This window comes from Halomonas sp. BN3-1, from assembly GCF_003056325.1.
GTDB classification, from domain to species: Bacteria; Pseudomonadota; Gammaproteobacteria; order Pseudomonadales; family Halomonadaceae; genus Halomonas; species Halomonas litopenaei.
In genome coordinates this window covers 1-56,614 of the sequence record NZ_PYVV01000014.1, presented here as the reverse complement: position 1 = coordinate 56,614, position 56,614 = coordinate 1, and the positions used below count along the sequence as shown (strand labels likewise).

The window sequence follows — 56,614 nt, the reverse complement described above, 5'->3', positions numbered from 1 at the left end:
GCCGGAGACCTTGATGGCATGACCGAAGGCACCCCCGTGCATACGCTCGACGCCCGCCATCAGCCTCTGAAAGCGCCGCGATACCCGCCAACGGTAGAACACCATGACCGCCACCGTCAGCACCACCGCCAGCAGCGCAAACCCGAGCGCCAGCCAGCGCGTCTGGCGGGCGCCTCGGGCCAATTCCTCGCGGGCTTCGCGCACCTCCTCGATCTCGCCCTCCAGGGCCACGTCCATCAGCTTGCGAAAGCGTTCATCAATGGCTTCATCGAGCAGCGCATAGAAACTCAACCAGCGGCTGACCGGATCGAGCTCCCGCTCCGAGTCGAGCAGCTCAGCGTAGCCGCGGATCACCTCGTCCAGCTGGTCCTCGAGCCTGGCCAGCAGTTCCAGCTCCTCGACTTCCTCGTCCCCTACCAGCTCGATCTCGGCGCCGATGATATCGCGGATCTCGCCGATATCCTGGCGCACCAGCTCCTGTAACCTGCGCTCCCCCTCACCGCCGTCCTGATCACCGATCAGCAAGGCATCTGCGTACTGCTTGAACAGCCGATAGCTGTGGGTCGACAGATTCAGGTGTGCTTCGTAGGAGTGATGCGCCAGGTTCATGCGATCGCTCAACCAGGTACTGCGCTCGACGCTCCAGTAGGCCAACACCGCTCCGGTGCAGGCCATCGTCAGCAAGACCAGGGTATAGGCGGTTACGACACTGATGATTTTCATGACCCCAGTTTACTGTTCCCGCAGACGGAAGGCGTTTTCGGATGATCCATGTTCTCCGACAGGCGCAGCAACATGCCGGCACCGCCGGTGACCGAATCAGGTAGATTGTGCACCAGGGTCGCCTGGCAGCGTGCGTCAAGCAGCGTGAACAGCTCGACGGCGTCCTTGAGCAGCGGCCACAGGTAACTGTCGACCACCACCAGATCAGGGCGCGACAGCAGCGCCTGGACCAGGGCTAACCGCAGGGACTCGCCGGGTGTCAGATTGTGCCCTGCTTCCTCGATCCGCCCATCCAGACCTCCCAGGCGAGCGATCGCAGGGCCTAGACCACACTCTCGCGCCACCCGGCCGATGTCGTCATCGTCGGGGCGCGCGGCGGCCCCCATGGTCAGCGCGCGGCGCAGGCTGCCCCTGAGCAAGGCGGGGCGATCACCGATACAGGCGATGGCCGGCTCGGTCGGCAAGCCGTCAAACCGCAGTCGCCCCGCCTCGGGTGCACGCCGCCGTGCCAGCACCGCCAGCACCCGCGACGCCAGGTCGGGATCATCGGTGGCGAGACACACCCGCTGGCCCGCGCGAATACGCAGATGCAGGGTGCAGCCACCCACCCGGAGGTGCTCCAGATCCAGCGGCACCGGCCGTCCACGTCGACGCACTCGCGGCAAGGCCTCGGTCCGCGCGAGCAGTGCCCGACACTTGTCGCGGGCGACACACCAGGCGCTGTAGCGATCCCATACGCCGATACATTCGCGCACAGGTACCACCAGGATCGCCAGCACCGACAGTGCCGCGGCGGCGTCCGCCGCCGCCAGACCAAAGCGCGCCGTAGCCCACAGCACCGCCGCTCCACCAAGCCCCAGAGAAGCGTTGGGCAGCGCACGCAGCAGCGATACCCGACGTACGCGACGCACGGCGTCCTCGGCACTGCGACGTCCCTTGCGCTCCAGGCTGGCGATTTCACGGGGCAGGCGATTCATCAACGCCAGCTCGCGGGCGATGGGAATCCGCTCCATCGCGGCAATGGCCACCCCGGCACGCCGCCTTCGCAGATCCCGATGCAGGCGGCCCAGCGCCAGACCCAGCCCGGCGGCCAGCGCCACGGCGGCGAATATGGGTAGCATGCCGGCCAGCGCCAGGACGGGATCGATCAGCCACAGGCACAGCGCCGCCATGGGAAAGACCACCGCCGCAGACACCAGCCGAGTGATGCCCATGCCGACCCAGCCCCGGGCCGCCGCCAGGTCACCGACAAAGCGCAGCGACAGCCCTCCGAGACGACGACCGGCACGCTCGGCACCGAGGGCAGCGATGGCGCGGAAGACGACGCTGCGAAGCTCCACCGCGTAGCTCTGGCCGATGGCCTCGCCCCGGACCCTGGCCAGGGCCTGGCAGGCAGCGATCACCAGCGCTGCCGCTGCCAGTATCAGCAGCGAGGTCAGCGGCAGCTGGGAGTAGGTCGAGCCGGACGTCGAACGCAGTGCGACGAAGACATCGCGGGTGGCGAAGGCCGTGGCCATCATCAGCCCAGCCTGGATGATCCCCAAGCCCACCACCAGCGCGATATGACGGCCTCTGCCACGCCCCGAGAGTTCGGGAAGCTCGCTCATGCGGCGGCACCCGTGGCAAGCCGGTTATCCTCTGTCAGGTCCTTGAGCATGGTCTGACCGAGACGCCTTCTGATGATTGGCGCCACCAGCCTCGATACCGCCTCGGGGTCACACAGCGCCTCACGCTTGACCACCGGCAGCCCGGTCTCGCCGCTGGCTTCACGGCTACCGAGCGCCGACAGACTGACCATCCCCGCCAGGGCAAAGGGCGTTTGGCCATGACGTTTGAGCACCGACACACCCCCGACCGCACCCAGCGCATCCGGAGCCGCGAACAGGATACCGTCCAGGCGCTCGATGATCGTGGAATCCGCCAGGATGGCAGCGGTCTCGTCCTGGAACACCCCGTCGGCGATTTCCACCACCACCACCTCGGCACCGCGCGCCGCCGCACCTCCGACCAGCGCCTCGAAGCCACGTTCGATGCGCTCGAGCGGACAGCGGAAGGTCGACGCCATGCCGGCATCGGTAAAGTCACTGACGGCCACCGAGGCGTCAGCGAAGGCGTTGAAGTCACCAAAGGCGCCGGTGCCGGTGGCCTTGACCCCCTCCACCGCAAAGCCCGCACGTTGGAGGCCGTGGGCCAGGCTCACCGCCGCCGTAGTCTTGCCGGCATTCATCGAAGCGCCGAACACCCCAAGCACCACTATGTCATCGGGGATACGCGCATCGGCGATGGCATAGCGGTCAATATTGATCACCTCGCCATGAAGGTCGGCGAGAAAACCCAGCGGTCGCAACTGAGTGGGGCGAGCCATCCTGGCATGTGCCGCCTCGACCTTGCCGGCGATGCCGCCACCGGCCAGCAGATCCATACGCACATCCACCTCAGCGCGGCCCATGAATTGATCCGGTGCGTAGCGATCTCCCACACACAGCACCAGCAGATCACCGGGATAGCTCTCGCTGGGACGGCCGCAGGCCAATTGGACCCGCTTGTGCTGCCCGACCTGGAGGACTTCACACAGGATCAGGTCACCGGCGCGCAAAGGATGGTCGAGACTGACCAGGGAACGGACGTCATCGCGCCTGGCGCGGCGGGTGGTAAAGGCCCACTTGGCGGTGGCGGGGACGGCGAAGGGAGTCACGGCAGCGGCACAGGTCATGGCGGTAATCCTCTGGGATGAAGGCACATCCCGAGGCTACCGTGGGCCGCTCGTTGCATCCTGTCAGGCGGGTGAGCGCGGCATTAAGCCCACATGAACACAAGCTGACAAGGCGCGAAAAAGCGCGTAGCGGATTGGCGACAGCGAACAACCGTGGCCGATAAAGGGCGCTACCCCCCTCCTTCGCCTTGCATCAGGCGCGCAAGCGCTTGCGGTTGCCAAACCTCCCGTCTCGCCGCCCAGAGGCCATCCGCCTATCCTCGAACCAGGGCGCCGGGCTAGAAAGAGTTCTGGATCCGCCTATAGCCTTCCACCAGGCTATTGTTGGTGCGCGCCACGTCTTCGGAAAACGCTGAATCCTGGACCGTTACTCGGGACAGGGTGTCCAGATCGGTCCCGGGGCCAATGCGCTCGGTGGACGGCACATAGAAGTCGTCGGGAAGGTCGCAACCATCTACCACGGCGTTATGGCGCACCACCGCGCCCTTGCCGATAGTGCAGTTGAACAGCACGCTGTTGAAACCGATAAAGGCGCTCTCTCCGACCACGCAGGGACCGTGCACGATGGCGCGATGCGCAATCGACGTGCGTGCACCAATGATCACCGCCGCGCCGGACTTGGAGTGGATGACGACGCCGTCCTGGATATTGGAGTGGGCGCCGATGATCATCGGCTCCATCTTGCCATCGGCATCGACCTCATCGGCACGAATGACCGCGTAGGGGCCGATGAAGACGTTCTCCTCGACGATCACCCGCCCACAGAGAATGGCCGTGGGATCGACAAAGGCGCTGGGGTGGACAACCGGCAAATCACCGTAGGGATTCTTGCGAATCATTCATGCTTCCTTGGTTGTGATTCCTGCGAATCAGATAGTAATCGTCGCCCGGCGTAGTCGGCATGGGCGAATCTTGATGCGACATACGCCACCGCCTTCGCTGAGCCGGTTGGATCATCCGTGGACAAGCCCACCGAGCAGGCACTCGTCCGGACTCAGCATCGCCCTTGGGGCGGCCATCACGGTCACAAGCGGTGGATGCTTACCGGCGCCGCTACTTCCGCGTCCTGGCGAAGTGATGTTCTCTCTGTTCCTGGCGCTGCTTGGCTTCGAGGCACAGACGCGCCGTGGGCCGGTGCAACAGCCGGGGAAGTCCGATGGGAACGCCGGTCTCCTCGCAGTAGCCGTACTCACCCGTCTCGACGCGCTTCAAGGCGCTGGCAATATTGGCCAGCAAGCGGGTTTCCCTGTCGGCCTGGCGAAGCTGCAGCTGAAGCTCTTCCTCCTGGGCTGCCTGGTCCAGATCGTCGCTCGACCTTTCTCGAGCCGACATGCGCAGGCGAACCTCCTGCAGTCGCTCCTCGACCAGCGCCCGTTCCTGCAGCAATCGGCATCGAAAGAACACCAGTTGCTCACCGTTCATGTAGTCGTCGTCCGGCATCTCGAGAAGATGCGCTGCGTCATCCATCGTTGGCATCTCACCGCTCCTCCCGCCGCGCCGATTGCACAAGGCGTCTGAGACCATCACACTCGCACAAAATGTTATGTTATAACATATCTGTTAAGTGGCACAACACACCCGCAAATCTTGACTCCCAGGGCCACCTCGCTGAGGCGGTCGTTGACCACGTCGCCGTCCACGGCCACCAGGCTGACCCTCCCGCCTCTACCTCGTGGTCCAAAGTGCTGCAGTTCTTCCATGAACCCAGGGAGTCTTTAGACGCATTCAGGAACAAAGTGCGACCTATCACACCCAGGGTCAGGACAAAAAAGCTGCCAGTATTGAGATTCGCCAACTCGACACCCAGGGTGCCAGAAAATTGCCGGAAGGGGCGGAGGCCAGCTGTGTACGCTCAGGTCTGTGTGGTCAGGTCCCTGTCGTCAGGACGTTATCGTCAGCTTTCCGCGACCAGGGCGCCGCCGTAGGCGCTGACGAATTCGGGAGGAAGACGGCGGGGACGGCCGCTTGAGAGAGCGATGCAGGCGTAGCGGGTACGTGCACGCAGCAGGGTGACACCATCCTGCGGGCGTATCAGTTGAAAGCGGCGGGTCAGGGTCAGGCGCGAGTCGCAGGCGACGATCCAGGTGGCCATGGCCAGGCGTTCGCCCTCGAAACCCGGCGCCAGATAGTCGAGTTCGTGACGGTGCACCGCCATGGCGCGATCCAGCGCCCGGTAGTGTTCCAGGGTCAGACCCAGCTGGCCGGAGTGCTCCCAGCTGGCCTGTTCCACCCAGCGCAGGTACTGGGCGTTGTTGACGTGGCCATAGTGGTCGATGGCCTCGGGCGCCACCAGGATGTCGATCACGAAGGGCCGGGGCAGATCCCAGTCGAAGGCACCGTGTTCAGCGGTCATGATCGTCCTCCTTGCGGCCACCGCAGTTCCAGCAGGTATCGAAGGCCCCTTCGAGCTCCTCGCCGCAGGCCCGGCAGCGCCAGGCGCTGTCCGGCGCTGGCTCCTCGAGCGCCTGTTTCACCAGCGCTTCGGCTCGCTCACGGTTGTGCTCGGCGACCCACACCTGGGGCTCGCACTCCAGCGGCGGCAGCTCCCCGGCGCCACCGCCGAGGGTCATGTTGCGCAGTTCGCAGGGGATCCCGGCGGCGTCGAGCAGGTTGCGCACGTGGCCCACCAGCAGGGCGTTGCCGTGGGAAAAGATCAGGGTCCAGGGAACCTCGGTCATGGTGTCTTCCTTGGCGCGGGCTTGCCCAGGCACGATGTGACACTTCCATCGCCCGAGGCAAGCCCCTGCGCCTTTTTCGGCCCAGCCAGTTCGGCCCAGCCTGTTCAGCCACGGCGAGTCACGTCGCGCCTATCTAGCTCATGCCTTGTTCAATCGCGCCTTGCTCAGTCGCGCCTTGCTCAGTCGCGAAAGACGCGCACACCGAGCGCCTTGAGGTAGGCGGTTTCGGGGATCGCCGGGTGCACCGGGTGATCCGGTCCCTGGTGGCCCTGGAACAGGATCTGTCCCTGACGATCCTGGTGACGTACCGCACCGCGCACCACGTCGACCAGGCGATCCTGTGCCAGGTGCATGGAGCAGGAGGCGGACAGCAGCAGGCCATCGCGACCCAGCAGGCGCATGGCGTCGCGATTGAGTCGGGCGTAGGCACGCTCGCCGTTGGCGATATCCTTGCGCCTCTTGATGAAGGCCGGCGGATCGAGCACGATCACGTCGAACTTCTCGCCGTCGGCCTTGAGCGCCGCCAGCGCCTCGAAGGCGTCGCCGTGACCCACAGCGACCCGCTCGTGCTGGCCGTTGAGCGCGGCGTTCTCGGCGACGCGATCCAGCGCTGACTCGCTGGCATCCACGCACAGCACTTCGCTGGCGCCATGGGCCGCCGCCTGCACGCCCCAGCCACCGACGTAGCTGAACAGGTCCAGCACCCGCTTGCCAGCCACCCGCTGATTGAGCCAGGCGCGATTGATGCGGTGGTCGTAAAACCAGCCGGTCTTCTGGCCGTCGAGCACGGGGGCGGCGAACTGCACGCCGTTCTCTTCCAGCAGCACCTGCTCCGGCAGCTCGCCCTTGACCACCTCTACCACCTCGCTGAGGCCTTCCTGACGACGACCACTGGTGTCGTTGCGCAGCACCACACAGGCAGGGGACAGCACCTTGTCGAGTGCGTCGAGCAGCTCGTCCTTCACCGCTTCCATGCCGGCGGTGTTGAGCTGGACCACCAGCACCTCGGCGTAGCGGTCGATGACCAGCCCCGGCAGCAGATCGGCCTCACCATGGACCAGGCGATAGAACGGCTTGTCGAACAGGCTCTGGCGCAGCGCCAGGGCCTGATTCAGGCGATGCACCAGCAGCGAGCGATCCAGCCGCATGCTCGGGTCACGCGAGACGATGCGGGCGCAGATCAGCGAGTTGGGATTGACGTAGGCCAGACCCATGGGCTTGCCATTGGCGGCCTCGACGATGACCTGCTCACCGACTTCGAGCCCCTTGAGCGGCGTCTCGGCGATGTCGATCTCGTTGGAATACAGCCACAGGTGGCCGGACTTGAGGCGACGATCGGCGTTCTTTTTCAGGCGCAGCGGACGAGTCACGGTGATCACTCTCTCTAGAAGTTTTTCAAAATCGCCATCAGCTCAAATCTCGGGAAGCGCTGAATAAATGTCGCGAGCGATGACAGGTCGGTTGTCGCCGGAGCGCAGAGGCCGGAGTTTACATGCGGCTAAATGAAGACCTTGAGCACCGCCGGCGACCGAGATGTCGAGCGCAGCAATTTATACAGTGTTTCCTCTAACGCTGACAGCGGGGACAAAAGACACTGGCACGCTGCCCCAGAGTCACGTGCTTCAGCTCACCGCCACAACGGCGGCAGGGTGCGCCGGCACGCCCATAGACGTTGAGGCGCTGGGCGAAGTAGCCGGGTTCGCCGGTGCCGCTGACGAAGTCGCGCAGGGTGGTGCCGCCCTGGGTGATGGCCGCGGCCAGCACCTCCTTGGCGGCGGCGGCCAGGCGATCGTAGCGCTCGCGTCCGATGCGACCGGCAGCGCGGCGCGGATCGATACCGGCCAGAAACAGCGCTTCGCTGGCGTAGATATTGCCCACCCCGACGACCACGGCGTTGTCCATCAAGAACGGTTTCACCGCCGCCTGGCGCCCCCGCGACAGGGCGTACAGCCGGGCGCCGTCGAAGGCCTGCGACAACGGCTCGGGGCCTAGCCGCGACAAGCGGGTATCGTGGGCCTCGTCGTCCCGGAGCCAATCGACGAAGCCGAAACGACGCGGGTCGTGATAGCGCAGGATGACGCCGTCCTCGAGCACCAGGTCCACATGGTCGTGCTTCCTGGGCAGCTCACCGAGGCGGGCAATACGCAGGCTACCGGACATGCCCAGGTGCCACAGCAGGGTGCCCTTTTCGCGCACTCCGCCGCCGTCGTCCGCCCGGGACGCGCCCGTGCAGGTGCCCTCGGTGCTGGCGACCGTCTCGCCGATCTCGACGCTCTCTGCGCTCTCACCGCCCTCGCCCGACAGCACCGGCAGCAGCAGGTACTTGGCGCGACGGCGAATCTCGCCGAGGCGGGCGCCGATCAGACGATCGGCGAGATCCTCAGGCACCGGCACCCGCAGGCGCGACTGGCGCACCAGCACCTCACGGATCTCGCGCCCTTGTACGTGGGGGGCGATGCCGCGCCGGGTGGTCTCGACTTCGGGAAGCTCTGGCATGGCACACCTGGGGCCTGGGGTTAGAGCGGCGAGCAGCGAGCGACATCATGCCATCGCCCAGGGCCGCTGACAGGGACATACGCAAGAACCCGACCTCGGGGCCGGGTTCTCGGTGACAGGCGACAACTCGCCTGCGGTGGAAGCGAGATCAAGCCTTACTTGATCTTGGCTTCCTTGTACATCACGTGCTTGCGAACCACCGGATCGAACTTCTTCATTTCCATCTTGTCCGGAGTGTTACGCTTGTTCTTGTCGGTGGTGTAGAAGTGGCCGGTACCGGCGCTGGACACCAGACGAATCTTGTCACGCATGAGACTTCTCCCAGTTTGCCGCCTGGTACGCGTCGTGCACACCAGGCCAGTCATTCAAGTCGGCGGAGGCCGTTCGCTCAGGCGAACCAGTGGGCTCCCGAGGACGTCATCCTTAGATGGCGTCGCCGCGCTTACGGATATCGCTGAGCACCTCTTCGATGCCCTTCTTGTCGATGATGCGCATGCCCTTGGAGGAAACACGCAGGGTCACGAAACGCTTTTCGGACTCGACCCAGAAGCGATGGCTGTGAAGGTTCGGCAAGAAACGACGACGGGTCTTGCGCTGGGAGTGTGAAACGTTGTTACCAGTCACCGGGCGCTTGCCGGTAACCTGACATACTTTGGACATGAGAGCCTCCAACCGCGTGGCGAGTTGTTCAAAACCTGTCGGGCAAACCGGGAAGGGCGAGAACCGAAGGGATGTGTCGCAGACTGGCCGCGCGGTGCCGGCGAAAGTCCGCATTCATCATGCCCTCAGCAACCTCGAGCCCTGTCATGAGCCCCGTGCTTTTGACCCAAGGGAATTCAAAGGGTGCACTTTATACCAGACCCTGCCTCCATGGGCAAGGGATACACCAACGTTCGCCAGGTCGCTCGCTCACGGCCCGTGTCGAGGTGCTCGAAACGGCTCCGCTGCGTCGACGGCGATGACGTGACGTGTTCGGGTAGAGAGTCGCCCGGCCAGGACGCGATAGGATCGAGACGATCCTCGCCCCGCCTGGGCCAGCTCTCTTTGCGCGCGGCGCATTATACCCAACCTCGCTCGGCAAATGACACCACTTCTGCGTCTCCCACCACAAAATGATCCAGTACACGGATATCGAACAGGCCCAGTGCCTCTTTCAGGCGATCGGTGATACGCCGGTCGGCATCACTGGGCTCGGCCACCCCGGAGGGATGGTTGTGGCACAGGATCAAGGCGCCCGCCCCCAGCGCCAGGGCACGTTTGGCCACCTCACGCGGGTACACCGAGGCGCTGTCCAGGGTGCCGCGAAACAGCACCTCGAAGCGGATCACCCGATGCTGGGCATCGAGAAACAGTGCGGCGAAGGCCTCGTGGTCCAGATGACGAAGCTGGGCGGAAAGAAAGGTCCTGACCCGTGCAGGAGAGTTCAGCGCCTGGCCCCGCTCCAGATGGCTCGCCAGATGACGGCGCGACATCTCCTGGGCGGCCTGCAACTGAACGAAAGTGGCAAGCCCCAGGCCACGCTGGGCACAGACCTCCTGCTGATGCGCCTCGAGCAGGGCACGCAGTCCGCCGAAGGCACCCAGTACGTCCCGCGCCAGGTCCACCGCCGAGCGTCCTGCCACCCCGACCCGCAGCACAATCGCCAGCAGCTCGGCGTCGGATAGCGCGGTGGGGCCCAGCGTCAGCAGCTTCTCGCGAGGGCGTTCGCCCTCTGGCCAGTCTCGTATCGACATCCCTGTCTCCTGCTCCGTTTCTCGTCACGCCCTGTCGTCACACCCTGTCGTCACGCCCTGTCGTCACGCCCTGTCGTCACATCCTCTCGACACGCTCTGTCATCACACCCAGCCGCCACATCCTCTTCCCACATCCTCTTCCCACATCCTCTTCCCACATCCTCTTGTCACATCCTCCCTTCACGCCCTGTCGGCGAGCGCCGACATACCCGTTGAGTCTAGTGCGGTCTGCCTGATCTGGAGCCAGGGTGCGCGGCTACGCATGATCCGGTACCGGTGGTAAGGTAGAGGGCTGACTCTGGCTGCGGACTTTTTTCATGTTGCACGCTCCCTCCTCTTCCGGTTGCGGCCTGACCGGCTCAGGCCCCGGCGGCCTGCGCCCCGGGCAGCGGGTTGTGCTGGGCATCAGCGCCGGTATTGCCGCCTACAAGAGCGCCTCCCTGGCCCGACTGCTGGTGCAGGCGGGCTGCGAGGTGCAGGTAGTGATGACAGAGGGAGCCCAGGCCTTCATCACGCCGCTGACGCTGCAGGCGCTGACCGGACGCGCGGTGCGCACCTCGCTGCTGGATCCCGACGCCGAGCTCGGCATGGGTCATATCGAACTCGCCCGCTGGGCCGACCTGATTCTGATCGCCCCCGCCACCGCCGACCTGATGGCGCGCCTGGCCCAGGGCATGGCCGACGATCTGTTGACCACCGCTTGCCTGGCCAGCGACGCCCGGCGGATGCTGGCCCCGGCGATGAACCAGGCCATGTGGCGCCATCCGGCGACCCAGCGCAACGCCGCCCGGCTGGTCGAGGATGGCTGGGCCCTGCTGGGCCCCGACCAGGGTGACCAGGCCTGTGGCGACGTCGGCCCGGGACGCATGATGGAACCGGAGGCCATTCTCGGCGCCCTGCTGGATGCCGGCTCTCCCTCCACGCCCCGGACAGCGACAAGCGTCGTGGGAGAGAAAGGCGAAGCAGTGCCCCCGGACGCAGACCTTCATGTGGTGATCACCGCCGGCCCCACCCGGGAGCCGCTGGATCCGGTGCGCTACCTGTCCAATCACAGCTCCGGCAAGATGGGTTTCGCCCTGGCCGAAGCGGCCCGGGACAGTGGCGCACGTGTCACCCTGATCGCCGGCCCCGTCAGTCTGCCGACGCCCCCGGGCGTTGCCCGCCACGACATAGAAACCGCACAAGAACTCCTCGCCACGGCCGAAGGGCTGATGGATGGCTGCGACATCTTCATCGGCTGCGCGGCGGTGGCGGACTATCGCGCCGAGGCTCCGGCCGAGCACAAGATAAAGAAGCGCGATGACGACGACGGTCTTACCCTGAAGCTGGTCAAGAATCCCGACATCATCGCCACCCTGGCTGCCCGCGATCCGCGTCCGCTGATGGTCGGCTTCGCCGCCGAGACCCGCGACGTGGTGCGCTACGCCGAGGACAAGCTCGCGCGCAAGGGGCTCGACATGATCGTCGCCAACGACGTCTCCCGGGAGGGACTCGGCTTCGGCTCGGACCGCAATGCCGCAACCCTGGTGTGGCGCGACGGCGAGTCTCTCGCCCGCCGCGAAGAGACCGACCAGGACAAGGCCAGCCTGGCCCAGGCCATCATCACCCAGGCCCGAGCCTGCCTCGAGGCGCGACGTCAGACGGTGCGGCCGAACCCGAACTGAGCCACGACACCACTTATTTATCAGGAAGCCTGTGTGGCTGCCGAAGACCAAGGACCTTTCATGCACGACACTGCCTCGCGCCCTCGCCTCGCCGTCAAGATCCTCGATGAACGGATCAAGGAGCGCATGCCCCGCTACGCCACCGACGGCTCGGCCGGGATGGACCTTCACGCCCTGCTCGACGCGCCGCTGACGCTGGCCCCCGGGGATTGCGAACTGGTCCGCACCGGGCTCTCGATCCATATCGCCGATCCGGGCCTGGCCGGCATGATCCTGCCCCGCTCGGGGCTTGGCCACAAACACGGCATCGTGCTCGGCAACCTGGTCGGCCTGATCGACTCCGACTACCAGGGCGAACTGATGGTGTCGGTGTGGAACCGATCGACCACCGCCTTCACCCTCGAGCCCTTCGAACGTCTGGCCCAGTACGTGCTGGTGCCGGTGGTCCAGGCCGAGCTGGAAGTGGTCGAGGACTTTTCCGAGAGCCTTCGCGGCGGCGGCGGTTTCGGCAGCTCCGGCCGCCACTGACGCCCAGGTTCGACTACCCGTTCATTCAAGCGCCACGTCAAAAGGACAGGACCCTCATATGACTCAAGTCCCCTCCACGATCTTTCGTGCCTACGATATTCGAGGCGTCGTCGACGAGACCCTGACCGAAGCCGGGGTCGAGGCGATCGGCCAGGCCATCGGCAGCGAAGCCCAGGCCCGCGGCGAATCCCGTGTAGTGGTGGCCCGCGACGGGCGACTCTCCGGCCCGCGCCTGATCAAGGCCCTGACCCGCGGCCTCACCGCCAGCGGCTGTGACGTGGTCGACATCGGCATGGTGCCGACGCCGGTGCTGTACTTTGCTACCCACACCCTGGAAGGTACCCGCTCCGGGGTCATGCTGACCGGCAGCCACAACCCGCCGGACTACAACGGCCTGAAGATGGTGCTGGGGGGCGAGACGCTCTCTGGCGAGGCGATCACCGCGCTCTACACTCGCCTTCAGAACGGCGATCTGCGCGAAGGCCAGGGCCAGGTGTCCGAGCACGATGTGCGTGACGCCTACCTGAAGCGCATCCTCGAAGACGTCTCGCTGTCGGGCTCGATCAAGGCGGTGGTGGACTGCGGCAACGGTGTGGCCGGTGAACTGGGCCCGCGCCTGGTCGAACAGCTCGGTGCCGACACCGTGCCGCTGTTCGAGGACATCGACGGCAACTTCCCCAACCACCACCCGGACCCCGGCAAGCCGGAGAACCTCAAGGACCTGATCCACGCGGTGGCCGAGCACGGCGCCGACATCGGCCTGGCCTTCGACGGTGACGGCGACCGCCTCGGCGTGATCACCCCCAAGGGGCGCCTGATCTACCCCGACCATCTGCTGATGGCGTTCGCCGAGGACATGCTCGGTCGCAATCCGGACGCCCGGGTGATCTTCGACGTCAAGTGCACCGGCAAGCTGATCGAGGTAATCGAGAAGGCCGGCGGCACGCCGGAAATGTGGCGCACCGGCCACTCCCTGATCAAGGCACGGATGAAGGAAACCGGCGCCCTGCTGGCCGGCGAGATGAGCGGCCATATCTTCTTCAAGGAACGCTGGTACGGCTTCGACGACGGCCTTTATGGTGCCGCCCGCCTGCTCGAGATCCTGTCGCGCTTCGACGGCGACGCCGACACCTTCTTCGATCGCTATCCGCAGAACCTGAGCACCCCGGAGATCAACATCGAGGTCACCGACGAGACCAAGTTCGACCTGGTCGCGCGCCTGGCCCGGGAAGGTGACTTCGGTGACGAGGGCGTCAAGACCACCCTGGACGGCATCCGCGTGGACTACCCGGATGGCTGGGGTCTGTGCCGCGCGTCCAATACCACGCCGATGCTGGTGCTGCGCTTCGAGGGTAACGACGCCGCCGCGCTGGAGCGCATTCGCACGCGCTTTGCCGAGGCGCTGGCCGACGTGGACGCCTCGCTCACCCTACCCAACTGACGTGCAGGAGACATGACGCCCATGAGCGAACAGGCACGCGATCCGCGCCTGGTGGTGGAGGTCCTCTCCGAGGCCCTCCCCTATATCCAGAAATTTTCCGGCAAGACCGTGGTGGTCAAGTATGGCGGCAACGCCATGACCGAGGACGCCCTGATCGACTCCTTCGCCCGGGACATGGTGCTGATGAAGGAAGTCGGCATCAATCCGGTGGTGGTCCACGGCGGCGGCCCCCAGATCGGTGATCTGCTGGCCAAGCTCAACATCGAGTCGCGCTTTGTCGGTGGCATGCGTGTCACCGACGCCGAGACCATGGACGTGGTCGAGATGGTGCTCGGCGGACTGGTCAACAAGGATATCGTCAACCAGATCAATCAGTGCGGCGGCAAGGCCATCGGCCTGACCGGCAAGGATGGCGCCCAGATCCGCGCGCGCCAGCTCAAGGTCGAGCACCAGAGCCCGGAAATGACGGCGCCCGAGATCATCGACATCGGCCATGTGGGCGAAGTGGAACACGTCTCCACCGACCTGATCGAAATGCTCGCCGCCCGGGATTTCATTCCCGTGATCGCCCCCATCGGGGTCGACGGCGAGGGTCGCAGCTACAATATCAATGCGGATCTGGTGGCCGGCAAGGTGGCCGAGGCGCTCGGCGCCGAGAAGCTGATGCTGCTGACCAACGTGGCCGGGTTGATGAACCGCGACGGTGAGGTGATGACGGGACTTTCCACCGCTCAGGTCGACGAATTGATCGCCGACGGCACCATCCACGGTGGTATGCTGCCGAAGATCCGCTGCGCCCTCGACGCGGTCAAGGACGGGGTCGTCAGCGCCCATATCGTCGATGGCCGGGTGCCCCACGCCACCCTGCTGGAGATCTTTACCAACGCGGGTGTCGGCACCCTGATCACCAACGAATCGCCCAACTGAAGTACCCGTACCAAGGCGATACGAAAGCGACACGATAACGACGCAAGGAAGTGCGAACCGGGCACAAGCTCCGGACGCAAGGGAACTCGCCCGCCGGCGCCCCGGCGGGCCATCAACGACAAAAGAATTCGATATCATGACGCAGGAAAAGACCCCAAGTCGGCGGGACCAGATACTGCAGGCGCTGGCCCTGATGCTGGAAGAAGACAGCGGCAAGCGCATCACCATCGCCGCCCTGGCGCGCCAGGTCGGCGTCTCGGAGGCAGCGCTCTACCGCCACTTCCCGAGCAAGGCCAGGATGTACGAGGGCCTGATCAGCTTTATCGAGGAGACCCTGTTCGAGCGCATCACGCGCATCCTCGACGAGCAGCAGGAAGCGCTGCCGCGCTGCCATCAGATCATGACCCTGGTGCTGGCCTTCACCGAAAAGAACCCGGGCCTGTCGCGGCTGTTGGGCGGCGACGTACTGACCGGCGAGACGGCGCGACTGAGGCAGCGTATCCACCAGCTGTTCGAGCGGCTGGATACCCAGTTCAAGCAGGTACTACGCGAGGCGGAGCTGCGCGAGGGTCGCCGGCTGGCGATGCCGGCCAGCGCCGGCGCCAACCTGCTGACCGCCCAGATCGAGGGACGCATCGCCCAGTACGTGCGCAGCGACTACCGCCACCGCCCCACCGAGCACTGGGAAGACCAGTGGCCGGCACTGTCGTCACACCTGCTGAGAGACAGCGCCATCCCCGCCTGAGCAAACGACGCCCGCGCGGCGGGTCACGTGGCAAGCTGCAAGACAAGGCGTCGATGGGGGAGTCAGCTCCCCCATCCCTTCGCTGCCCCTTCGGCGCCGCTCGCTGGCACGATCGACAGCGGCCTTTCGCTCGCTACCAGCTGCCGGTGTTCTCCATCGAGGCCCAGGGCTCGGCGGGTTCCAGGGCGTCGCCCTTCTGCAGCAGTTCCACTGAAATGCCGTCCGGGCTCCTGACGAAGGCCATATGGCCGTCGCGGGGGGGCCGGTTGATGGTCACGCCGTTGTCCATGAGCTTCTGACACAGGGCGTAGATGTCATCGACGCGATAGGCCAGGTGGCCAAAGTTGCGTCCGCCCTGGTACTCCTCCGGGTCCCAGTTCCAGGTCAGCTCGAGCTCCGGCGCGTTGAGCTGGCTTGAGCGTTCCTCGTCCTCTGGCGCCGCCAGGAACACCAGGGTAAAGCGTCCCTTGTCGTTGTCCTTGCGACGCACCTCCTTGAGGCCCAGCAGGTCGCAATAGAAGTGCAGAGAGGCGTCGAGGTCGCTGACACGCACCATGGTGTGTAGAAATTGCATTCGGGTCTCCTCGGAGTTCAGGGGTAGGCCGCGTCTGCTGCGCGAGCTCAAGGGTAACGGGCCACTACCTTGGCGCGGCCATCGTCGACTGTAAAGCCAAGCACCGCGTAGTCATCGAGGCGACCGGTCTCCATCCCGGGCGAGCCATGGGGCATGCCCGGCACCGCCAGACCATCGATATCCGGGGACGTCTCCAGCAGCCAGGCCACCTGCTCGGCGGGGACATGGCCCTCGATCAGGTAGCGCCTGCCGTCTTCATTGGTCAGGGTAGCGGTATGACAGGACGCCAACGCCTGGGGAACCCCCAGGCGCTGCTTGACCGCCGCCATGTCGGGGCTATCGTGAAGACGCACCTCGAAGCCGGCCTCACGCATATGCTCGGCCCAGGCGCTGCAGCAGCCGCAGTTGGGATCCTTGTGCATGTCCAGGCCGGCGGCCAGTGCGAGCGGACTGAAGACACCCATGAGAACGGCGCCCAGGGCGCGAGAAAGACGTGTCATCGCGTATGATCTCCTGACGGAAAAAAGAGAAGGACAGGCCTCAGGATCGCAGAATCGCGCCATCAAGGGTATGCCGAGTCGGTACCCTTTTTGTCCTAGCGCAGATCGGTCCCAAGGGAATCGAGACATCCTACCAACAAGAGCAAGCCGCATGAGCGAGTACTGCGACCTGGCCCCGGGGCATCCGCTGCACGGGCCCTACCATGACAGCGAATACGGGTTCCCGATCCGAGGCGAGTCCGACCTGTTCGAGCGCCTGGCACTCGAGATCAATCAGGCCGGTCTGTCGTGGCTTACGGTGCTGAAGAAGCGCGAGGGCTTCAAGCGCGCCTTCGACGGTTTCGACGTCGATCGGGTCGCCGCCTACGACGACGATGATCGGGCACGTCTGCTGGCCGACGCCGACATCATTCGTCACCGCCTGAAGATCGAAGCGGTGATCCACAACGCCCGGGTGATCCAGGCCATGCGGGAGTCCCACGGCGGCTTCCAGGCCTGGCTGGATGCCCACCACCCACGTGAGCACGCTGACTGGGTGAAGCTGTTCAAGCGTCACTTTCGCTTTACCGGGCCGGAGATCGTCAAGGAGTTCCTGATGAGCGCGGGCTACCTGGCCGGCGCCCACCGCGACGACTGCCCGGTGCAAGCCCGAGTACTGGCGGCGGCGCCACCATGGACTCGCTGACCCAGGCCGCCCTCGGCGCGGCCCTGGGCGGCGCGGTTCTGGGCCGTCACCTGGGCCGCAAGTCATTGCTCGCCGGCGCGGTGGTCGGCAGCCTGCCGGACCTGGACGTGCTGATCGACTACGGCGACGCCGTGGCCAATGTCACCTACCACCGTGGCTTCAGTCATTCGCTCTTCGTATTGACGGGGCTCTCGCTGGTGCTGGCCGGGCTAGCTCAGCGACTAGCCCAGCGACTGGCCGAGCGTCGGGCCAGACGCCCGCCCCCGGCACAGGGCCGGGGCTTGAGCTCGGGTCTGAACCGGGACTTGCAACACCTTGGCTTGTTGCGCTGGTGGCTGTTCTTCTGGCTGTGCCTGGTGACCCATCCGCTGCTGGACTCGCTGACCACCTACGGCACCCAGCTGTGGTGGCCACTCGAGGTCACCGCGCCCAGCGCCACCCCGCTGGTGTTCATCATCGACCCGGCCTACACCCTGGCCTTGCTGGTCGCGCTGGTGATCGCACTGTGGCGTGGCCATCGGCCAGCGACCTTGCAACGCGCCGCCAGCTGGGGCCTGGTGATCTCGACGCTGTACCTGCTGCTGGCGCTGGGCGCGCGCGGCTGGGTCGATGCCAGGGCCGACGAGGCGCTCGACCGAGTCGGCATGGCCGAGGCACCGCGCCTGATCCAGCCGGCGCCCTTCTCGATCCTGCTGTGGCGGGTCACCGCCGTGGACGGCGATCGCCACGCCGAGACGCTGGTCGGCCTGCTCGACGGAGATACCCGCCCGGTCGTCGAACTGTTTCGACGCGGTACCGAACTCGAGGCTGCCGCCCTGGCGCTCGACAGCGGTCGCCGCCTGGCCTGGTTCGCTGGCCCCTTTGTGCGCTACGAGGTGGAGCGCAAGGGAGACGCCGAACGTCTGCTGGCCACCGACCTGCGCCTGGGCTTTCCCGGCTTCCATCCGTTTCGCTTCGCCCTGGCGCAACGCCAGAATGGCGCCTGGCGCACCCTGGAACCGACCCTGCAACTGCCGATGAGCGCAAGCCAGCGTCCCATGGGACAATTGTTCGAGCGCATGCTGTCACCACAGCCCGCGCTGTGTGTCGCTGACTTCGTCGATTCCCGCTGGCATCTGGGCGCAGGCGACGACTGCGACGCTCGCTGACACCCGGCCGGGTGTCGGCCTCTTCCCTGAGCGACGATCACCATACGCACGCCGCCGTGGCCCTGGCCACGGCGGCGTGCGAATCAGTGTCTTCAGACCTCGGGCGCGGCTTACAGCCTGGCGACCAGCGCCTCGATCTCGGCGTGGGCAGTGGTGAGGGCCGCTTCCTTGTGTTCGTCACCCATGCTGAGCCCTTCGGCAAACACCGTCTCGACCTCATTGATGCCGATCAGGCCCAGCATATGGCGCAGGTGCGGTGTCTGGGTATCCAGAGCACTACCGGCGTACTGACCGCCTCGAGCGCCGAGCACGATGGCACGCTTGCCCTCGAGCAGCCCCACCGGGCCATCCTCGGTGTAGCGGAAGCTCTTGCCCGCGCGCAGGATACGGTCGAACCAGGCCTTGAGCTGGGAGGGAATGCCCAGGTTGTACAGTGGCGCGGCGAGCACCAGCACGTCGTGGGCCTCGAGCTCGGCGAGACGCTCATCGGAGCGTGTCGCCAGCTCGCGCTGTGCCTCGCTGCGCTCTGCGTCCGCCACCTGCCAGCTGGACAGCTCGTCGAGGCCCAGGTGTGGCAGGTCGTCGGCGACCACGTCGCGATGGGTGATCTCGATATCGTCACGCTGGCGCGCCAGGCGCTCGAAGTGGCGTGCCAGCTGGGTGGACTGGCCCTGGTCGGCGAGGATGGATGAGGTGACAAGCAGTACGCGGGTCATGGCGAGTTCCTGTGGAAGATGATGTCTGCGCACAGTTTACCGCCAATAAAATTGTCGAAAAGCGAATAAATCTCGGAATATCTTTCGATAAAAACGAATAAAGCGCCGCTCGGCGCTTTATTCGCGTGTGCTGGCTACACAAGCCAAGGACGCTTTCGTCGGCTTGCCAAGCGCGTCCACGTCGCCCCCCGTCAGGGCGCGATGCCCTGCCCACACCCCTGCAGCTGACGTCCGTTGACGTTCAAGGTGACCTGGGCCGGCCAGGGCGTGCCCGCCATATCATCGAAGCAGGCACCGGCCTCGATGCGCAGCTCGAAGGGCGCATCGGCGCGGCCGCTTTCCAGGATCACTCGACCGGCACCGTTGTCCAGGGTGGTGACGCGATAGGGCAGGCTCACTTCACGCTCGCCGTAGTCCAGACTCATGTCGATGCGCGGCACGTCATTGGCCAGTTCGAGGTGCCAGCCTGGCTCGTTGCCCCGGGCCAGGAACATCACCCCGGGCTTGTCGCTGCGCCGTAGGGAGTCGCGGCGGGTACGGGCCTCGCACTCGAGCCGACCGCGGGAGCTCTTGATCACCGCCCGATCACCAATGATATGGGCGCTGAGTTCCCCTCGCTGGTAACGCTCGCCCTGGTCCACCACCGCCTGGGGCAACTGCTCGGCACCGTGGGTGGTCCACAACCTGAGCGAATCCTCCTGGGTCGCCGAGACCATGTCCTGACTCGGCGAACAGCGCCAGCCAACGAAGGTAGCGCCATCACCGACAAAGTAGGCAGAGGGCAGTAGCGGCGCCTTCTGCTCCACCGGCGCATCGGTAAAGGAACCGCGCCGCTCCGCGCGATCGGTCTGCTCGCTGGCAGGACCGGGAGCGCTGGTAGTGGCGCACCCCACCAGTCCACTCAGCATCACGACAAGGAGGGGTGAGACGACAGCGGGACGACACATGACAGGCTCCTTCGATCACGACATCAGTACGATTCCGTGGCCCCGCCAGGTGCCGTCTGGCGTGTCCCTGTCGGGGCCTACTGGCGAAGCTTACCAGCCACATCGTCAAAAGGCGCGGCTCTGCCACCATGGGATCGCCCCCTCGCACAATCGACGAACTTTCAACCGCGCTTCCCGGCGTCATGGGCCCTCTAGTGCGGCTCGGTCGTCAGGCGTGGCGTCGACGCAGCTCCTTGGCGGCCTGGACCATATTGGCCAGCGCCGGTGTCACCTCCTCCCACTGACGGGTCTTGAGGCCGCAGTCCGGGTTGACCCACAGCCGCTCCAGCGAGATGCGCTCGGCGGCCTTTTCCATCAGCGCCACCATCCAGTCCACCTCGGGCAGGTTCGGTGAATGGATGTCGTAGACCCCCGGTCCGATCTCGTTGGGATAGTCGAAGTCACGGAAGGCGTCGAGCAACTCCATGTCGGAGCGCGAGGTCTCGATGGTGATGACGTCGGCGTCCAGCTCGGCGATGGAGGCGATGATGTCGTTGAACTCGGAGTAGCACATGTGGGTGTGGATCTGGGTCGCGTCCGCTACGCCGCTGGCCGACAGGCGGAACGCCTCCACCGCCCAGTCCAGATACTCCTGCCACTCGGCCTTTCGCAGCGGCAGACCTTCCCGCAGCGCCGGCTCGTCGATCTGGATGGCGCGAATGCCCGCCGCCTCCAGGTCACACACCTCGTCACGCAGTGCCAGGGCAATCTGGCGGCAGGTGGTCGCGCGAGGCTGGTCATCACGCACGAAGGCCCACTGCAGCATAGTCACCGGGCCGGTCAGCATGCCCTTCATCGGCGCCCCGGTCAGCGACTGGGCGTAGCGGCTCCACTCCACCGTCATCGGTGCAGGACGGCTCACGTCGCCGAACAGGATCGGTGGCTTGACGCAGCGTGACCCATAGCTCTGGACCCAGCCGAAGCGGGTGAAGGCGTAACCGTCGAGCTGCTCGCCGAAGTACTCGACCATGTCGTTACGCTCGGCCTCGCCGTGGACCAGCATGTCCAGGCCCAGCTCTTCCTGCAGCCGCACCGCCTGGGCGATCTCCTCGCGCATCCTGGTGTGGTAGTCGTCAGCGGACAGGCGTCCTGCCTTGTGGTCACGACGGGCAGCGCGAATCTCAGCGGTCTGGGGGAAGGAGCCGATGGTGGTGGTCGGAAACAGCGGCAGTCCGAGGGCGCGACGCTGCTGCTCGGCGCGCTGCAGATAGGGGCTCGGGCGCTGGCTGTCGGCCTCGCCAAGCGCCGCCAGGCGTGCACCGACCTCGGGACGATGAATGCGTGGCGACTCACGCCGCGAGGCAATCGCCTGCACGCAAGCCGCCAGCAGCGCCTCGTCTTCGGGTCGCACCCGGCCAGCGAGCAGTCTTGCCAGGGTCACGGTCTCGTCGAGCTTCTGGCGAGCGAAGGCCAGCCAGCTTCTGAACTCGGCGTCGAGCTCGGTCTCGCGCTCCAGGTCCACCGGCACATGCAGCAGCGAGCAGCTGGGGGCGATCCACAGACGCTCGCCCAGACGGCTGGCGGCGTTGGTCCACTGATCGCGCAGGGCAGCCAGGTCGGCGCGCCAGATGTTGCGTCCGTCGATGACGCCCAGCGACAGCACCTTGTGAGGCAGCAGACGGTCGACCACCGTCTCGACCTCCTGTGGGGCACGCACGGCGTCCAGGTGCAGCCCCGCCACCGGCAGATTGACCGCCAGGGTCAGGTTGTCGCCGAGGCCGCCGAAGTAGTTGGCCACCAGCAGCTTGACCCCCGACCCCTGCAGATGATGGTAGGCACGTTCGAAGGCTACCTTCCAGTCGCCGGGCAGGTCCTGGGCCAGGGCCGGCTCGTCGAGCTGCACCCACTCCACACCCAGCTTGGCGAGTCTGGCGAACACCTCGGCGTAGACCGCCAGCACACCATCGAGCAGCGCCAGACGATCGAAGGACGACTCGCCCCGCTCCTTGCCGAGCCACAGCCAGGTCAGCGGCCCGACCAGCGCCACCTTGACCGCGTGCCCCTGCTGCTGCGCCTCGACGACCTCGTCGAACAGCCGCGTGCTGGCCAGGCGGAAGTCCTGACCCTGGTGCAGTTCCGGTACCAGATAGTGGTAGTTGGTATCGAAGTACTTGGTCATCTCGCAGGCGGCAGCGGGTTCTCCGCTGGGTGCGCGGCCCCGGGCCATGCGAAAGGCGGTGTCCAGATCGACTTCACCACGCTCGAGCTCGGCCTTGGCAGCAAAACGCGCCGGCACGGCACCCAGCAGCAGCGACACGTTTAGCACCTGGTCATAGAAGGCGAAGTCGCCCACCGTCACCAGGTCCAGTCCCGCCTCGCGCTGATCCTGCCAGTGACGCTTGCGCAACTCGCGACCGGTCGCCTCCAGGCTGGCCCGATCGGCGTCGCCCTTCCAGTAGGCTTCGGTGGCGCGCTTGAGCTCGCGGTCGGCACCGATGCGGGGATACCCCAGAATATGAGAAAAAGTCATGGTGATTCACCTTGATCATGAATGATACGACGAAGTGTCGCTGGCATCCGAAGGGTGAATCAAACTAAACTTCTTAATCTTTACTATGAAAGAAGCTCACGATAATGCTCGAACTCCGTCATCTGCGCACTCTGATAGCGCTGCGCGACGCCGGCTCCCTGGTGGAGGCCGCCGAACGGGTCCACCTGACCCAGTCGGCGCTGTCCCACCAGCTCAAGGATCTGGAGGAGCGTCTGGGCGGGCCACTGTTCCTGCGCAAGACCCGGCCGGTGGAGTTCACCCGGGCCGGGCTGCGCCTCTTGAACCTGGCCGAACAGATCCTGCCCCAGGTGCGCATGGCCGAGCGTGACCTGGCGCGCCTGGCCGGCAACGAGCAGGGCCGCCTGCACATGGCGATCGAGTGTCATAGCTGCTTTCAGTGGCTGATGCCCACCGTGGATCACTTCCGCGACCATTGGCCGGAGGTCGAGATCGACATCCCCGGCGGCCACCACTTCGATCCGCTGCCGGCGCTGGCCCGCGAGCAGCTCGATCTGGTGATCACCGCCGACCCCCAACCCCTGCCCGGCGTTCACTACGAGCCGCTGTTTCGCTACGAAGGCCTGCTCGCCGTGGCGCGTCAGCATGCCCTGGCCGGGCGCTCCCACGTCTCGCCCCAGGATCTGGCCGACCTGACCCTGATCACCTACCCGGTGGAACGTTCGCGTCTGGATGTGTTCACCCAGTTCCTCGACCCGGCCGGCGTCACCCCCAGGGAGGTGCGCACCGCCGAACTGACGATCATGATGATGCAACTGGTGGCCAGCGGTCGCGGAGTCTGTGCGCTGCCCAATTGGGCACTGACCGAGTACCTGGAGCGGGACTACGTCAAGGCCGTCGCGCTCGGCGAGGATGGTGTCTGGAGCACGCTCTTCGCGGCGATCCGCGAGGACACCCGGGAAGCGCCGTGGATGGTCGACTTCCTGCGCACCGCGCGGGAGACGTCCTTTGCGGTGCTGGAAGGGATCAAGCCGGCCTGAGCGGGAGACGTCCTTTGCGGTACTGGAAGGGATCAAGCCGGCCTGAGCAGAAAGCATCGTCGAGGCGCTGAACGAATCAGGCCCGCCCGAAACAGGGGCCGTTCACCGGCATTCAGGTTGGCCCGCGGGCAGATTCTCAGACCCGGCGGGGGATGATCAGCGAGAAGCGCGCGCCCTTCAGGCCGGGACTCTCGTCCACGCTGACGGTGCCGCCGTGCCAGGCCATCACCTTCTGCACGATGGACAGCCCCAGCCCGTAGCCGCCGGAGCGGCGGGTTCGGCTGTCGTCCAGGCGGGCGAAGGGCTTGAAGATATCCTGGCGTGCCTCCGGCGGAACCCCTTCCCCATCGTCCTCCACGTCGACCCTCACCTGGTTGGGTTCGTCGAGCAGGCTGACCTTGACCCGGGTGCGGGCGTGGCGGCAGGCGTTGGCCACCAGGTTCTGGGTGGCCCGTTGCAGATAGCGGGAATCGGCGTGGACCTCGATCTCCGGCCCCGCGGTCAGACGCACGTCAAGATTGCCGTGCAATGGCATCAGGGAGTCGATCACCCGCTCGCAGATATCACGCAGCTCCACCGGTTCGGGGGAAGCTTCGACACCGTGGATGGTCTCGCTGTCGAGGCGCGCATAGGTGAGGATTTCGTCGATCAGATCGTCGAGTTCATCGATGTCGCTGTCGACCCCCTGCAACTGGCGCCTGACCAGGGCATCCTCGGACATGTCCTCGACCATCTGCACCGCAAAGCGAATCCTCGCCACCGGCGTCCTGAGTTCGTGGGACACAGCGCGGATCATGTCCTGCTGGGCCCGCAACAGCGACTGCACCTGGGAGGCCATGCCGTTGAAGGCCATGCCGACACGCCCGAGAAAGTCGCCGCTCTCGACCTTGACCCGGGTATCGAGGCGACCGCTGGCAAGCCGGGTGGCGGCCATCTCGAGTCGCGCCATGCGCGCCTCGATACCCCGCACGATCAGGTAGATGACGATCGCCAGTGCGCCCATCAGCAGCACCAGCATCGACGCCAACAGCGCCGGCGGAAGCGCCTCGTAGCTGGCCATCGGCCCTACCGTCAGCCAGAAGGGGGCTTCGCCGGGCGGCGTCACCTGCATGAACAGCACCACCGACCAGTGCTCGGGCAGTAGCTGCATCATCACCTCGCCACCGGCCAGGCGGTTGCGCTGACGTGGCTCGAGGATATCCGGAGGGGACTGGCTGATCGATACCGGCAGATCGCCACGGGTCATGCTGTCGATGCTCGCCTGGCGCGCCCCCGCCGGCAGGCTGGCGAGCCATTCCCCGCTGAGCTGGGTCAGGCCCCGCAACTGGCGCTCCGACATGCCGGACAGCGACACCTGCAGGACCGCGCCACCGGCGGGCATCAGCCGCCAGAAGCGCCACTCATGGGGACTGTCACGCCCTACCAGCACGCCGCCGCGCTGCAGTCGAAGACGGGTGAAGTAGCTCGGCGACAGCGACGACAGCGGCACGATCGACATCGACATGTCCAGCGCCTCGGACTTCTCGGCCATCCACTCACGCCGCTCGCCCCGCGGCATGCTGTCGATCATCGTCGCCAACAGGTGCATGGGCGCCTCGGCCAGCTGTTCGCGATAATGCTCGATGCGCACCTTGTCGATCAGCGTCATGCCGACCATCGCCACGCCGAGCGCCAGCACCAGGGTCGCCGCCAGCATGACGTAGACCCGCAGGAAGGTACTGTCGGCCAGGGCGCGACGCATGGGTTCAGCTGTCCTTCACGAACAGATAGCCCTTGCTCCTGACCGTCTTGATGCGGTGCGGATGATGGGGGTCATCGCCTATCTTGGGCCGAATCCGCGACACCCGCACGTCGATGGAGCGGTCCTGGCCGTCGTAGCGGATGCCGCGCAACTGGGAAAAGATTTCTTCGCGGGTCAGCACCCTACCGGCGTGGCTGGCCAGCAGCCACAAGAGGTCGAACTCGGCGCTGGTCAGATCGATACGCTCGCCCTTGAGCCAGGCCTCGCGGGTGGCGTTGTCGATTTCCAGGTCCTGGAACGTCAAGCGGCTTTCGCCACTGACCTCGGCTCCGTCAAGACGACGCAGCAGGGCACGCATGCGTGCCAGCAGTACCCGCGGCTGCACCGGCTTCGGCACATAATCGTCGGCGCCCATCTCGAGCCCCAGGACCTGATCCATGTCGTCGGTCCGCGCGGTCAGCATCAGGATCGGACCACCGTAGTCGCTGCGAACACGACGACAGATCGACAGGCCATCCTCGCCCGGCAGCATCAGATCCAGAATCACCAGATCCGGCTGCAGCGACAGAATACGATCGACGCCGCGACCGCCGTCATCCTCCAGGCTCACCCGGAAGCCGTTGGCTTCGAGGTAGTCCCGCGTCAGACCAGCGAGACGCTCATCATCTTCGATGATAAGTACGTGATCCTGTTCTCGTTGCTCTGAACGTTCTTCCATAGGGGGTCTCATTCCTTTTGGCGAATGCCGGGCATTATCCAACCTGGCCGAATGACTGGTGCTGAGCAATGTCACACGCGATAACACAAGGATACCCGAATTTTGCGCTGTCGCCTGCCCTCGCCCTGATGCGCATCAAGGCCGCCACCACGGCGTCCACGCCGGTTGTGCCCAGTTGCCCCCTTGATGACCACACCTCATCCACAGACTTATCCACTTGATGACCGGTGAGAAGCACACTATCTTGTGTCCGAATATCCAGAGAGACACCACATCATGTGTCTCTAGCAATATCACAGAAGCCTGTCAACTGCCTCTTTCTCGCAGTTGGTCACGCCTGTTTTCACGACTTTTTTACCTCATAGGGAGCCTCGGCGCCATGGATACCCTCGCTAGCCCGGACCGACCGTCCGTCTCCGTCACCGCCCCCGACACGCTGCGCGTGATCAAGCGCACCGGGGACGTGGTGCCCTTCGACGCCGGCAAGATCGCCGTGGCCATCAGCAAGGCATTCATCGCCGTCGAGGGGGACAATGCCGCCACCTCCAGCCGGGTCCGTGACTTCGTCAAGGAATCCGCCGAGGCCATCGAGCAGACCTTTGCCCGTCGCCTGGCCGACGGTGGCACCGTGCACATCGAGGATATTCAGGACCAGGTCGAGCTGGCGCTGATGCGCAGCGGCGAGCAGAAGGTCGCCCGCGCCTACGTGCTGTACCGCGAGGAACACGCCCGCGCCCGCGAGGAAAGCGGCATCGAGAAGCCGCACCCGACCCTCAACGTCACCGCCGCCGACGGCAGCCGTCGTCCGCTGGACCTGGGGCGTATCGAGACCCTGGTGTTCGACGCCTGCGAAGGCCTCGAGAACGTCGACCCCAACAAGATCGTCCAGGACTCGCTGAAGAACCTGTACGACGGCGTGACCATCGACGGTGTGTCCCAGGCGCTGATGATGACCGCCCGCACCCTGGTCGAGAAGGACCCGAACTACACCTACGTCACCGCTCGTCTGCTGCAGGACAACCTGCGCCGCGAGGCGCTGTCGTTCCTCGACGTGGCCGAGGACGCCACCTACGGCGACATGGCCGAGCTCTACAAGCCGGCCTTCGTGCGCTACGTCGAGCGCGGCATCGAGTTCGAACAGCTCGACCCCGAGCTTGCCAACTTCGACCTGGAACGTCTGGGCGAGGCGCTCGACCACAGCCGCGACAACCAGTTCACCTACCTGGGCCTGCAGACCCTGTACGACCGCTACTTCATCCACCGCGATGACGTCCGCTACGAGCTGCCCCAGGTGATGTTCATGCGTGTGGCCATGGGCCTTGCGCTGAACGAGGACGACCGCGAGACGCGGGCCATCGAGTTCTACGAGCTGCTCTCCAGTTTCGACTACATGGCCTCCACCCCGACCCTGTTCAACGCGGGCACCGTGCGCAGCCAGCTCTCCAGCTGCTACCTGACCACCGTGCCAGATGACCTCGAGAGCATCTACGGCGCGATCCGCGACAACGCCATGCTGTCCAAGTGGGCCGGCGGTCTCGGCAACGACTGGACCCCGGTGCGTGCGCTTGGCTCCTACATCAAGGGCACCAACGGCAAGTCCCAGGGTGTGGTCCCCTTCCTCAAGGTGGTCAACGACACCGCCGTCGCGGTCAACCAGGGCGGCAAGCGCAAGGGTGCCGTCTGCGCCTACCTCGAGACCTGGCACCTGGATGTCGAGGAATTCCTCGAGCTGCGCAAGAACACCGGCGATGACCGTCGTCGTACCCATGACATGAACACCGCCAACTGGGTGCCGGACCTGTTCATGAAGCGGGTGTTCAATGACGAGGAGTGGACCCTGTTCTCACCGTCCACCTGCCCGGACCTGCATGACCTGTACGGCGTGGCCTTCGAGAAGCGCTATGCCGAGTACGAGGAGATGACCCGCAACGGTCAGCTCAAGCTGTTCAAGCGGGTCAAGGCCAAGGACCTGTGGCGCAAGATGCTGTCGATGCTGTTCGAGACCGGCCATCCCTGGATCACCTTCAAGGATGCCTGCAACATTCGCAGCCCCCAGAGCCACGCCGGCGTGGTCCACAGCTCCAACCTGTGCACCGAGATCACCCTCAACACCTCGCCCGACGAGATCGCGGTGTGCAACCTGGGCTCGATCAACCTGGCGCAGCACGTGGTCGACGGCGAGCTCGACAACGACAAGCTCAAGAAGACCGTGCGCACCGCGGTGCGGATGCTCGACAATGTCATCGACATCAACTATTACGCGGTGCCCCAGGCGCGCAACTCCAACTTCAAGCACCGCCCGGTGGGCCTTGGCCTGATGGGCTTCCAGGACGCGCTGTACGCCCAGGGCATCGCCTACGCCAGCGGCGAGGCGGTGGCCTTCGCCGACCGCTCCATGGAGCTGATCAGCTACCACGCCATCGAGGCCTCCAGCGATCTGGCCGCCGAGCGCGGACGCTACGAGAGCTTCGAGGGCTCGCTGTGGAGCCAGGGCGTGCTGCCGATCGACTCCGTCGACAAGCTCAAGGCCGAGCGTGGCGAGCAGTATATCGAGGTCGACACCAGCCAGACCCAGGACTGGGATCGCATCCGTGACAAGGTGCGCAGCCAAGGCATGCGCAACTCCAACGTGATGGCCATCGCCCCCACCGCGACCATCTCGAACATCTGCGGCGTGACTCAGTCGATCGAGCCGACCTATCAGAACCTGTTCGTGAAATCGAACCTGTCCGGCGAGTTCACCGTGGTCAACTCCTGGATGGTCAACGACCTCAAGGAACGCGGCCTGTGGGACGAGGTCATGATCAACGACCTCAAGTACTACGACGGCAGCGTCCAGCCCATCGACCGCATCCCGGACGACCTCAAGGCCAAGTACGCCACCGCCTTCGAGGTCGAGCCCAAGTGGCTGGTCGAAGCCGCCGCACGGCGCCAGAAGTGGATCGACCAGGCCCAGTCGCTGAACCTCTACATCCAGGGCGTGTCCGGCAAGAAGCTCGACGTGACCTACCGCATGGCGTGGTTCCGTGGCCTCAAGACCACCTACTACCTGCGCGCCCTCGGCGCCACTTCGGTGGAGAAGTCCACGGTGGACCGCGGCAAGCTCAACGCCGTCTCCAACGGTACCGCACCCCAGGCGTCTGCACCGGCGGCGGCACCCGCAGCCGAGGAGCCCCGCGGCATCGACGACTTCCTCAAGGGCAAGGGTGGCCAGCGTCCGCCGTCCGCCGGGGAAATCGACGAGCTGGGCTGCGAGGCCTGCCAGTAACACCGGCGACAACGCCATGACGGACGTGCGGGCCAGGCCCGCACACCTCGCCCCGGCACCGCCGGGGCCACCAGACAACCCCACGCCGACGCCAGGCGCGTCGGCCGATCAGATGATCGGGAGACCGCAACAATGCTGAACTGGGACGAGTTCCACGAGGACGACACCGCCACCGCAGAAGTACCTGAGCCGAAGAAGGCACCCGAGCCGACCCCGGCCCCGGCTGCCGAGGCAACGGATGAGGTGCGCGAAAGCGCCGGCAACTACCAGGCTGCCGACCAGGACCGCATGGCCCGGGCACGCAAGTCGCTGGAAGAACTCGACGTGGCCGCCGGCCTCGAGGAACTCGAGATGGGCGCCGCCCGGATCGAGGTCGACGACAAGAAGATGATCAACGCCCGTGCGGACCTGAACCAGCTGGTGCCGTTCAAGTACGAGTGGGCCTGGCAGAAGTACCTGGACGGCAGTGCCAACCACTGGATGCCCCAGGAAGTGAACATGAACGCGGACATCGCGCTGTGGAAGAGCAACGACGGCCTGACCGCCGACGAGCGCCGCATCGTCGAACGTTCACTGGGCTACTTCTCCACCGCCGACTCGCTGGTCGCCAACAACCTGGTGCTGGCGCTGTATCGCCTGATCACCAACCCGGAGTGCCGCCAGTACCTGCTGCGCCAGGCCTTCGAGGAAGCGATCCACACCCACGCCTACCAGTACTGCGTGGAGTCGCTGGGCATGGATGAGGGCGAAGTCTTCAACATGTACCGCGAGGTCCCGTCGGTCGCCGCCAAGTCCGCCTGGAGCCTCAAGCACACCCAGTCGCTGGCGCGTCCGGACTTCCAGACCGGTACCGTCGAGACCGATCAGGAACTGCTGCGTAACCTGATCGCCTTCTACTGTGTCACCGAAGGCATCTTCTTCTACTGCGGTTTCAGCCAGATCCTGTCCATGGGCCGGCGCAACAAGATGACCGGCGTGGCCGAGCAGTTCCAGTACATCCTGCGCGACGAGTCGATGCACCTGAATTTCGGCGTCGACATGATCAACCAGATCAAGATCGAGAACCCGCAGCTGTGGACGCCGGAGTTCCAGGACGAGGTCACCCAGATGATCCTCGAGGGCACCGAGCTCGAGATCAGCTACGCCCGCGACACCATGCCCCGCGGCGTGCTGGGCATGAACGCGGCGATCATGGAGGAGTACCTGCACTTCATCTGCAACCGTCGCCTGGCCCAGATCGGCCTGAAGGAGCAGTTCCCGGGTGCCCAGAACCCCTTCCCGTGGATGAGCGAAATCATCGATCTGCGCAAGGAGAAGAACTTCTTCGAGACCCGCGTCACCGAGTATCAGGTCGGCGGCGCGCTGAGCTGGGATTGATCGAGACGACGCCCGGGCCTGACGGCTCGGGCGTCTTTCCTTCACTCCACCGACAACCCCACCAGGGAATGGCGACACCACCAATGTTCTGACGTGATTTCAGGAGGGCAACAGCATGGCTGTTTCCAATGGAAGACCCCAGCAGCATGACACCCGCGCCTGGCAGTCCGCCCTGGACCGGGCTCTGGCCGCCCACGGCGGCGAACGCGCCCTGGCCCGCTACGACCACCTGGCCCACGCCTTTCCTTCCCCCGAGTACGATCCCCGCGACGAGCACCACCCGCACCTCAACCTGGACGCCTTGAAGCGCTGGGCGCTATATCGCGGCTGGCGGGCGCAGCCCGATACCGACCGCATGAGCACGGCCAGTACCCCACCGATCTGCTTTACCCGCTTGTCGCGCCATCGCGTCAGGAGTCATTGACGACGGCCTCACTGGCATAAAAATGCGCAAGGCCCGTCACCGGGCCTTGCGTGTATCGAGCGCTCTGCCGGCGTCGTCGGCGTCTTCAGACAAGCCCTAGCGGCTGACCAGCAACCTCGCCTTGGGCTCCACCCTGATCACATCCTGCAGCGCACTGCGCATGGCCTCGCCGGAGCACGCCGCCGCGCGGCAGAACTGCAGCGCGATTTCATCATCGTGGGCCCTGCCGACCAGGGCGTCGCGGCAGCCGTCGTCACACAGCCGCTCGGCGAGATCCTCGGGGTTCACCCCTCGGGGCAGTCGAAAACGTAGTTCGAAATCGTGTTCTTTCATGACTGGCGTCCTCCTTGAAGACCGACGTTATTGTCGAACGCCGAGGCCAGTTTGAAAGACGCGCTTGAGGCTCCCTATTGTCCCAAGGATACAGTCGCCCGGCTGGGTATCAGTCCGACGCCCGGGACGACCTTCTACGCCCAATCCAGCCGCTGCCGATCAGCATCCCAAGGGTGATCAGCACCGCCGCCCCGGCAAGCCACAGGGTAGGCGCGGCGAAGCCGGTCACCACCAGCACCAGGGTCGACAGCAGCGGCGTGAAGTAGGCCAGCAGACCCAGCAGCCGCAGGTCCCCCTGCTTGACCCCGATATCCCAGGTAAAGAAGGCGCTGCCCACCGGTCCCAGGCCGAGAGCGATGACACCGAACCAGGCGCTGCCCTGGGGCCAGCGGCCGGGTTCGAAGGCCAGATGACACGCTGCCGCCAGTATCGCGGTGACCAGACAGAAGCCCCCCACCGCGGCGGTGGGTACCGTGCGGGTGGCCCGGGACAGCACCGAATAGCCACTCCAGACGAAGGCACAGGCGAAGGCGGCGGCGTAGCCCAGGAGGCTACCGCCGGCGTCGACGTCTCCGCCGATCAACAGCACCGCCCCGCCGAAACCGAGCAGGCTGCCGACCACGTGAAACCCGCGCAGGCGCTCGCCGGGCAGCAGAGCGACAAACAGCACGATCAACAGCGGCCAGAGATAGCTGATCAGGCCGGCGTTGGCCGGCGGCGCGTTCTGCTGGGCGATAAAGTAGAGGGCGTGGTAGCCGAACAGCCCGCCGACGCCCAGCGCCCAGACCAGTGGCGGCTGGCGCATCGGCGCCAGCACCGCCTCGCCGCGCAGGCACTGATAGACCACAAAGCACACAAAGGCCACGCCGAACGCCAGAGCGGTGAGCAGAAACGGTGGCACGGGCCCCGACAACTGGGTAAAGAGGGCCAGCATGGCCCAATTGAGCACCGTGGTGGCACCGATCCAGGTGGCGCGCCTACGCGAGATGTCGACCGCATCGGAGGATGCCCCCGCCTGGGCAGAGGAAGAAGATGAAGAAGAGGAAGATGAGGAAGAGCGCATAAAGACCTCCAGAGCACCGAGGTCTCGAGTGTGGGCCAGCCGCCCACACTAGGTCTTGTACGATTCTGACCTGTAGTGCCTGGCGGTTGCGGCTTGACGCCGCCAGGCGCCGGGAGAAACGTCATGGGCCTCGCGGAAGACGCGGGAAAAGTGGGCGGCGTCGTGGAACCCGCAGACCAGCGCGACCTCGCTGAGGGCCATGGCCGAGCCGGAACGAGTCCGGGCGACCAGCAACTGTCGCGCCAGGGCCAGCCGCTCACGACGCAGCCAGATCGCTGGCGGCACCCCGAGCAGCTCACGAAACTGACGGGCGAAGACCGCCTCGGACAGGTGGCACAGCGCCGCCATCTCCTTGACGCGCCAGGGGTGGGCCAGCTCGCCGCGTAGCCTTGGCAGCAGCTGGAGCAGACGCAGACGCGGCGCCGGGAGCGGCCTGCCGCGCCCTTCATCCAGCGCGTGCTGCAGGCGGGAAAGCCACCGGGCCAGCGCCTCGACGCCGGCGCCCGGGGCAGGCGCGGCCTCGACCAGGCTCGCCGGCGCGCGATAGCCCCTCGCTCGCTCGTTTTCGAAGATCCCCTCCACCCCCAGGGCCTGGCACCAGGCCACCGGCAGGTCAAGCACCAGAATGTCGTTGGCCCCCGGCGCGAGATAGTGGTGAGTCTCGCCGCTGGGGACCGGGGCCAGTACGCCCGGCCCTACGCGCAGACCACGTCCGCCAACGTCCAGTTCCACCATGCCGCCGCGGCCCAGCAACAGCTGCTGAAAGTCGTGGCGGTCACTCAACACTCGGTCTGGATAGTGTCGATGTTCGATCAGGGGGGCGTGGGTGCTCATCGGTCTAGCCCCGCACTCGCTGCGCAGGCAATGGTCGCTTCCCTTGATGCAGGTCAAATGTGATTTGATGGCAAAAGATATATGCTCTCATTTACAACCTCATCAGGCTCTGGTAGTGATGAGGACTATCGGAGGTCCTCTCCATGGAACATGCAGGAGGTCCGTCATGGCGACATCCAAGAGTGTCATCAAGCGAGTCTACGTTCCCACCCACGTCAAGACGCTGCCCAATGGCGAGCGCGTCAAGATCCCCGGCCACTATAAACAAAAGGCGCCCGGCGACTGAACAGAGCGCCAGCCTCTGTCCTGCGCCAGTCAGATCGAGGACGGCTCCCTGCACACCCGCCACCAGCCAAGCCCCACGGGGACCCCGTAAAGCAGCGCATGGACCAGCAACTCTTCGCCCAGGGCGTAGCCGTGCGACAGCCCGACGCTCAGGTTCCAGGCGCATATCGCCAGCCAGGCGAGGCTGAATATCCACATGGCGGTGTGCTGTCGCGGCTTGGGGCAGCGCCACAGCAACACCAGGACCACGACCACCCCGACGACGACAATCAACATGGTTCTCATGGGTGCCCCCTGCGTAACCTGCAATGTTGTTTTTCAGCATAGCCATGGCCGGGCGCGGCGGGACCGACGCCCGCCATCGCTCACTTCGTGCCCCCCCCTTGGGGCAAAGCCTCGGGCGCTGCGTACACCACCAGTTCGGCGGCCTGGTCTGAAGGCGCTGCACCTTGCGGCAGGACAAGCGCCACCACGTTCGCCTCGCTCCTGCCCTGGTGAGTAAGTTGGCTTGCACCCCGCGCCCCCTCGACCATTCGCTGGCGCCACAATGCCCGGCCATCATCCAGAGCGAAGGCGTAGAGCGCGACTGACCTTGTCTGGTCCGCGACGACCACCGCTGCGTCGCCGGAACTACCCGCGAGCATCATCGGCGTGGACAGGTTCGCCGTTCCGACAGGCAAAGAAAGCTCGAACGGCAAGCGCAACTCCTGGGGCAATTCGACGTCGAGGTCACCGACGGTACGACGCCAGACGATCGCCGAGCTATCGCTACCATCACTATCATCACTACCATCACTGCCGTGCAGAGCGTAAAGCGTGGACAGCTCGACCTTGACCAGCTCCCCCCAGGGAGGCGTACGGCAGGATAGCCAGGGATGACGAGGGTCGGCACCACGGGAGCCGACGCTGGCGTAGAGCGCTTGCCCATCCGGGCCGAGCCTCAGCGCCACACGGGGTGACGCCAAGGGTAGCGTCGGTCGGATCAGCCGCTCCAGCGACGCCGGCAAGGTGACTGGCCCAGCGCTGTCCCTGGCCCGCAGGCGAATACGGCAAAGCAGTTGATCCACCGGCGAAAGTCCCCACATGTCGCGTTCGCGCAGTGCCTTCGGGTCAGAGGGCGGGGTTCGCCAGGTCTCTGCCGACAGCGGCGGTGGTGGCATCAGGTCGAGCGACGCCAGGGTCTCCCCGCTGGGCATGTCCAGCATCAACAGCCGGCCCTCGCTCGTCGCCACCACCGCGGCCTGGGGTCGATCGTCCAGGCTGACCATGACAACATCCTTTGCTGCCGCCGACGCTGTGATCGCCGCATCGACAGGCATGGGGGCAAGATCCAGCGCTCGCGTCCATAGCGGTTCACCGGTGGTCACCTCCAGCGCCGTCACCCGGCCCCCCGGGCCCTGCTCACTCTCATCTCGGGTGTTGTCGCGGCGCTCGGCCCCAGAGGCAGCAGGGTCAGCAGGGTCAGCAGGGACAGCCACCATCAGCAGGCCCTGGGTCTCATCGACGGCGACGATGCGAAGGTTGTCGGCGCCTGGCGTCTCGGGCCGCCAGCGCCAGATGCGATCGCCGGTGGCGATGTCCAGCGCCACCACCTCGGGGCCGAACCCCGTCAGCAGTACCAGTCGCGAGGTGACCTGGATGCCAGCGGTTCCCTTCAGCACCTCGGCGGATGTGTCGGCACTTACGTCAGCCGCGTCAGCCGCGTCAGCCACGTCAGCCACGTCAGCCACTTCGGCCAGGTCGACCTGGCCGTCGGTGCCGAAACTCTCGCAGTGTCTGCCGGTGTCGGCATCCAGCGCCAGCAAGCGCCGATCTCGGGTGACAACGAACAGCCGCTGCGGACAGACCAGATCGCTTTCCGCGACCCCCTCTTCCCCGGCACCTTCATGGGTCGCCGACATTTCCAGGGGATCCGGCTCGCCCTCCCCGGGGGTCGGCGCAAAGACGCCCTCGACCATATCCTGCGTTCGCTCAGCGGCATCGTGATAGGCAAGCGTGCGACAGGGCCCCAGCGGCTCGACATTGTCCTCGTTGCCCTTTCCATCGCTGTTCGGGTGCCCGTCGCTGTTCGAGTGCGACCAAAGACGCTCGCCGGTAGCGACCATGCGGGCTTCGATACCGCTCGAGGTGCAGACAATCAATCTGTCGTCGATGATGACCAGAGGGAAGGCGGTGGCCAAGTGGCTCTCTGTCTCTCCCTCTGCCTCTGCCTCTGCCTCCGCCCTATCCTGCTCCAGCTCGAGACGCCATAGCGCATCAAGGCCAGTGGCGGACTCACCCTGGGGGTTTGCCGGGGCCTTGGGCACCGAGGAGCCAGAACTCTCGGGACGCGAAGACAAGGACGGTTCGACAGCAGGGAGAAAGGCCAGCAACAGCAGCAAGGACAAGCAAGAGAGCGTCATCAATCCCAGCGCCTGCCTACAGCAGGCGTAGGCACCGCGGGCGAACCAGGGCAACAGCAGCACCAGCCCCAGCAATGCCGGCAGGCCCAGACGCGGCAGCAGGCGCCAGGCGTCCAGCCCCACTTCCCACAGTGCCCAGCCAAGGGTTGCTCCAAGCAGTAAAGCGTAAAGCCCCGGGGCGAGGCGCCATCGTGCCATCAGGCCGCATCCCGTCAGCGCCAGCCCCCCCGCTGCCAGCACGTAGTACGCCGAGCCACCCAGCGCCAGCAGGTAGCCCCCGGCGGCCAGTGCAACCAACGCTGTCGCCAGCACCAACAGGCCAAGCAGTCGTGCTGGCCACCTTGCGGCACGCCTGTCATCCATCGCCTTACCTCCGGCATCCTTGACTTCGAGTCGGGCCAGCTCGACGCTCTTGCCCATCCTGCCGCTCTTGCCGCTCTCGCCGCTCTTGCTACTGGGGCGCAGCTCCATGCTACAAGGGGTAGACTACCCTTCGGTACGGGGCGGCCCTGACCGCCTGGAACAGGATAGAAGCTGCCAGATGCCACTGCGACTCCCGCAGCGTCGCTCAGTGCCGAATCGCGCTGTCGACCTTCCCGCCTCCCGCAATAGTGACACCATAGACTCATCATCCATGCACCAGGGGACACCTCCATGAATCTCTACGGCGATACACGCTCGGGAAACTGCTACAAGATCAAGCTGCTGGCATCGCTGCTGGACATTCGCATGGTGTGGATAGGCATCGACATCCTGGCCGGGGACACCCGCGAAGAAGACTTCCTGGGCCGCAACCCCAACGGCAAGATCCCCCTGCTCGAGCTGGATGATGGACGCTTTCTGGCGGAATCCAACGCTATCCTCCACTACCTGGCCAGCGGCAGTGAGTGGCTGCCCGAGGATCGTTACCGCCATGCCAAGGTGCTGCAGTGGCAATACTTCGAACAGTACAGTCATGAGCCCTACATCGCCGTGGCGCGCTTCATCTCGCTCTACCTCGGATTGCCGGAGGACCGGCGGGCCGAATTCGACGCCAAGCAGCAAGGCGGCTACAAGGCGCTCGGCGTCATGGAGCATCAGCTGGAGGCTACGCCCTTTCTGGTGGGCGAGCACCCCACCATCGCCGACATCTCGCTCTACGCCTACACCCATGTGGCCCACGAGGGCGGCTTCGATCTCGGCGCCTTTCCCGGCATTCGTGCCTGGATCCAGCGTATCCAGGCACTGCCAGGCTATGTCGCCCTCGGTGAGGACAGCCTCTCGTCCGAATGAGCAGAAGCCCCCGCTGCGGCCCACGGCGCTAAAGGTGGCGTGACGCCGGGGGCTGTCCAGCACCGCGAACCAGCCCCCGGCACCAGCACACCGCAGCAAAGCTCCGCCTCAGAGCCCTGCATCAGAGCCCTGTAACAGAGCCCTCCTGCAACAGAGCCCACGCTGCCATCGGCATAACATGCATGCCGGTGACATCAGGTATGCTATGGGGCCCACCCACGAGCCGCCCTGGAGACCCGACCTTGGCCACCGCGCTGCTTCTCAACGTCTTGATCTTTCTCACTGCGGCGGTGCTGGTGGTCCCGATCATCAAACGCCTTGGCCTGGGGGAAGTGCTCGGCTACCTGATCGCCGGCGTGCTGATCGGTCCCTCGGCCCTCGGCCTGGTACCGGACGCCGAAGGGGTACTGCAGTTTTCGCAGGTCGGTATCGTCTTTCTGCTGTTCGTCATCGGCCTGGAGCTGAAACCGGCGCGGCTCAAGCTGATGCGCAAGGCGGTGTTCGGCTTTGGCAGCCTGCAGGTGGCCATCACAACCCTGGTGCTGGGGCTGACCGCCCTGGCACTGGGCCTTCCGCCGGTGGCGGCGGCGGTGGTGGGCTTCAGTCTGGGGCTTTGCTCTACGCCGCTGGTACTGCACCTGCTGGGCGAGCGCCAGGAACTCAACAGCCGCCACGGACGCCATGCCTTTGCGCTGCTGCTGTTCCAGGACATGGCGGCCATTCCGGTACTGGCGGTGATTCCGATCCTTGCCGCCGACTCGCTGGTCAGCGGCGGCATGACTGCGGTGCTCAAGGAAGTCGCCATCGCCGTCGTCGCGTTCACCGGTCTGATCTTTGGCGGGCGCAAGCTGCTGCCGCCGCTGTTCCGCCTGGCCGCGGCCACCGACAGCCGCGAAGTGTTCGCCGGCATGTCGTTGCTGGTACTGATCGGTGCCGCCCTGCTGATGGAGCTTGCCGGACTGTCCATGGCACTTGGCGCCTTTATCGCCGGTATCCTGCTGGCCGATTCCGAGTATCGCCACAGCATCGAGGCCGACATCGAACCGTTTCGCGGTCTGCTGCTGGGGCTATTCTTCATGGCGGTGGGCATGACCGCCAAGGTCGGCCTGCTGGCACAGTCCCCTGGGCTGGTGCTGGGGCTGACCGCACTGCTGCTGCTGGCCAAGGGCGCCAGCCTGATGATCGCCGCTCGGGTCTACCGCTGCGGCTGGCGCGAGACCACCACCCTCGGCGTGCTGTTGTCACAGGGCGGAGAATTCGCCTTCGTGCTGTTGACCGCCGCGGGTTCCGCCGCCTTGCTGGCGCAGGACCTCGTGCACGTTCTGGTGCTGGTAGTGTCGCTGTCCATGGCCGCCACCCCGATCCTGTTTCTGGGCCACGAACGGCTGGTGCGGCCATTGTTCAAGAAGCCTCGGCCCAAGCGTGACTTCGATGCCATGGACGATGATTCGCCACGCATCATTCTGGTCGGCTTCGGTCGCTTCGGTCAGATCATGGGGCGTGCGCTTCAAGGGCTCGAGATCCCCTACACCGTCCTCGACATCAATGCCGACCACGTCGACTTCGTGCGTCGCTACGGCAACAAGGTGTACTACGGCGACGCTACCCGACTGGACCTGCTGGATGCCGCCGGCGCGCGTCATGCCCAGGTGCTGGTGGTCGCGGTCGGCGATCCGGATATCTCGATGCGCATCATCCATCGCGCCAGCAAGCGCTTCCCCCACCTCAAGATCTATGCACGTGCCCGAGATCGTCACCATGCCCAACTGCTGATGCGTGCCAAGGTTGGCTTTATCCTTCGTGAGCTGCTGCCGGCGAGCCTGGAAATGACCCGTGAGGTGCTGATCGGGCTCGGTGTGCCCCGCGACCAGGCCCAGCACACCATCGACACCTTCCGCCCCCACGACGAGGAGACCCTGCGGCGTCAGCTCGAGGTCTTCGGCAACGAGAAGAAGCAGATGCAGACCGTGCGACAGGCGGCCAAGGAGCTCGAGACTCTATTCGAGGCCGACGAGGACATCCTGACCCGGGTCGAGGAAATTCCCCGGCGCCAAGCCTCGGATGGCGACGACACCAAGCGCTCGGCCAACGAGTCCTGACCTCCGGCGCTTGTGTCAGAACCTCCAGCCCTTGTGCCAGAAATCGCTTGCCCAGCCATTCGCCGGCCACGTCGACGGCCAGTCTGCCCTGGCAAGGACAGAGAACGGACAAGGGCAGCGACAGGTCAGACACAGGGACGACGTCAGCGCCGGGCCGTTTCCCACCAGCGGGGCAGCCTCGCCTGCACCTCAGGTCTGGCGAAGCGATCGTCCAGCAATACCAGGGTGCCGGTATCCTGGGGCCCGCGAATGACCCGCCCGGCCGCCTGGACCACCTTGATCAGCCCGGGGATACGATAGGCGTAGTCGTCACCGCGACCGAAGCGTTGCTCGAGGCGTGTCTTCAGCGCCTCCTGGCGGGCATCGCTGGGGGGAAGTCCCAGGGTGGCGACAAAGGCACCGATCAAACGCTCGCCGGGCAGGTCGACGCCTTCGGCGAAGGCGCCTCCGAGTACCGCGAAGGCGATCCCCTCGCCCCCTGGCACAAAATCCTCCAGAAAGGCCTCTCGCTCCGCCTCGCTCATGGCGCGTCGCTGAGTGCGCTGAGGAATGTCGGGATGGGCCTCGGCCAGGGCTTCTCGCACCTGCTCCAAGTAGGCGAAGCTCGAGAAGAACGCCAGATAGTGGCCGGGACGTCGACGGTACTGCTCGCTCATGACGTCGAGTATTCCCGGCAGGGATCGCTTCCGATCGCGGTAGCGGGTAGACAGCTGCGCGCACACCCGCACCTCGAGCTGCTCGGCGACAAAAGGCGACGCGACCTCGGACCATACCGTGTCCTCGGCTAGCCCCAGCAGGTCGATCTGATAGCGTGGTGGCGCCAGGGTCGCGGAAAACAGCACGCTTGCGTGAGCCGCGGCGAAACGGGGCCGCAGGAAGTCGGCGGGCACCTGGTTGACGATGGCCAGTCGTGCCCGCCCGCGCCCGTGACGGGTGAGCTCGCACAGCGAATGATCACCGAAACGCTCCGCCAGCCGAACGAAGGCCAACGCCTCGAACAGGCAGTCGGTCAGCGCCGGCTGGGTGTCCTCCGGATGTTCGCCCAGGTGGTCGCCGATGGCACCACAGAGCCCCTGAAGGGAGCCGATCAACTCCGCCGGCAAGGCGTCGAGGGCAAACCAGCGTGGCGCTTCGCGACTGCCCGGGTCCTCTCCGCCGTGCTGACGCACAAGTGCCTGCCACTGCTTGATCACCCTGGCCAGAGGCTGGCGCAGCGCCCCCGGCGCCTCCTTTTGCAAACGAGCAAGACGGCGCTGGTCGAGGCTCGCCGAGTACATGCCACGGGCACGCTCGATCAGGTTGTGGGCTTCGTCCACCAGCACACCCAGGCGCCACTGTCGCGCCTGGGCCAAGCCGTGCAACAGCGCGCTCGAGTCGAAATAGTGATTGACGTCGCCGACCACCAGATCGCACCAGCGAGCCATCTCCTGGCCCAGGTAGTAGGGGCAGACGCGATGCTCAAGCGCCACCTGCCTGAGTCCGTCACGATCTAGCCAGCCCTGCTCCACTGCCGCCTGCCTCGCCTCCGGCAGTCGGTCGTAGAAGCCCTCAGCCAGAGGACAGCTATCTCCGTGGCAGGCCAGTTGCGGATGCTCGCAGGCCTTGTCCCGAGCGATCAGCTCCAGCGTGCGCAGCTTGCGCAGTGGGCCAGGGTCGAGCTGCGCAAGTGCCGCCAGCGCCAGCTGTCGGCCGGTGGTCTTCATGGTCAGAAAGGCGGCGCGGTCCAGCGCCTGGCGGGGCATCGCCTTGAGCAGCGGGAACAGGCTCCCCAGCGTCTTGCCGATGCCAGTCGGCGCCTCGATCAGCAGATCCCGGCCAGTGGCGACGGCCTTGTAGGTGGTCTCGGCCATCTCGCGCTGCCCAGGCCTGAACGCCGGGTAGGGAAACGTCAGACGGTCCAGCGCTTCATCTCTCCGCCGGCGATGTGAGGCCTCGGCCAGCGCCCAGGCTCGATAGGCGCGACAGGCCGACTCAAGCTCCTGCCACAGCGTGGCGGCCTCGGCCTCGACGCTCAGGCAAGTCTCGCGACCGCTGACCAGATCCAGATAGACCAGCGCCAGGGTAATCCGCTCGCGCCCCTGCTGGCGGCACCAAAGTGCGCCGTAGGCCCGCACCTGGGCCCAGTGCAACGCGCGCTGATTGTCGGCCATGCGCTCCAGGCGTCCCCGGTGGGTCTTGATCTCTTCGAGTCGCCCACCGTTCTCGGCCACACCGTCGATGCGCCCCTGGACCTTGAGTCCCTCGAGGGTGGCGACCACCATCACCTCACTGCGGTAGTCTTCGCCACGTCGGGCCACGACGCGGGCATGGCCCTCTATCCCTTCCCGCGAGCTGGGGGCCGGGGTGAAGCGGTGATCCAGATCACCGCGTCTACCGGTGAACTCGCACAGTTCACGCACGCCGACGCTGAGAGAGACCGACTCGGCCGTGTCCGAGGTAGCTGTCTCGGCATCGTCAGACGTTGAAGATCCCTCAGCCATCGGACCACCTCACGTGGCACACCGACACCGGAATGCCGTGGCACTGGAAGTGCTGAAGCCAACGTCGCTGGTTGTCCTGCAGCCGGTCTCCTGGCGCCTTGACCTCGATCAGACGATAGCGGGGCTGGCCCTGCCCAGCATCGGGAAAGAACTGGATCAGGTCCGGCCAGCCCGATCGGTTGGCCTTGAGATCCTCGAGAAGGCGCTCGAACAGCACCGCCAGGTGTTCAGGCGCAATACAGTGAAGTGCCAGTTCCAGCAAGGCTTCGTCGAGCACTTCCCAGTAGACGAAGGGGTTGGCCAGCCCCTGCTTGTCGCGCCAGCTGGCCCTGATACGCTCGCGGTAGTCGCCGCTCGCCAGCGCCTCCAGGCAGGCATCGAAGCGATCACGCCGCCGCGATACGAAGTCTGGCCGATACAGATCCGCCGGCCCGCGATGGAAGGGATGAAAGAAGGCTCCCGGCAAGGGGGCGAAGATGACGTCCCAGCAGAGCAGCCCGAAGAGCCCGCCGAAGAGGTGATTCTCGACGTAGAAGGCTGGGGCCTCATCCCGGGCCAGGTGATCACGCAGCGCCAGCTCCACCGAGCCACTGACCGCCAGCGATTGTGGCGGCAAGCTCAGGCTCCAGCTCTTCGGCGGCGCCTGTGCTGCCGGCTTGAGCACCGGCAGACCCAGGCGGCGCTGCAATCGCGGCACCAGCCGGGCAAGCGCCTGGCGCTCGGCGTCGTCCAGCGGTGCCTCAAGCGCCTGGGTCGCCAGCGTCAACGCCTGGTGATGCTCGCCCTCTCGCTCCAGCAGGCGCAGTCGACGCACCCGCGCTTCGCCCGGGCCAGCAAAGGAGAAGATCTCCAGCGCCAGCGCCACCTGCCCCTCTCGCTGGGCCTGCTGGCCCAGACGCAGCAGCAGGCGAGACCGCCGTGCCGCGAGCCAGGGGTTGTCGTCGGGCAGCCTTGGTACTGCCGACCAGATATCAGCCACGGCTTCGCCGTCGTCGAATCGCTCTCGCAGCCGATGCAGGCAGAGATAGGCATCCACCTCCTGACGCTGCTGAAACCCCCGCGACGCGGGATCGAAACTCACCCGTTCATAGCGCATATGGCCAAGCTCGGCCATCACGAAATCGGACCAGCTCTGGCGCAGATTGCCGAAGAACATCAGGCGCAGTCGATCACACTCCGACATTACCGAGACCCGCACCAGGGTGTCGTCGGACTCAGGCCACCAGACGCTCCAGCGCCGCGGCGTGAACTGGCCGTCCAGCGCCTCGCACAGACGCGACTTGGAGACCGAGGTGGGCAGACCGCAAGCGGACACAGTTTCGGCGAAGACCCGTCGAGCCTCGGGCAGGCGCAACTGTGCAAGCAGGTCATCGAGACTCAGCACGGGATCAAGCTCCACCAGCTGCGCCGCCGCCAGTCGGCTCAGCGCCTGCTCGAGATCATCGACCTCGGTGTAGACCAGGCGACTTGTGCGAAACAGCTCACCCTTGCGCGAGACCATGCGTACCAGCAACGCCTGGGCTGCCTCCGGCAGCTCGCCGAAGGCCATGATAAAGCGCTGTTCTGGCTCTGCCAGCAGGTCGGCGTGGCGTGCCATCACCCAGTCGAGCACAAACTGAAAGTGACGCAGATAGTAGAGAGGATCGTCGCGCAGGTCGGCGGGTAGCGTGGGCGACTTGGGATTCATGCAGGCATTTTACCAGTGGTTCGCTGCGCTCCCAAGGAAGTTACCGACGCGCGCCCGGGTATTCGTCAGGCGGCAAACGGCTTTGCTGCTAAGCATTGATGAGCATTATGTGGATAAAGCCATTTCAGCAAAAGCCGAATCTTGCATGCCAGTCTATGCTGGTGACACTGTCGAACAAGGCCATGACTAACGAGCCTGCTGCCGGCCTGTCGCCTGATCGGACTCGGTGAAACACGTCGAGCTCTGTGGGGCTGGTCGATGTCGATGACGGCATCGACAAAGCTCGTCGATACAGCCCGACGATGAAGCCATCGAAAAAGCTCGTCGACGAAGCGAGGCCAGTGAAGCGACCTATCGGTCAAGCCATGAACACGCTGCAAGTTCCTGCCGGCCAGCACCGGCGATCTCGTCTCTAGAGGAAGTGATCCATGCCCCAGCAGAAGACCGCCATCATCACCGGCTCCACCAGCGGTATCGGTCTCGGTATCGCCGAAGGCTTCGCCAAGGCGGGCATCAACCTGGTCATCAACGGTATCGAGGCCGCCGCGGACGTGGAGGCCACTCGCGCCAGTCTCGAAAAGCACGGCGTCAAGGTCGTCTATGACAACGCCAACATGATGGACCCCGGCGAGATCAGCGCCATGCACAAGCGGGCCGAGGCAGAATTCGGCAGCGTGGACATCATCGTCAACAACGCCGGTATTCAGCACGTGGCACCGGTGGACGAGTTCCCCGAGGACAAGTGGAACGCGATCATCGCCATCAACATGAATTCCGCTTTCCACCTGACCAAGGCCGCCTTGCCTGGCATGAAGGCACGTGGCTGGGGGCGAGTGATCAACATCGCGTCCGCCCATGCTCTGGTGGCATCGCCTTTCAAGTCGGCCTATGTGGCCGCAAAGCACGGCGTTCTGGGACTGACCAAGACCGTGGCGCTGGAAGTCGCCGAACACGGCATCACCGTCAATGCCATCTGCCCGGGATACGTGCTGACGCCTCTGGTCGAGAAGCAGATTCCCGACACCGCCAAGGCACGCGGTATCTCCGAGGACTCGGTCATTCGCGACGTCTTGCTCGCCAACCAGCCGACCCGCCAATTTGTCACCACCGAACAACTGGCGGCCACGGCGCTGTTCCTGTGTTCGGACGGCGCCGCCTCCATGACGGGAATCGCCCTGCCGGTCGATGGCGGCTGGACAGCACACTGAAGCACCGTTCGACAGGGTGAAGCATGCGGCGAACCTGCCGCCGACGCCGCTGCTGCCGCACTTTTCCCGGCAAGGGAAGACGGCCTCACGGACGACCGCACCAAGATGACAGGAGAGCTTGATGGCCAAGCCACCCAAGAAAATAAGTCTGGCACTTCAGGGTGGAGGCGCTCACGGCGCCTTTACCTGGGGGGTCCTCGATGCCCTGCTCGACGACCCATGCATCGAGATCGAGGCCATTTCCGGCACCTCCGCTGGCGCCATGAACGCTGTCGTTCTGGCCGATGGTCTGGTCCAGGGCGGGCGAGAGGCTGGGCGCGAAAAACTGGAAACGTTCTGGCGTGCCGTGTCTCAGTCGGCGCGCTTCAGCATTCTGCAGCGCACCCCCTGGGATCGTCTTAGCGGAAACTGGAGCCTCGACTACTCGCCGGGCCACGTCTACTTCGACCTGATGACGCGATTCTTCTCGCCGAGCCAGTTCAACCCCATGAAGTACAACCCCCTGCGGGACATCATCGTCGAGCAGGTCGACTTCGACAATGTGTGTGGCTGCGACCAGATGAAGGTCTTCGTGGCCGCGACCAACGCCGAGACCGGGCGCGTCAAGATCTTCGATCGCGCCGAACTCACCCCCGACATGGTGATGGCGTCGGCCTGCCTGCCCTTCCTGTTCGAAGCGGTCGAAGTCGACGGGGTGCCCTACTGGGACGGCGGCTATTCCGGCAATCCTCCGCTGTTTCCCTTCTATCACACCACCGAGTCCCGGGACATTCTGATCGTCCAGGTCAATCCGGTGGAGCGTGAGGGGTCGCCGACCAGCGCCCAGGAGATCCTCAATCGCACCAACGAGATCACCTTCAATGCCAGTCTGCTCAAGGAGTTGAGGGCCCTCGCCTTCGTCAAGCGACTGATCCACGAAGGCCACCTCGACCCCAAGAACTATCGCGACATGCTGGTCCATATCATCGATAGCCAGGACCTGCTGAAACCCCTCGGGGCCTCATCGAAGCTCAACGCCGAGTGGGACTTCCTGTGCCATCTGCGAGATCTCGGCCGCAAACGCGCCCAGGACTGGATCGAGCAACACTACGACGACATCGGCAAGCAGGACAGCGTCGACCTGAGAGCCATGTTCGAGGGCACCCACTGATCGGCAACGGATCCCGATAGGCGTTATGGCATAGCGGTGCCGGTAAGGTTGCAGGCCCGGCACCGACCAAGCTGAGCAAACGGGTCAGTCCGACGCGAAGTGATGACTCAGCAAGATAAAACAGTCGTATGTTTCAAACGACATAGAAATTGGTAGCGGCAAAGAAATGGCTTGTCTTCCTGCTGCCGCCGATTACGGAAAGGCCGACACGGAATGCGATTACCCGACCACTATCGTCGCCATGAGGATGCTGGAAAATGAGTTCCACCGCCGTTTCACCCAACATGGAGAAGGGACTCGCCTTCTTCCGCAAGCACAATCCCGCCGCCGCACAAGCGTTGGAGGAAAAGCTCGGTGACTTCGCCCCCGACCTGATGCGCCTGGTCGCCGAATTTCCCTTTGGCGAAATGTACGGTCGTGATGGCCTGGACCCCAAGCTGCGCCAGAGCGCCACGCTCTCGGCACTGGCCTGTGGAGGCCACGAGAATCAGCTACGCATCCATATCGGCATCGCACGCTCACTGGGCTTCACCCGTGACGAGCTGGTCGAACTGTTCATGCAGCTGGCGCCCTATGCCGGCTTCCCGGTCACCATCAATGCGGTGCTGGCCGTCAAAGACATCTACCCCGACACCTGAAGATCACCACGGTGATACACGCCCCACCAAACCCAACGCTGCGCAAGAAGGAATTACGCCATGTTTGAACATCAGAAAAATCCGCCGATGGAACCCGTTGACGAGGTCGATACCACACTGGCCTACATCGACCTTGCGGACGTCAAGCTGCCGGCAGGCGCTGCACCGCTGGAGCAACGTCACCTGCGCTTCCGCCGCGTCGACGTGGCACCAGGTGGCATCGTGCCTTACCACTCCCACGAGAACCGCCCGGCTATCCTGTTCGTGTTTCAGGGCGAGATCGTCGAGTACAACTCCAAGCATGAGCAGCCGCGCGTTCACAAGGCGCCGTCGATCATCGCCGAGTTCAACGAGATCTGGCACTGGTGGAAGAATGAGACAGACGGTGACGTCATCATCTACGCCGCGGACCTGGCCGAGACCGAGAAGTGCGCCGAAGGCGAGTGCTGATCGACAGACCGAAAGCATGCTCGGCGATGTCGTTCGCCCCGCCACAAGGCGGTAATACATCGGTAAAGCAATAATCAACCGATATCAGCAGAAGCCGCGGCCACTCATCGCCGAGTGCCGCGGCTTTTTTATGCCAGAGCGAAGCCGCATGTTATGCAAAAGCGCCGCGTGATTTCCGAAGCGCTAGCGCTGCCTCGCGACCCTGACCTGCCCCCAGGAACCGCAATCTGCGCTTGTCGCCAGGTTGGCGTTGCGAGCGCACAGGACGACGTGCCCCTCATTGCTCCTCGAGTTCTCCTGCCAGCCACTGGAGTTGCTCGGCCACCGGTACCTCACGACAGTGGCGTCGATTCTGGCCCGCCCACAGCGGAGAAAAGTCACCGCTGCAACGGGACTCGTGGGCCGCGCGCAGCTCGCACAGGGCGCTGGCAGCCAGCGGAAAGTCGGGTACCTCATCCGACAGCGGCCCCAGCTCGCGCATGGCACGATTGACGATCCCGCGGGCGGGCCGACCGGAGAAGACATTGGTGATGTCGGTGGAGGCTTCATCATCCAGCAGCGCCCTGCGGTGGACGGCCCTCACCGAGGCCTCGGGGCAGCACAGCAGTGCGGTACCGATCTGGACCGCCTGGGCGCCCAGGTCCAGTGCCTGCCGGACCCCCTGGGGGTCGCCGATGCCTCCGGTCGCCACCACCGGCAACGAGATAGCCTCGACCACCCGGGGCAGCAATGACGCCAGCGGCAACTGAAGACTCAGGTCGTCACTCAAGAAATGTCCCCGGTGACCGCCTGCTTCAAGGCCCTGGGCGATCACCACGTCGGCGCCATGGGCTTCCAGCCACCGGGCCTCATCCACCGTGGTGGCGGTAGACAGCACCAGCGCACCGCAGGCCTTCACCCGCTCGACCAGTTGTGCCTCAGGTAGACCGAAATGAAAGCTCACCACGGCGGGACGGTGGCGCTCGACGATGGCACAGGCATCGCTGTCGAACGGACGTCTGGTAGGCGTGTCACTTGGAGGTGGCGGCGCGATTCCCAACTCTTCATGGTAAGGGGCCAGCAAAGCTCGCCACTTCTCCAGTCGACTCGGTTGAGGCTCGGGCGACACATGGCTGAAGAAGTTGACGTTGACCGGGCCTTGTCCTTCCACCGCTGCAAGGGCCTGATCCAGCGCCTCGAGGGCCAGCATGCCGGCAGGCAGGCCTCCCAGACCTCCGGCTGCGGTGACCGCAAGCGCCAGTGTCTCGTCCTGGGCGCCGGCCATGGGAGCCTGGAGGATGGGCCACTTCAGCCGCAATCGAGAGAGCGCGGTCATGGTTGAATCTCCTTGTGTGGAGCGGCGTCGGCTCTCGGTGACGAGGAGCCGCGCGCCTGCAATTCCAGGATATCGCCACGGATGGCAATGTCGAAGCGTCCGAGAAAGCTCATGCCCAGCAGCACCGTCTCACCTTCCATGCCCGGGCTGATGGAGCCATCGACCCGAGTCGCCGACAGGCCGCCTAGGGTAACGCTGTCCAGGCGTGTCAGGGTGCCTTGTGCCCGACCATTGGCGGTATGAAACCAGGCGCTGCCAAGGTCCGGCAACGACAGTCTTGCCGCCAGATCTCCCGGCAGAGCGACACGGGTAGCGCCGGTGTCGACAAGGAAGGTCACCGGCGTGCCATTGATGCTGCCGGGCGCGACAAAGTGTCCGCCAGGTCCGCGCTTGAGCCTCAACGGCTCGCCCTCGGCCACCTGATTCAGGTTGGCATTGGGGTTCAGGCGCTGCTCCAGCCAGGACGTTGCCCACCAGCCACCGAGCCCCATGAACAGCACCCAGAACAACAGCATCATGGCGAGCCCGGGGCCACGTGTCCCCTGTCGCTGGGTCATCGGTTTCTCCTCACGGGCGGTTTCGTCCTCCTCGCGCCGGGACGACGAAGGCAGCATGGCGAAGGCGCCAGGTGAACGCTGTACTGGTGTCTGTACGCGGCATCGTCCGCGCCGACCACCACCAGGGAAGGTTCATGATGACAGTTTATGCGTCCGCTCTCCATGACCGGCGCCAGCCTGGCGCCGCCATCGCCCTTGGCCTCCTCGTCACCTCGGTCTGGCTTATCGCCTCGCCGGCACTGGCCAGCGCCGACAACCATGACGAGGCGTCGTCCACCGGCCTGGACAATGTCACCAAACAGATCTTCGAGATGCCAAGCTACACCACCGTCGGCGGTGACACCATCGCCCCGGTCAGAGTCGGCTGGGAGGCCTATGGCGAGCTCAACGAGGCAGGCGATAACGCCATCCTGATCACCCACTTCTTCTCCGGCACCAGTCACGCCGCCGGCCGCTATGACGGTGAAGAGACCCCGGGCTACTGGGATGCCATCATCGGCCCCGGCAAGCCGCTCGACACCGACCGCTATTACGTCGTGTCGTCGGACACCCTGGTCAACCTCAACGCCGGCGACCCCAGAGTCACCACCACCGGCCTTGCCAGTCACAACCCCGACACCGGCGAGCCCTGGGGCACCGACTTCCCGTTGGTGACCATTCGCGACTTCGTCAATGTGCAGAAGGCCCTGCTGGATGATCTCGGTATCCAGCGCTTGCACGCGGTGATGGGGGCCTCCATGGGAGCGCTGCAGGCTTACGAGTGGGCCAGCGCCTATCCCGAGCGGGTCGAACGCCTGATTCCGGTGATCGGTGCGGGGGTGGCCGATCCCTGGCTGATCGCCAGCCTGGACGCCTGGGCCGCCCCCATCACGCTGGACCCCCACTGGCGTGGGGGCGACTACTACGGGCAGACGCCGCCGCTCGACGGTCTGCGCGAGTCGTTGAAGCTGATCACCCTGCAGGCCAACCACTGGCGCTGGGCGGACGCCACCTTCGACCGCGACTGGGCCGACGCCGACACCTCACCGATGAGTTCACTGGAAGCCCAGTACGAGGTCGAGGCGACCCTGAACAGCGTCGCCGAACAGCGGGCTGCTACCGCCGACGCCAATCACCTGCTGTACCTGGTCAAGGCCAACCAGGCCTTCATGACCGGCCATGGCGACAGCCTGGAGGCGGGCCTGGCCGCCATCGAGGCCCCGACCCTGATGCTCTATAGCGAAGACGACCTGGTGTTCTCGCCCCAGAAGGTTCGCGAGACCGCCGCACTGATCGAGGCCGACGGCACCCCGGTGACCCTCGAGGCCCTGGAGGGTGACCGCGGCCACATCGACGGCGTGGTGAACATCCAGCAGGCCGCAACACAGTTGCGAGACTTCCTCGAGTCGCCACTCCCCTGAACGCTCGCCGTCGCCGACCAGGCACCGGGGCCTGGTTGGCGGCCCTGGCGCCTTTCCAGGACCGAGGCGTTGGCCTCGATCACGCAGCTCCGCCAAGGCTGGACCTGTCGAGCTCAGCGTGCTGGGATAGCGCCTGGACCGCCCCACGCCAACTGGCACCATCACAACGGGTGCTGTTGCAACGACAATGAACACAAGGAGTTCGACAGTGAGCGACGACGCCACCCTCAAGGTCAGCGAGCTGGACGCCGGCCTGATCTATCGACTGTTCTCCGGAGCCATCGCTCCGCGTCCCATCGCCTGGGTGTCGACCCTGAGCGAGAGCGGTCACGCCAATCTGGCGCCCTTCTCGTTTTTCAATGTGGCCAGCGTCGATCCCCCCGTGCTGGCGTTTTCTCCATTGCTCAACGGCGAAGGCGCCACCAAGGACACCATCGCCAACCTCAAGCAGGTCGGCGAGTGCATCGTGCATATCGGTGGTGAGGCGCTGGCCGAGGCGCTCAACGCCACCAGCGCAAGCCTGCCGCCCGAGGGAGACGAGTTCGACCATGCCGGGTTGACCAAGGCCAGCCTGGGAGACCTGCGGGTACCGCGTATTCAGGAGGCACCGGTTGCCTTCGGCTGTCGCCTTCACGATATCCTGCACTTCGGCGACCGTCCGCTGTCAGGCAATCTGGTACTGGCCGAGGTGACCGTCATCCACGCCGATCCCCGGGTGTGGAACGGTCGACACGTCAGCTGCGACGCCCTGGCCCCGATCGGGCGCATGGCCGGCAGCGACTATGCGCGCTGCACCGACCTGTTCTCACTGGAACGTCCGAAGTAACGAACCCTGGGGCGCACCGGCAACCCCTGACGGCGCCTGCAACGGCCCAATGCAGCTCTCGATGAAGCTCGGGTAGCCCGGGTCGTTGCTCAAGCCGCAAGCAGCGAACGCGTCACCAGGTAGCCGCCCATGGCCAGCAGACCAAGCAGAAACACCTGGCGAAAGCGCGCCTCGGATAGCCGGCGTCTGAGCCAGGCGCCCCACCACATGCCGAGACTCGCCGGCAGCAGCGCCAGGCTCGACGCCAGCAGCAGGTCGGTGGAGAGCAAGTCCCTCTCACCGAGTGCCAGCGCCAGGCTCAGGGTCGACAGGCTGAACAACAGCCCCATGGCCTGAACCAGGGCGTCCCGTGACAAACCGATGGCCTGCAGAAAGGGCACCCCGGGGAAGACGCTGGAGCCTGTCAGCCCGGTCAGGACGCCATTCATCGCGCCGACGGCGCCGGCCTGGACCGGGCTTCCCGAGAAGCGCAGCCGTCGCCCGCTCAGATTCATCAGTGCGTAGAGCATCAGCAACAGCCCCAGCAACAACGACAGCCAGTGAGCCTCGACGCTGGCCAGCACCCATACCCCCGGCCAGACCGCCAGCACCGCCGCCAGCAGAAACAACCAGAGCCGACGGCATAGCGTCAGCAGATGCCCTCCCACCAGGGCCTGCCAGACGTTGGTGACCACCGTAGGCACCAGCATCAGCGCCATGGCCAGAGGCAGCCCCAGGGTCGCGGTCAACAGCGCCAGCAGTACCGTGGGCATGCCCATGCCGAGCACTCCCTTGACCAGTCCTGCCAGGACGAAGATGGCCGACAGCAGAATCAGGGTATCGGGTGCGAACAGCGCGTCCGGCAGCATTCAAACGTCCTCGGTGCGGGTCTCTGGGCCAAGGTCCTCGATAGCGTTCCCTCGGCCCAGTTGATTCAGTGCGTATCGTCCAGCCTGGCTTCCCACTCCCCTGCCACCCGCTGGCCACGGCGCTGATTGACGCCAGCGCAGATCACGATGGCGATGATGAAGAAGGCGGCGCACAACAGGATCGAGGCCTTGAGCCCCACCGCCGCCTGCAGCAGTCCCAGGCCGACGATACCGATGACCCCCGCCAGCTTGTTGGCCAACCCCCAGAACCCGAAGAACTCGGCCGCCTTCTGGCGGGGCGAGAACAGGCCTACCAGGACCCGGCTGGCCGACTGGCTGGAGCCGAGGCTAAGGCCCGCCAGACAGCCGACCACCAGAAACAGTTGCTCGGCCTGCCAGTCGAGTCCCCAGGTAGCGTTTAGCCAGGCGGTGACCTCGGGGGTGGCCCAGATGGCCAGGATCGCCAGCACCCACAGCACCAGAGTCATCAGATAGGTCACCAGGGTACCGATGCGGTCCTGGATAAAGCCAAATCCGAGTGCCCCTGCCGCGGCGGTGATCTGGACGATGATGAACATCAGGTTGCGGGTGCTTTCCTGCCAGCCGATGACCTGGGCGCCATAGATGAAGGCGAAGGCGATGATGATGTAGACACCAGCCATGGAGAACAGCACCGAGGTCAGAAACAGACCCAGGTCACGGAACCGACGCAGCTCGTGCAGGGTGGTCGATACCCGCTGCCAGGCGATGCGGGCGAAGGGCTGGCGATGGGGCTGCGGCTCGGCGCGCTCCTTGAGCCAGACAAAGGTTGGTATCGCCGCCAACAGGAAGAAACCCGCGGCAAAGGGCCCGACCCAACGGATACGCTCGAAGTTATCCGCGGTGGCCTCGCCCAGTATGGCCAGGGTGAAGCCCGCTGCCACCAGTCCGCCGACGTAGCCCAGCGCCCAGCCGAAACCGGAGATGGCGCCAAGCTTCTCTGGCGGCCCAAGCCCCGGAAGAAAGGCCGCGATAAAGGACTCACCCATGGAGTAGGCGTAGTTGGACAGGATGATCAACACAAAGCCCAGCGCCACGTAGCCCGGCTCGACGAAATAAAGCATGGCGGTGGTGGCGATGGTGGCCAGATAGCTGGCAAACAGGAAGCGCTTCTTTTCGGCGCGGTAGTCCATCACCGCACCACACAGCGGGCCGGTCACCACCACCAGCAGAAAGCTCAGCGCCAGCGCCAGGCTCCACAGCAGGTTGGCCAGGCGAAAGTCGTCGCCTCGGTCGCCGACGATCACCGTGGTGAAGAGTTCACCGAACACCACGGTGATGATCAGCAGGGTGTAGGCCTGATTGGCGAAGTCGAACATCGCCCAGCCGAAGATCTCGCGACGGCTCGCCCTGTCGCCGCCCCTTGGAGTCGTCATGCTCACGCTCATGCTGCCGTCCCGTTGGCAAAGGAGTCCAAGATAGCAGCCCGACTCGCCCCAGCGCCACGTCACGCCGAGCCCGGCAGACCCTCGGGACGGCCACTGACACCAAGAACGAAGTGATACAGTGTGGGCTTCAGACTTTCGACCCAGCGAGCCTCATGACTCCCATCGACTACCTGGCATCCAGCGCGGCCCAGGCCTGGCACCAACGACTGGCTGGCCTGATTCAGGGTGCCGATCGCAGCGACCTTCCGCGACAGCTGGAGCAGGCACTCGCCGAGCTGGTGCCCATGGACACCCTGATCCTGCATGCCTACCAGGGCCGAGGCCGTCCGCGAGTGGTCCATGACAACTATCCCCCCGAACGCCGCCAGCGCGACATCGACCCTTACCTGAGTCGCGTCTACCTGCTCGACCCGATGTTCCAGGCCATCGAGTCTGGTCAGGATAGCGGAACCCATCGACTGCGCGATCTGGCGCCGGACCGTTTCGAGAGCAGCGAGTACTACCACCACTACTATCGCGGCCTGGGACTCAAGGATGAGATCGGACTCTTCGCACGGGTCAGCGACGACACCGTGATGGTGCTGTCCCTCGGCTTCCGTACCCAGTCGCGACCGGTGACTCGGCGCACCGTACAGGCGCTACGCCACCTGACGCCCATCGTCGAAGCCCTGCTTCAGCGGTTCTGGAGCTGGCAACGCAGTGCCTTCGAACCGCAACACCAGGAAGTCGAGCCCGTCGACGCCGCCTTCTCGAGCTTTGGCCAGGGGGTGCTCACCCGCCGCGAGCAGGATATCGTGCGCCTGCTGCTGGCGGGCCACTCGGCCAAGTCGGCGGCGCGAGAGCTCGGCATCAGCGACGGCACCGTCAAGGTCCACCGCAAGCACGTCTATCAGCGCCTGCAGGTCTCGAGTCAGGCCGAGCTGTTTCGCGCCTTTCTCGATCACGTAGCGCTGATCTCCCGCCAGCAGCGTGACTGACGCACCCGCTCAGAAGCGGTAGGAGAGATACAACCGCCCCTCCCAGATATCCAGGTCATCATGGCCGATGCTGAGATAGCCGGCGCTGGCCTCGAGCAGGGTGGCCTCGCCGACAAACCAGCGAGCGCCGGTGCGCAGGGTACCCGTCAGGTCAGAAGGGTCCTCCCACTCCAGATCCTCGTTGAGGTAGCGCCCGTCGTTGGGCTGCTCGAAGGCCCAGTCCACCCCCAGTTCGGCGTAGGGCATGATCAGACCCGCGTGGTCAGTGTGGTAGATACGGCTAACCTCACCACTGACCGACGCGACGCCAGTGCTGTAGGAGTCACCGGGCACTTCCACCTCCACCGGTATCCCCAGGATCTTGCCGTCCAGGTCATAGTCGTCGCTGCGCTCACGGGAGTAGAACAGCGAGACGGTGGGACGCAACAGGGCCTCCCCCCAGCGGTACTGACCGTGGGCATTGAGCGCGCCGCCGAAGCTACGGGTGTCGAAGCTGCCATCCAGGGTCGCCAGTTCGGTGTCATTGTCACCCCAGCGCCAGATCAGCGATGCGTCCAACGCCCAGCGCTCGGACAGTCGATAGGCAACATAGGGCGAGATGCTGAAGCCATCGCTGTCGCTGTCCCAGGCGCCGCCAAAGTTGTCAGAGCGGCTCGAGTCGACACTGAAACTGACACCCGCCACCGCCTGCTCCGACACCCAGCGGTCGACCCCCACCGCCACTACCTGGGCCTCGCCATCCAGATCCTGGCCATCACGGTCATCGGAGATATCGGTATAACGAGCATCCACCCAGGTGTTCCAGGGAGAGACCGGCTCTCCCTGACGCCCTGCGGTGATCGGCACCTGTTCCATCAAGGTGGCCTCCAGCGCGTTCCGGGTTCTTGCCTGGGCGTGCTGGCGCAGCAGGTTCTCGGGGCAGGTCACCACCGGCAGGGTACCATCGGCCAGCGGCGCGCCCCCGAGTCTGGGGTCGTGACGAGGGTCGATGCAGCGGTTAGCCGGCAGCGGCACCCGCCCGGCATACCACTCGGCCGCATCGACACGGCCAACGATCTGGCCCTGGGGTATCGATGGCACAGAGGGTGTCAGACCCGACGGCGGACGCTGTTCAGGCGGTACGACACCGATGGGAGGTGTCACCCCGGAAGGCGGCCTGACATCCGGAGGCACGACACCGATGGGGGGCGCTACCTCGCCCGGCCGCGCAACGTTCGGAGGAAGGCTCCATTGCCCCAGGGTGGGCCGCCCCGGCGTCACCCCCACCGGCGGACGCTCGGGGGCGGGCACCGTACCTATCGGCGGCGTTACGCCGGTCGGCGGTCTGAAGTCCGGTGGCACCGTGCCTACCGGCGGCGTTACCCCGGTCGGCGGCCGGAAGCCCGGAGGCACCGTACCTATCGGCGGCGTTACCCCGGTCGGCGGTCTGAAGTCCGGTGGCACCGTACCTACCGGCGGCGTTACCCCGGTCGGCGGCCGGAAGCCCGGAGGCACCGTGCCTATCGGCGGCGTTACCCCGGTCGGCGGTCGGAAGCCCGGAGGCACCGTGCCCACCGGCGGCGTCACTCCGGTGGGCGGTCTGAAGTCCGGTGGCACCGTACCTATCGGCGGCGTTACCCCGGTGGGTGGCCTGAAGTCCGGTGGCACCGTGCCTATCGGTGGCGTCACCCCGGTGGGTGGCCTGAAGCCTGGCGGCACCGTGCCTATCGGCGGCGTCACCCCGGTGGGTGGCCTGAAGTCCGGAGGCACCGTGCCTACCGGCGGCGTTACCCCGGTGGGTGGTCTGAAGTCCGGTGGCACCGTACCTATCGGCGGCGTCACCCCGGTGGGCGGCCTGAAGTCCGGAGGCACCGTCCCTATCGGCGGCGTCACCCCGGTGGGTGGCCTGAAGCCTGGAGGCACCGTACCTATCGGCGGCGTCACTCCGGTGGGCGGCCGGAAGTTCGGTGGCACCGTCCCTACCGGCGGCGTCACCCCGGTGGGTGGCCGGAAGCCTGGCGGCACCGTCCCTATCGGCGGCGTCACCCCGGTGGGTGGCCGGAAGCCTGGCGGCACCGTCCCTATCGGCGGCGTCACCCCGCCAGGGCGG

The 56,614-nt window shown here is 65.4% G+C and carries 51 protein-coding genes and 1 pseudogene (1 of these 52 cut by a window edge); 21 read left to right on the top strand and 31 right to left on the bottom strand.

Features of this window, described 5'->3' with window-relative positions:
* From C9F12_RS17805 to radC, 12 genes are all read right to left on the bottom strand, one after another.
* Nucleotides 1-723: the beginning of a HAMP domain-containing sensor histidine kinase gene (locus tag C9F12_RS17805; RefSeq protein ID WP_108449733.1), read on the bottom strand. It extends 837 nt beyond the left edge of the window; 723 of the gene's 1,560 nt are visible here — the first part of the coding sequence; the start codon lies at nt 721-723; its stop codon lies off the left edge, out of view.
* On the bottom strand, nt 720-2,330 hold the full coding sequence (locus tag C9F12_RS17800; protein WP_045991204.1) for an ABC transporter ATP-binding protein/permease: 1,611 nt from the start codon (nt 2,328-2,330) through the stop codon (nt 720-722). The genes C9F12_RS17805 and C9F12_RS17800 overlap by 4 nt, the downstream gene beginning before the upstream one ends.
* Nucleotides 2,327-3,436 carry a hypothetical protein gene (locus tag C9F12_RS17795; protein WP_052704214.1) on the bottom strand — a complete coding sequence of 370 codons (1,110 nt, stop codon included), beginning with the start codon at nt 3,434-3,436 and terminating at the stop codon, nt 2,327-2,329. The genes C9F12_RS17800 and C9F12_RS17795 overlap by 4 nt, the downstream gene beginning before the upstream one ends.
* Before the next feature lie 278 nt (nt 3,437-3,714).
* Nucleotides 3,715-4,275, bottom strand: a complete 561-nt coding sequence (locus C9F12_RS17790; protein ID WP_045991206.1) for a carbonate dehydratase — start codon at nt 4,273-4,275, stop codon at nt 3,715-3,717.
* A gap of 214 nt (nt 4,276-4,489) precedes the next feature.
* On the bottom strand, nt 4,490-4,912 hold the full coding sequence (locus C9F12_RS17785; protein WP_045991207.1) for a TraR/DksA C4-type zinc finger protein: 423 nt from the start codon (nt 4,910-4,912) through the stop codon (nt 4,490-4,492).
* Between the two features lie 418 nt (nt 4,913-5,330).
* Nucleotides 5,331-5,789, bottom strand: coding sequence for a thioesterase family protein (locus C9F12_RS17780; protein WP_045991208.1), 459 nt, complete (start codon nt 5,787-5,789; stop codon nt 5,331-5,333).
* Nucleotides 5,779-6,114, bottom strand: coding sequence for a DUF2007 domain-containing protein (locus tag C9F12_RS17775; RefSeq protein WP_045991209.1), 336 nt, complete (start codon nt 6,112-6,114; stop codon nt 5,779-5,781). Before C9F12_RS17775 ends, C9F12_RS17780 begins: the two co-directional genes overlap by 11 nt.
* Before the next feature lie 179 nt (nt 6,115-6,293).
* Nucleotides 6,294-7,484, bottom strand: coding sequence for a class I SAM-dependent rRNA methyltransferase (locus C9F12_RS17770; protein WP_045991285.1), 1,191 nt, complete (start codon nt 7,482-7,484; stop codon nt 6,294-6,296).
* A gap of 196 nt (nt 7,485-7,680) precedes the next feature.
* The gene (mutM, locus tag C9F12_RS17765) at nt 7,681-8,610 is read right to left on the bottom strand and encodes a bifunctional DNA-formamidopyrimidine glycosylase/DNA-(apurinic or apyrimidinic site) lyase (protein ID WP_045991210.1); all 930 of its coding nucleotides are present in this window, start codon (nt 8,608-8,610) and stop codon (nt 7,681-7,683) included.
* A 155-nt stretch (nt 8,611-8,765) separates the two neighbouring features.
* Nucleotides 8,766-8,921, bottom strand: a complete 156-nt coding sequence (rpmG, locus tag C9F12_RS17760) for a 50S ribosomal protein L33 (RefSeq protein WP_016856547.1) — start codon at nt 8,919-8,921, stop codon at nt 8,766-8,768.
* A 112-nt stretch (nt 8,922-9,033) separates the two neighbouring features.
* Nucleotides 9,034-9,270, bottom strand: a complete 237-nt coding sequence (gene rpmB, locus C9F12_RS17755) for a 50S ribosomal protein L28 (protein ID WP_045991211.1) — start codon at nt 9,268-9,270, stop codon at nt 9,034-9,036.
* Nucleotides 9,271-9,668: 398 nt separating this feature from the next.
* Nucleotides 9,669-10,343 (bottom strand): DNA repair protein RadC, encoded by a 675-nt coding sequence (radC, locus tag C9F12_RS17750; RefSeq protein ID WP_045991212.1) that lies wholly within the window; start codon nt 10,341-10,343, stop codon nt 9,669-9,671.
* A gap of 317 nt (nt 10,344-10,660) precedes the next feature.
* Here radC and coaBC point away from each other — a divergent pair, with 317 nt between their 5' ends.
* The 5 genes from coaBC to slmA all read left to right on the top strand — a co-directional run bounded on the left by coaBC (nt 10,661) and on the right by slmA (nt 15,648).
* Complete coding sequence (coaBC, locus tag C9F12_RS17745) at nt 10,661-12,007, top strand: bifunctional phosphopantothenoylcysteine decarboxylase/phosphopantothenate--cysteine ligase CoaBC (protein ID WP_108449732.1); 1,347 nt, start codon at nt 10,661-10,663, stop codon at nt 12,005-12,007.
* A 60-nt stretch (nt 12,008-12,067) separates the two neighbouring features.
* A complete protein-coding gene (gene dut / locus C9F12_RS17740; protein WP_045991213.1) occupies nt 12,068-12,535 on the top strand; it encodes a dUTP diphosphatase in 468 nt (155 codons plus the stop codon).
* 58 nt (nt 12,536-12,593) lie between these two features.
* A complete protein-coding gene (locus C9F12_RS17735; RefSeq protein ID WP_045991214.1) occupies nt 12,594-13,976 on the top strand; it encodes a phosphomannomutase/phosphoglucomutase in 1,383 nt (460 codons plus the stop codon).
* Nucleotides 13,977-13,997: 21 nt separating this feature from the next.
* Entirely contained in the window at nt 13,998-14,903 is a 906-nt protein-coding gene (gene argB / locus C9F12_RS17730) for an acetylglutamate kinase (protein WP_045991215.1), read from the top strand.
* Between the two features lie 136 nt (nt 14,904-15,039).
* The gene (slmA, locus tag C9F12_RS17725; protein ID WP_045991216.1) at nt 15,040-15,648 is read left to right on the top strand and encodes a nucleoid occlusion factor SlmA; all 609 of its coding nucleotides are present in this window, start codon (nt 15,040-15,042) and stop codon (nt 15,646-15,648) included.
* 133 nt (nt 15,649-15,781) lie between these two features.
* On the opposite strand, the gene C9F12_RS17720 is transcribed toward slmA, so the two are convergent.
* Nucleotides 15,782-16,222: a VOC family protein gene (locus tag C9F12_RS17720; RefSeq protein ID WP_045991217.1), complete on the bottom strand. Its 441-nt coding sequence runs from the start codon at nt 16,220-16,222 to the stop codon at nt 15,782-15,784.
* Between the two features lie 47 nt (nt 16,223-16,269).
* Nucleotides 16,270-16,722 (bottom strand): DUF411 domain-containing protein, encoded by a 453-nt coding sequence (locus C9F12_RS17715; RefSeq protein ID WP_108449731.1) that lies wholly within the window; start codon nt 16,720-16,722, stop codon nt 16,270-16,272.
* Between the two features lie 151 nt (nt 16,723-16,873).
* Here C9F12_RS17715 and C9F12_RS17710 point away from each other — a divergent pair, with 151 nt between their 5' ends.
* On the top strand, nt 16,874-17,407 hold the full coding sequence (locus C9F12_RS17710) for a DNA-3-methyladenine glycosylase I (protein WP_045991219.1): 534 nt from the start codon (nt 16,874-16,876) through the stop codon (nt 17,405-17,407).
* Nucleotides 17,395-18,555 carry a metal-dependent hydrolase gene (locus tag C9F12_RS17705; protein WP_045991220.1) on the top strand — a complete coding sequence of 387 codons (1,161 nt, stop codon included), beginning with the start codon at nt 17,395-17,397 and terminating at the stop codon, nt 18,553-18,555. Before C9F12_RS17710 ends, C9F12_RS17705 begins: the two co-directional genes overlap by 13 nt.
* Before the next feature lie 110 nt (nt 18,556-18,665).
* On the opposite strand, the gene C9F12_RS17700 is transcribed toward C9F12_RS17705, so the two are convergent.
* The 3 genes from C9F12_RS17700 to metE all read right to left on the bottom strand — a co-directional run bounded on the left by C9F12_RS17700 (nt 18,666) and on the right by metE (nt 22,727).
* The gene (locus C9F12_RS17700; RefSeq protein ID WP_045991221.1) at nt 18,666-19,271 is read right to left on the bottom strand and encodes an NAD(P)H-dependent oxidoreductase; all 606 of its coding nucleotides are present in this window, start codon (nt 19,269-19,271) and stop codon (nt 18,666-18,668) included.
* A gap of 191 nt (nt 19,272-19,462) precedes the next feature.
* The gene (locus tag C9F12_RS17695) at nt 19,463-20,218 is read right to left on the bottom strand and encodes a C-type lysozyme, inhibitor (RefSeq protein ID WP_108132266.1); all 756 of its coding nucleotides are present in this window, start codon (nt 20,216-20,218) and stop codon (nt 19,463-19,465) included.
* A 208-nt stretch (nt 20,219-20,426) separates the two neighbouring features.
* A complete protein-coding gene (metE, locus tag C9F12_RS17690) occupies nt 20,427-22,727 on the bottom strand; it encodes a 5-methyltetrahydropteroyltriglutamate--homocysteine S-methyltransferase (protein WP_108449730.1) in 2,301 nt (766 codons plus the stop codon).
* A 104-nt stretch (nt 22,728-22,831) separates the two neighbouring features.
* On the opposite strand from metE, the gene C9F12_RS17685 reads away from it, so the two are divergent.
* On the top strand, nt 22,832-23,746 hold the full coding sequence (locus C9F12_RS17685; RefSeq protein ID WP_045991224.1) for a LysR family transcriptional regulator: 915 nt from the start codon (nt 22,832-22,834) through the stop codon (nt 23,744-23,746).
* A gap of 136 nt (nt 23,747-23,882) precedes the next feature.
* Here the strand turns inward: C9F12_RS17685 and C9F12_RS17680 are convergent, their stop codons facing one another.
* Both C9F12_RS17680 and C9F12_RS17675 read right to left on the bottom strand, forming a co-directional pair.
* On the bottom strand, nt 23,883-25,487 hold the full coding sequence (locus C9F12_RS17680) for an ATP-binding protein (protein ID WP_045991225.1): 1,605 nt from the start codon (nt 25,485-25,487) through the stop codon (nt 23,883-23,885).
* Between the two features lie 4 nt (nt 25,488-25,491).
* A complete protein-coding gene (locus tag C9F12_RS17675; protein ID WP_083970186.1) occupies nt 25,492-26,205 on the bottom strand; it encodes a winged helix-turn-helix domain-containing protein in 714 nt (237 codons plus the stop codon).
* A gap of 379 nt (nt 26,206-26,584) precedes the next feature.
* Here C9F12_RS17675 and C9F12_RS17670 point away from each other — a divergent pair, with 379 nt between their 5' ends.
* The 3 genes from C9F12_RS17670 to C9F12_RS17660 all read left to right on the top strand — a co-directional run bounded on the left by C9F12_RS17670 (nt 26,585) and on the right by C9F12_RS17660 (nt 31,274).
* Nucleotides 26,585-29,473, top strand: a complete 2,889-nt coding sequence (locus C9F12_RS17670) for a ribonucleoside-diphosphate reductase subunit alpha (RefSeq protein ID WP_108132263.1) — start codon at nt 26,585-26,587, stop codon at nt 29,471-29,473.
* A gap of 132 nt (nt 29,474-29,605) precedes the next feature.
* Nucleotides 29,606-30,850 carry a ribonucleotide-diphosphate reductase subunit beta gene (locus C9F12_RS17665; RefSeq protein ID WP_045991228.1) on the top strand — a complete coding sequence of 415 codons (1,245 nt, stop codon included), beginning with the start codon at nt 29,606-29,608 and terminating at the stop codon, nt 30,848-30,850.
* A 115-nt stretch (nt 30,851-30,965) separates the two neighbouring features.
* A complete protein-coding gene (locus tag C9F12_RS17660) occupies nt 30,966-31,274 on the top strand; it encodes a hypothetical protein (protein ID WP_045991229.1) in 309 nt (102 codons plus the stop codon).
* A 96-nt stretch (nt 31,275-31,370) separates the two neighbouring features.
* Here C9F12_RS17660 and C9F12_RS17655 read toward each other — a convergent pair whose 3' ends face one another.
* The 5 genes from C9F12_RS17655 to C9F12_RS17635 form a co-directional block, all read right to left on the bottom strand.
* Nucleotides 31,371-31,607 (bottom strand): hypothetical protein, encoded by a 237-nt coding sequence (locus C9F12_RS17655; RefSeq protein WP_045991287.1) that lies wholly within the window; start codon nt 31,605-31,607, stop codon nt 31,371-31,373.
* A 109-nt stretch (nt 31,608-31,716) separates the two neighbouring features.
* A complete protein-coding gene (locus tag C9F12_RS17650; protein WP_204248910.1) occupies nt 31,717-32,670 on the bottom strand; it encodes an EamA family transporter in 954 nt (317 codons plus the stop codon).
* A 48-nt stretch (nt 32,671-32,718) separates the two neighbouring features.
* Nucleotides 32,719-33,504: an AraC family transcriptional regulator gene (locus tag C9F12_RS17645; protein WP_045991230.1), complete on the bottom strand. Its 786-nt coding sequence runs from the start codon at nt 33,502-33,504 to the stop codon at nt 32,719-32,721.
* Between the two features lie 315 nt (nt 33,505-33,819).
* A complete protein-coding gene (locus C9F12_RS17640; RefSeq protein ID WP_045991231.1) occupies nt 33,820-34,074 on the bottom strand; it encodes a hypothetical protein in 255 nt (84 codons plus the stop codon).
* A gap of 80 nt (nt 34,075-34,154) precedes the next feature.
* Nucleotides 34,155-36,611 carry a PQQ-binding-like beta-propeller repeat protein gene (locus C9F12_RS17635; protein WP_162816519.1) on the bottom strand — a complete coding sequence of 819 codons (2,457 nt, stop codon included), beginning with the start codon at nt 36,609-36,611 and terminating at the stop codon, nt 34,155-34,157.
* A gap of 234 nt (nt 36,612-36,845) precedes the next feature.
* On the opposite strand from C9F12_RS17635, the gene C9F12_RS17630 reads away from it, so the two are divergent.
* Nucleotides 36,846-37,463 (top strand): glutathione S-transferase family protein, encoded by a 618-nt coding sequence (locus C9F12_RS17630; protein WP_108449728.1) that lies wholly within the window; start codon nt 36,846-36,848, stop codon nt 37,461-37,463.
* Between the two features lie 242 nt (nt 37,464-37,705).
* Nucleotides 37,706-39,562, top strand: a complete 1,857-nt coding sequence (locus C9F12_RS17625) for a monovalent cation:proton antiporter-2 (CPA2) family protein (RefSeq protein WP_108449727.1) — start codon at nt 37,706-37,708, stop codon at nt 39,560-39,562.
* 143 nt (nt 39,563-39,705) lie between these two features.
* On the opposite strand, the gene C9F12_RS17620 is transcribed toward C9F12_RS17625, so the two are convergent.
* Both C9F12_RS17620 and C9F12_RS17615 read right to left on the bottom strand, forming a co-directional pair.
* On the bottom strand, nt 39,706-42,042 hold the full coding sequence (locus C9F12_RS17620) for an ATP-dependent DNA helicase (protein WP_108449726.1): 2,337 nt from the start codon (nt 42,040-42,042) through the stop codon (nt 39,706-39,708).
* On the bottom strand, nt 42,035-43,729 hold the full coding sequence (locus C9F12_RS17615) for a VRR-NUC domain-containing protein (RefSeq protein ID WP_108449725.1): 1,695 nt from the start codon (nt 43,727-43,729) through the stop codon (nt 42,035-42,037). The genes C9F12_RS17620 and C9F12_RS17615 overlap by 8 nt, the downstream gene beginning before the upstream one ends.
* Before the next feature lie 428 nt (nt 43,730-44,157).
* Between C9F12_RS17615 and C9F12_RS17610 the strand changes: the two genes are divergently transcribed.
* The 4 genes from C9F12_RS17610 (at nt 44,158) to C9F12_RS17595 (ending at nt 47,175) form a co-directional block, all read left to right on the top strand.
* Nucleotides 44,158-44,937 carry a 3-hydroxybutyrate dehydrogenase gene (locus tag C9F12_RS17610; RefSeq protein WP_045991236.1) on the top strand — a complete coding sequence of 260 codons (780 nt, stop codon included), beginning with the start codon at nt 44,158-44,160 and terminating at the stop codon, nt 44,935-44,937.
* A gap of 121 nt (nt 44,938-45,058) precedes the next feature.
* Nucleotides 45,059-46,087 (top strand): patatin-like phospholipase family protein, encoded by a 1,029-nt coding sequence (locus C9F12_RS17605; RefSeq protein WP_045991237.1) that lies wholly within the window; start codon nt 45,059-45,061, stop codon nt 46,085-46,087.
* A 257-nt stretch (nt 46,088-46,344) separates the two neighbouring features.
* Nucleotides 46,345-46,725, top strand: a complete 381-nt coding sequence (locus C9F12_RS17600; protein ID WP_052704215.1) for a carboxymuconolactone decarboxylase family protein — start codon at nt 46,345-46,347, stop codon at nt 46,723-46,725.
* Nucleotides 46,726-46,785: 60 nt separating this feature from the next.
* Entirely contained in the window at nt 46,786-47,175 is a 390-nt protein-coding gene (locus C9F12_RS17595; protein WP_052704216.1) for a cupin domain-containing protein, read from the top strand.
* Between the two features lie 277 nt (nt 47,176-47,452).
* On the opposite strand, the gene C9F12_RS17590 is transcribed toward C9F12_RS17595, so the two are convergent.
* The gene (locus tag C9F12_RS17590) at nt 47,453-48,490 is read right to left on the bottom strand and encodes a nitronate monooxygenase (protein ID WP_108449724.1); all 1,038 of its coding nucleotides are present in this window, start codon (nt 48,488-48,490) and stop codon (nt 47,453-47,455) included.
* The gene (locus tag C9F12_RS17585) at nt 48,487-49,047 is read right to left on the bottom strand and encodes a retropepsin-like aspartic protease (protein ID WP_108449723.1); all 561 of its coding nucleotides are present in this window, start codon (nt 49,045-49,047) and stop codon (nt 48,487-48,489) included. Before C9F12_RS17585 ends, C9F12_RS17590 begins: the two co-directional genes overlap by 4 nt.
* A 134-nt stretch (nt 49,048-49,181) precedes the next feature.
* Here C9F12_RS17585 and C9F12_RS17580 point away from each other — a divergent pair, with 134 nt between their 5' ends.
* Entirely contained in the window at nt 49,182-50,447 is a 1,266-nt protein-coding gene (locus tag C9F12_RS17580; RefSeq protein ID WP_240184290.1) for a homoserine O-acetyltransferase, read from the top strand.
* Between the two features lie 208 nt (nt 50,448-50,655).
* Entirely contained in the window at nt 50,656-51,273 is a 618-nt protein-coding gene (locus C9F12_RS17575; protein WP_231498596.1) for a flavin reductase family protein, read from the top strand.
* An 89-nt stretch (nt 51,274-51,362) separates the two neighbouring features.
* Here C9F12_RS17575 and C9F12_RS17570 read toward each other — a convergent pair whose 3' ends face one another.
* Together C9F12_RS17570 and C9F12_RS17565 are read right to left on the bottom strand one after the other, a co-directional pair.
* A complete protein-coding gene (locus C9F12_RS17570) occupies nt 51,363-52,121 on the bottom strand; it encodes a sulfite exporter TauE/SafE family protein (protein WP_108449721.1) in 759 nt (252 codons plus the stop codon).
* Between the two features lie 65 nt (nt 52,122-52,186).
* The gene (locus tag C9F12_RS17565) at nt 52,187-53,536 is read right to left on the bottom strand and encodes an MFS transporter (protein WP_231498595.1); all 1,350 of its coding nucleotides are present in this window, start codon (nt 53,534-53,536) and stop codon (nt 52,187-52,189) included.
* 164 nt (nt 53,537-53,700) lie between these two features.
* On the opposite strand from C9F12_RS17565, the gene C9F12_RS17560 reads away from it, so the two are divergent.
* Nucleotides 53,701-54,525 (top strand): helix-turn-helix transcriptional regulator, encoded by an 825-nt coding sequence (locus tag C9F12_RS17560; protein WP_108449720.1) that lies wholly within the window; start codon nt 53,701-53,703, stop codon nt 54,523-54,525.
* Nucleotides 54,526-54,534: 9 nt separating this feature from the next.
* Here C9F12_RS17560 and C9F12_RS17555 read toward each other — a convergent pair whose 3' ends face one another.
* Complete coding sequence (locus C9F12_RS17555; RefSeq protein ID WP_162816518.1) at nt 54,535-55,668, bottom strand: autotransporter outer membrane beta-barrel domain-containing protein; 1,134 nt, start codon at nt 55,666-55,668, stop codon at nt 54,535-54,537.
* A gap of 97 nt (nt 55,669-55,765) precedes the next feature.
* On the opposite strand from C9F12_RS17555, the pseudogene C9F12_RS22640 reads away from it, so the two are divergent.
* A pseudogene (locus tag C9F12_RS22640) lies at nt 55,766-56,614 on the top strand (hypothetical protein); the annotation flags it as partial.

Bases quoted from the DNA above. Each gene is read 5' to 3' on its own strand.
- C9F12_RS17800 (WP_045991204.1), bottom strand. From the start codon at position 2,330: ATGAGCGAGCTTCCCGAACTCTCGGGGCGTGGCAGAGGCCGTCATATC.
- C9F12_RS17795 (WP_052704214.1), bottom strand. From the start codon at position 3,436: ATGACCTGTGCCGCTGCCGTGACTCCCTTCGCCGTCCCCGCCACCGCC.
- C9F12_RS17790 (WP_045991206.1), bottom strand. From the start codon at position 4,275: ATGATTCGCAAGAATCCCTACGGTGATTTGCCGGTTGTCCACCCCAGC.
- C9F12_RS17785 (WP_045991207.1), bottom strand. From the start codon at position 4,912: ATGCCAACGATGGATGACGCAGCGCATCTTCTCGAGATGCCGGACGAC.
- C9F12_RS17780 (WP_045991208.1), bottom strand. From the start codon at position 5,789: ATGACCGCTGAACACGGTGCCTTCGACTGGGATCTGCCCCGGCCCTTC.
- C9F12_RS17775 (WP_045991209.1), bottom strand. From the start codon at position 6,114: ATGACCGAGGTTCCCTGGACCCTGATCTTTTCCCACGGCAACGCCCTG.
- mutM (WP_045991210.1), bottom strand. From the start codon at position 8,610: ATGCCAGAGCTTCCCGAAGTCGAGACCACCCGGCGCGGCATCGCCCCC.
- rpmG (WP_016856547.1), bottom strand. From the start codon at position 8,921: ATGCGTGACAAGATTCGTCTGGTGTCCAGCGCCGGTACCGGCCACTTC.
- rpmB (WP_045991211.1), bottom strand. From the start codon at position 9,270: ATGTCCAAAGTATGTCAGGTTACCGGCAAGCGCCCGGTGACTGGTAAC.
- radC (WP_045991212.1), bottom strand. From the start codon at position 10,343: ATGTCGATACGAGACTGGCCAGAGGGCGAACGCCCTCGCGAGAAGCTG.
- coaBC (WP_108449732.1), top strand. From the start codon at position 10,661: ATGTTGCACGCTCCCTCCTCTTCCGGTTGCGGCCTGACCGGCTCAGGC.
- dut (WP_045991213.1), top strand. From the start codon at position 12,068: ATGCACGACACTGCCTCGCGCCCTCGCCTCGCCGTCAAGATCCTCGAT.
- C9F12_RS17735 (WP_045991214.1), top strand. From the start codon at position 12,594: ATGACTCAAGTCCCCTCCACGATCTTTCGTGCCTACGATATTCGAGGC.
- argB (WP_045991215.1), top strand. From the start codon at position 13,998: ATGAGCGAACAGGCACGCGATCCGCGCCTGGTGGTGGAGGTCCTCTCC.
- slmA (WP_045991216.1), top strand. From the start codon at position 15,040: ATGACGCAGGAAAAGACCCCAAGTCGGCGGGACCAGATACTGCAGGCG.
- C9F12_RS17720 (WP_045991217.1), bottom strand. From the start codon at position 16,222: ATGCAATTTCTACACACCATGGTGCGTGTCAGCGACCTCGACGCCTCT.
- C9F12_RS17715 (WP_108449731.1), bottom strand. From the start codon at position 16,722: ATGACACGTCTTTCTCGCGCCCTGGGCGCCGTTCTCATGGGTGTCTTC.
- C9F12_RS17710 (WP_045991219.1), top strand. From the start codon at position 16,874: ATGAGCGAGTACTGCGACCTGGCCCCGGGGCATCCGCTGCACGGGCCC.
- C9F12_RS17705 (WP_045991220.1), top strand. From the start codon at position 17,395: ATGGACTCGCTGACCCAGGCCGCCCTCGGCGCGGCCCTGGGCGGCGCG.
- C9F12_RS17700 (WP_045991221.1), bottom strand. From the start codon at position 19,271: ATGACCCGCGTACTGCTTGTCACCTCATCCATCCTCGCCGACCAGGGC.
- C9F12_RS17695 (WP_108132266.1), bottom strand. From the start codon at position 20,218: ATGTGTCGTCCCGCTGTCGTCTCACCCCTCCTTGTCGTGATGCTGAGT.
- metE (WP_108449730.1), bottom strand. From the start codon at position 22,727: ATGACTTTTTCTCATATTCTGGGGTATCCCCGCATCGGTGCCGACCGC.
- C9F12_RS17685 (WP_045991224.1), top strand. From the start codon at position 22,832: ATGCTCGAACTCCGTCATCTGCGCACTCTGATAGCGCTGCGCGACGCC.
- C9F12_RS17680 (WP_045991225.1), bottom strand. From the start codon at position 25,487: ATGCGTCGCGCCCTGGCCGACAGTACCTTCCTGCGGGTCTACGTCATG.
- C9F12_RS17675 (WP_083970186.1), bottom strand. From the start codon at position 26,205: ATGGAAGAACGTTCAGAGCAACGAGAACAGGATCACGTACTTATCATC.
- C9F12_RS17670 (WP_108132263.1), top strand. From the start codon at position 26,585: ATGGATACCCTCGCTAGCCCGGACCGACCGTCCGTCTCCGTCACCGCC.
- C9F12_RS17665 (WP_045991228.1), top strand. From the start codon at position 29,606: ATGCTGAACTGGGACGAGTTCCACGAGGACGACACCGCCACCGCAGAA.
- C9F12_RS17660 (WP_045991229.1), top strand. From the start codon at position 30,966: ATGGCTGTTTCCAATGGAAGACCCCAGCAGCATGACACCCGCGCCTGG.
- C9F12_RS17655 (WP_045991287.1), bottom strand. From the start codon at position 31,607: ATGAAAGAACACGATTTCGAACTACGTTTTCGACTGCCCCGAGGGGTG.
- C9F12_RS17650 (WP_204248910.1), bottom strand. From the start codon at position 32,670: ATGCGCTCTTCCTCATCTTCCTCTTCTTCATCTTCTTCCTCTGCCCAG.
- C9F12_RS17645 (WP_045991230.1), bottom strand. From the start codon at position 33,504: ATGAGCACCCACGCCCCCCTGATCGAACATCGACACTATCCAGACCGA.
- C9F12_RS17640 (WP_045991231.1), bottom strand. From the start codon at position 34,074: ATGAGAACCATGTTGATTGTCGTCGTCGGGGTGGTCGTGGTCCTGGTG.
- C9F12_RS17635 (WP_162816519.1), bottom strand. From the start codon at position 36,611: ATGGGCAAGAGCGTCGAGCTGGCCCGACTCGAAGTCAAGGATGCCGGA.
- C9F12_RS17630 (WP_108449728.1), top strand. From the start codon at position 36,846: ATGAATCTCTACGGCGATACACGCTCGGGAAACTGCTACAAGATCAAG.
- C9F12_RS17620 (WP_108449726.1), bottom strand. From the start codon at position 42,042: ATGGCTGAGGGATCTTCAACGTCTGACGATGCCGAGACAGCTACCTCG.
- C9F12_RS17615 (WP_108449725.1), bottom strand. From the start codon at position 43,729: ATGAATCCCAAGTCGCCCACGCTACCCGCCGACCTGCGCGACGATCCT.
- C9F12_RS17610 (WP_045991236.1), top strand. From the start codon at position 44,158: ATGCCCCAGCAGAAGACCGCCATCATCACCGGCTCCACCAGCGGTATC.
- C9F12_RS17605 (WP_045991237.1), top strand. From the start codon at position 45,059: ATGGCCAAGCCACCCAAGAAAATAAGTCTGGCACTTCAGGGTGGAGGC.
- C9F12_RS17600 (WP_052704215.1), top strand. From the start codon at position 46,345: ATGAGTTCCACCGCCGTTTCACCCAACATGGAGAAGGGACTCGCCTTC.
- C9F12_RS17595 (WP_052704216.1), top strand. From the start codon at position 46,786: ATGTTTGAACATCAGAAAAATCCGCCGATGGAACCCGTTGACGAGGTC.
- C9F12_RS17590 (WP_108449724.1), bottom strand. From the start codon at position 48,490: ATGACCGCGCTCTCTCGATTGCGGCTGAAGTGGCCCATCCTCCAGGCT.
- C9F12_RS17585 (WP_108449723.1), bottom strand. From the start codon at position 49,047: ATGACCCAGCGACAGGGGACACGTGGCCCCGGGCTCGCCATGATGCTG.
- C9F12_RS17580 (WP_240184290.1), top strand. From the start codon at position 49,182: ATGATGACAGTTTATGCGTCCGCTCTCCATGACCGGCGCCAGCCTGGC.
- C9F12_RS17570 (WP_108449721.1), bottom strand. From the start codon at position 52,121: ATGCTGCCGGACGCGCTGTTCGCACCCGATACCCTGATTCTGCTGTCG.
- C9F12_RS17565 (WP_231498595.1), bottom strand. From the start codon at position 53,536: ATGACGACTCCAAGGGGCGGCGACAGGGCGAGCCGTCGCGAGATCTTC.
- C9F12_RS17560 (WP_108449720.1), top strand. From the start codon at position 53,701: ATGACTCCCATCGACTACCTGGCATCCAGCGCGGCCCAGGCCTGGCAC.